Here is a 56,166-nt window from a genome sequence, read left to right on the forward strand (position 1 = left end):
GTATCTGGTTCGCGCGGGCGCCGCAGGTGTCTGACCCGCACCGGCAGTCCAACTCGGTGCGGCCGCGAGTGATGGCGACCAGCGCGTCGGCGCGTTGCTGACCGGGCAGGCGCGGATCCTCAGAGCAGAGGAAATGATTGATCAGCCCGGTGATGCGCGATTGCAGGTAGCGGGCATCGCCGAGTCCGAGGGTGGCCGAGATGGCGACTTGTCCGTAGGGGGCTTTGCCGAAGCGGACGTCTTGGTAGCGTTCGGCGAACTCTTCCCGCACCTCGGCCGCCGCCACGGGGTCCAGCGCGATGATCAGTTCGTCGAGTTTGTCCGACAGCACCGCATTCGTCGACGCATCGGCGGCCAACATGAAGCGGCCTCTTCGGCGGCGGCGCGTTGCTCGGCATCCACGCCGCACACCGCGTGCGCCACCAGCGATGCCCGCGATTCGGAGAGGTCACCGGCCAGGAACGCTGCCCGCACCGCCGGCAGGTCTTGCAGCAGGGCGCCCAGGGTCATCCACCGTCCGGCCGTGGCCGGGGCACGGCGAAATGCAGGGAGACTTCGCGCAGGGCGGCTTTGTCGGGCATGCGTTTGCGGTAGCGGTCGGAGTCGGCGGACTGGACGCGGTCGAACACTTTGCGGCCCAGGTGGTAGGCGGCCAGGACTTTGCGGGCCATCACCTCGAACTCGATATGCGTGAACGCCGAAGCTGCTGTGGCCAGATCGGTTTCACCCGCGTCGGCCAGTGTGGCCTCGCTGGTGTCCCGCCCCGGTTCGAACATGTGTCCCCTATCGCAGAGGGGTACGACAAGAATTGTTGTCGGACTCGGAGGGGTGTGGACAGAGATCTCGACGCTCTCGGCGGCAGCGGCTTCGAGGCTCGTCGACTTCGAGACGCTCCATGTCAGCGACCAGCTCCTCAGTCAGGAAAACCGTCGAGCACCGCGCGCGACGCCGACAACCCCAGTCGGCTCGCGCCCGCCTCGATGAGTTCTTCGGCGAAGTCGGCCGTGCGAATGCCGCCGCTGGCCTTGACTCCGACGGTGTCGCCGACGGCGTCGCGCATCAGCCGGACGGCCTCGACGGTGGCGCCGCCAGCGGGGTGAAAGCCGGTCGAGGTCTTCACATATGACGCCCCGGCGGTCGCCGCGCGGAGGCACACCTGGGTGACGGCGTCGGGGCCGACGCGGTCGAGCAGCACCGCCGACTCGATGATCACCTTGAGCAATGGACCGTCGCCGATCGCCTCGCGCACGGTGAGGATGTCGCTGAAGACCTCGTCGTAGTTGCCGGCGACCGCGGCACCGACGTCGATCACCATGTCGATCTCCTCGGCACCGGTGTCGACTGCGAGACGCGCCTCCGACGCCTTGACCAGCGAGTGATGCTTCCCGGACGGAAAGCCCGCGACCACGCACAGCTTCTGGGCACCACTGTCGACGGGCAGCATCGACGGCGACAGGCACACGGCGTAAACACCCAGATCGGCCGCCTCGGCAAGGGTCGCCTCGACGTCGGCGCGGGTGGCCTCCGGCTTGAGCAGGGTGTGGTCGATGATCGCGGCGACGTCACCACGTCGTAGGTCGGTTTTGGTCACAACGTCGAGCTTGGCACACTGAACTGCGTGTCCCCATCTGCCTCGTCCGACGACCGCTATGTGCTGACCCTCGGATGCCCGGACCGCACCGGCATCGTGGCGCGAATCTCGACCTTCCTCGCCGACATCGGCGGCTGGATCACCGAGGCGGCTTACCACTCGGACGCCGAGACGGGCTGGTTCTTCACCCGGCAGGCTGTTCGCGCCGACTCCACCGACCTCGACGCCGACGCGGTTCGCGAGCGGTTCGCCGCCGAGGTCGCCGACGAGCTCGGCGCCGACACGGACTGGAAGCTGACCGACACCGGGCATCGCAAATCGGTGGTGCTGCTCGTCAGCAAGGAAAGCCACTGCCTGTCTGACCTCTTGGGTCGCTCCTACCGCGGCGAGTTGCCCGCCACGATCGACGCGGTGATCGGCAACCACCGCGACCTCCAGGAACTGCCCGAGCGATTCGGCATCCCCTTCCACCACGTCCCGTTCGCCGCCGACCGCAAGGCCGACGCGTTCGCCGAGGTCGGTCGCATCGTCGATGGCTATTCGCCCGACGCCATCGTTCTCGCCCGCTTCATGCAGATCCTGCCGCCGCAGCTGTGCGACGCCTGGGCAGGCCGCGCGATCAACATCCACCACAGCTTCTTGCCGAGTTTCGTTGGGGCACGGCCCTATCACCAGGCTTTCGCCCGCGGCGTGAAGCTCATCGGCGCCACCTGCCATTACGTGACCGCCGACCTCGACGCCGGACCGATCATCGAGCAGGATGTCATCCGCGTCGATCACGGCGACGGCGTCTCCGACATGGTGCGTCAGGGTCGTGACATCGAAACCCTGGTTCTCTCAAGGGGATTGCGCTGGCACCTCGAAGATCGCGTCCTGGTGCACGGACGCAAGACCGTGGTGTTCAACTGAGGACCAGGACCTCGGCATCCGAACTCTTCGAATTGCCTGACCCTTTCCTCGGATTTGCCCTGCGCGACGATCGTGGAGGCGGGAAGAGTTGAGCCGTCCAGAACGGTCCGCGTCAGCTGTCTCCGAGGGCATATTGCCCTCGGAGACACCTCAGGAAGACCGTTTCGGACACAAAAGCTGCGGCGAGCCGGTGAGGCCACAGGAACACGTCGACCACCCCGGTCGGTTGTCTGTACGCCTGAGCCCGGCCACGTGCACTGTGCATTTGACTGGGCTCCCAGGTACAGATTGCCGCAGTTCAGGGGGCCGAAAGCAGTACTTTCGGATCAGAAGTCAGAAGCCTCCGAAGTCACCGCCCCCGAAATCCCCACCGCCGAAGTCGCTTCCGAAGTCGCCGCCACCGAAGTCGCCGGGATCGCCGCCGCTGGGATCACCACCGCCCATGTCTCCCCCGTCGAACGCACTCGCGTCCGATCCATCACCGGCGCCGTTCTCGAAAGCCGTTGCGTCGTAATTGACTCCGGCCATTCCGGCGAACAGCGTCGAGAACAGGAGCATCGAGCCGACGCCCCAGGCGCCGGCCACCAGTGCGGGTTTCCACCACGGTTCGGAGTACCAGCCTGCGGGCACGGGGCGTCCGGCAACCCGACCGCCCGGATAGTAGTTCGGCGTGCGCGACGACGGAGTGGGCGACGCCTCCACCTCGCGGCCCTCGAATTCGACGGACCGGTCCTCGGTCACCGCGCCCGCGCTCTTCTGACCGTCGAGCTCCGGGATGGGCGGACCGGGATCCATGTTCATCGCGGTTCGCGCCGCGCGGATGTAGTAGAGCCCCTCGATGGCCGTCTGCTTGGCCAGACGCGCCTGCGCGGGCGTCGCGGCCTGGTCGATCTGCGACCCCGCAGCAGTGTGCCGTTCCGCGGCGTCGGCGAGCGCCGCCTTGGACGCGGGCGAATCCCCCACCAGCAGGTAGACCTGACCACCGAGACGCTCGATGGCCTGTCGGGCGTCGGCCTTGGCGTCGTCGAGCGCTTCGGCACGGCTGGTGCCCGACCGATTCTGCGCGACGACGACCACCGCGACCACGATCAGAACAACGACGATGATCAGGATGAGGGTCGGCATCGAAACTCCAGGGTTGACGGCGGTCGGACCCGATCAGGCGGGCCGACGGCCCGACAAACCGGACAGCTCCAGCGTACCGACGAACCGAGCGACGTCAGACGATCGAGCAGTCCACCGACTCGCTGGAATTCGCCATCATCGTCTTCTCGAACCGAACGTCCTTGCCGTTCAGCGCGAAATCGACACCGGTCGCGGTCACCTTGAGGTTGGTCATGGTGACCTCGTTGAAGAATGACCCGAACATCTGCGGAGTCACCTGGTCGATGATCTGCTGGGCGAAGTTCGGCGGGATCGCGATGCTGCTCAGGATCGGGATGTCGGCGGTCACCTTGACGGCCTGGAAGGTCACCTTGCCGTCGGTCAGGATCGGTTTGATGACGGTGATCACCGGGATCATCATGAACAGCGCCGGGAAGTTCGACACCACCTCGATGGTCTGGTCGGCCGGGTTGCCGGTGATCTTCTCGATGCCACCGGCCATGCCGGTGGGCTGACCGTTCGGATCGGTGCCGTTCCCCTGCTCCTTGCCCGCCGCGACCACGCGATCGAAGGTGACCGCTCCGGTGGCATCGAGGCTGCCGAACCGTACCGCGTCCGAACCGTCGTTGGTGATGTTCTCGGCCCGACCGTCGAGCGCGATGCCGTTGATGTTCATCCGCCCGTCGACGCTGCCGATGTCACCGCCGGACGTCGCGACGTTCTCGACACGGGCATCGATGAGCTCGCCGTTGTCGCCACTGCCGTGGAGCTCGGCCCACGGCGCCTTGCCGCTGATCCACTGCAACACGATCGGCTTCTTGCTCAACGACACCTCGACGGGGAATCCCGACGACTTGCTGATGGAGTCCGACACACAGTTCGTCAGTCGATTCCGCAAATACAGTTCGCTACCGACGCCGGCGATGACCAGTACGAGCACCACCGCAACCACGGAGGCGATGACAATCTGCGTCACGCTGCGCTTCTTCCTGCCGGGTGCCGACCGAACCGCGCGCGACCCTCCTGCCGGAGTGACGGCCGGTTGCGGACCGGACGCCGGCGGGATCGGTCCGAAGTCATCGGCCGGGTTGGCGCCGGTCTCGAACTGGGCGGTACTCGAGCCGACGGCTGGAGAGCCCGCCACGCTGGAGTAGGCGCGTGGAGAGGGCGCTGTCGACGCCCGCTCGAACTGTTCCGTCGCGGGGGAATCGTCGTTGCGCATGGAGGGCCCGATCGTCGTCCCGGCCCCCGACGTGGTTTCCGCAGACGTGGTGTCCGCAGTGGGCTGCTCGGTGGTCGGCGCGTCGTGTTCGCCGCCGGACCCGGGCGATGCCGGTTCGGCGGGCGACGGTCGATCGGTGTTGTCGTCAGTCATGGATTCCGTCCTCGGTGGGTGGGCTTCACGCCCGCCCGTCGGGGTTCTCGGTGTCAATGCGATGGGGTGTCAACGCGGTGGGAAGGTGAATCTCGTTGGCGAGAACGGCCAATTGCTTGCGGGCCTTCTCCACCAGGGCCAGGTCGAGCTCATGAACGTCGAGCTTGACGCTCTCGTCGTACGCGGCGACCACCGTACCGAAGGGATCTGTGATTTGGCTGTGCCCTATTCCGGTGGGTGCACCGGAGTCGGCCACGTCGGGATCGGCAGGTACCGCCTGTCCGACACCCACCACAAATGACGTCGAATCCAGCGCCCTAGCCGTTACCAGAACCTCCCATTGGTGACGCTTTCCCGGGCCCGCACCCCATGATGTCGGCACGACGATGACGTCGGCGCCCAGACGCGCGAGCCCGCTGAACAACCCCGGAAATCTCACGTCGTAGCAGGTGGCAACGCCGACCGTCGTGCCGCCGACGTCGAAGGTCACCGGTGTCGTGCCAGGTGCGACCGTCCGCGACTCCTGGAAGCCGAAGGCGTCGTAGAGATGGAGCTTGTCGTAGCCGACCCGGGTGCCGTCGGGCTGCGCGATCAGCAGCGTGTTGTAGACCCGACCGTCGTCGGCGGGGGTGAACATGCCGGCCACCGCGGTGATCCCGGACTCGACGGCGGCTGCCACCACGGCGTCGGCCCACGGCCCGTCGATCGGCTGGGCGATCGGTTTCAGCGGCACCCCGAACCGGCACATCGCGGCTTCGGGGAAGACCACCAGGTCGGCGTCCTGCGCGGCCGCGTCGCGAATCCCGGCAACCACCGTCGACAAGTTTGCCGCCGGGTCGTCGTCGGAACTGATCTGGGCCATCGCCACACGCATACCGGCCACCCTAACGGGAGCGCAGTGGGGCAACCAGACTCCAAGGAACCGACAGGATGTTGTCGACGGACCGGCCACGCGGGACCACGCAGTCGACGCCACGCTGTCTGAGCAGCCCCAGCGCCGCCCGCCACCGGGCTCGCGGCCCGTAGGGCGCGTGCGGTGCCGCGATGTCCCAGCACTGGTCGGCGACGGTGAGCAGCCGGTGGATCGGCTCGCCCGGCACATTGCGGTGAATGAGGGCCTTGGGGAGGCGTTCGGCCATCTCCGACGGGCGGTCGGTGTGCTCGGGCGCCCAGCTCAGCGTCAGGCTGACCGGACCGTCGGCGTCGAGCAGTACCCAGGCACAGCGTCGGCCGATCTCGTCGCACGTGCCCTCGACGATGACACCGGTCGGGGCAAGTGCGGCCCGCATCTGCGTCCACGCCGCCGCGACCTCGTCTTCGTCGTACTGACGCAGGACGTTGAACGCGCGGACGACGTCGGGCCGCAGACCGGCCAGTTCGAATCCGCCGACGGCAAAACGGACACCGTCGCGGGATTCGACAACCCGCTCCGGATCGATCTCCAACCCCACGACCTGCACGTCAGGTGCAACGGTCCGCAGACGGGAAGCCATCTCGAGGGTGGTGTCGGGTCGCGCGCCGTAGCCGAGGTCGACGACCAGCGGTTCGGCAACCGCCAACGCGGCAAGGACGCACGGTTGGTGCGACATCCACCGGTCGACGCGCCGCAGGCGATTGATGTTGGTGGTGCCGCGGGTGATTCTGCCGTGATGCGGCGAGTTCGGGCCTGTTCGGGACCCGCCCGACGTCACAAGTTCTTGTCGATCCAGTCCTTGGCGTACTCTGCCTCGGCCCGGAACAGGTCGACGAGGTTCACCAGCATCATCTGCTCGAGCTTGGCGTTGACGAACGGGATGAAGACCTTGACCTCGGTGGTCTTGCGGATCGTGCAGCCGGTGTCGGTGGGGAACAGCTCCTGCCAACCGTTGAGGCTGCCCGGTCCGGCCGGGATCGACGCGTTGTAGGTGCCCTTGGTGTTGTCCGGGTCGTACGGACCGAAGGACTCCTCACGGGTGATGACCATGTCCTTCATCAACACCGTCTGCGCCAGCGCCGGAAGCTGGTCGCGTCCGATCGTCTGCTTCAGAGTTGCGCGCAGCCCGGTCTCGTCGGACGTGAACGATGCGACCTCGCAGTGCGGGGAGATCATCTGGAACCCCGCCATCATGTCTTCCCAGTACTGGCGGGTGCTCTGCGCCTGATAGAGCTTCTCCGCAGGGTGCTTGTAACGTGCGGAATAGCTGAGCCGTCGTGCCATAGGCACCAGGCTACGTCAGGCGATTCTCCTGCTCCCAATCGACGGTGTGCCCGTGTTCGGCGTCGAGCAAGTCGATCAACTGACCGATAACCGACTTCTCGATCTTCCCACCGAGCAGCGGAATGCTCACCGCGACGTCCGCGGTGTAGTCGGTTCGGGCCGGATCCCCCGTGGTCACGACCGTCCCGCGGATCTTCACCGGCGCGCCGTCGACGGTCGCGCTGATCTCACCGTCGACCTTGTCCCCCACCAGCCGATAGGTGTTGCGACGCGGGATCTCCATGTCGCCGGGCTTGATCTTGGTGACGCTCGACGGCAGTTTGTCGGCCGGAACGCCCTGATGCATCTCGACCACCACGGTGTCGCCGTCGAGGGTGAAGGAGTCGACCCGGCCGTGATCGGCGTTGATGCGGGCGACGAGGTCGTGCCAGTACTGCTCGGTGGACACGATCTCCCACAACCGCTGCGTGGAAAAGGGATAGGAGACCGAATGCTGCAGCTTGCTCGACATGGGCGCAACGCTACCCGGTTGGACCCGACCGGGTAACCGAGCACGTCCAACAGCCACCGATAGCCCAGACCGCTACCGTTGGGGCGTGACCGACATCCGCCACGCCGCCCCGCTGGCCGACCTGACCACTCTGCGTCTCGGCGGTCCCGCCCGCGACCTGGTCCGCTGTCCGGACACGCGCAGCGTCGTGGAGACCGTCATCGACCTCGACCGGCAGGCCGAACCAATCCTGATCATCGGCGGGGGCTCCAATCTGGTCATCGCCGACGAGGGATTCGACGGCACCGCCGTGGTGATCGGCAGCGAGAAGATCGAATTCGGCACCGGCCGTGAATCCGGCCGCAGCCACGTGACCGCCGACGCCGGCGTGACCTGGGACGACCTTGTGGCAGCCACGCTCGATGCCGGGTTCGGCGGGCTGGAATGCCTGTCGGGCATCCCCGGCGCGGCTGGTGCGACACCGGTACAGAATGTCGGGGCCTACGGCGTCGAGGTGTCGGATGTGTTGCGCGAGGTGCAGGTGCTCGACCGCCGCTCGGGCGGACTCCGCTGGGTTGCGCCTGCCGAACTCGGACTGGGCTACCGGACCAGCAATCTGAAGCATCGTGACGACTTCGTCGTCGTCGCAGTCTCGTTCTGGCTCAACGAGAATCGACTCAGCCAGCCCATCCGCTACCGCGAACTGTCGACGCTGCTCGGGGTCGAGCCCGGCGAACGGGTCGACGCCGCTGCGGCACGCGAGCAGGTGGTCGGGCTGCGGCGCGCCAAGGGCATGGTCCTCGACGCCGACGACCACGACACCTGGAGTGCCGGTTCGTTTTTCACCAATCCCATCCTCGACGCCGAGGAGGCAGCAAAGGCCGTGCGTCGGATCACCGAGGTGCTCGGCGCCGACATCAGCGTGCCGTCGTACCCGGCCGACGCAGCGGACTCCTCGGTCGGCATCAAGCTCTCGGCCGGCTGGCTCATCGAGCGGGCCGGCTTCGCCCGCGGCTACCCGGGACCCGACTCCCCGGTGCGCTTGTCCACGAAACACACTCTGGCACTGACCAATCGGGGCGACGCCACCACCGACGAACTCCTTGCCCTCGCACGCGACGTCCGCGACGGGGTCCACGACGCCTTCGGCGTGACGTTGCGCCCGGAACCCGTGCTGGTCAACTGCGAGCTGTAGCGCCGCCACCTACCCGCCGGCTCCCTTCAGATCAGACCTCGACCCGCTGCTTCCCCACGTCCGCGAGGATCTCACCCAGCAGCTCGTTGAACCGCTCGGCGGCCTCGATGCTCGACATGTGCCCGACACCGTCGTAGACCACGAGGTCGCGTAGGTTTCCGTTGCGCCGCAACACCTCTGCCATCTGTTCGGCATGCGCGGGCGGGGTCAGCCGGTCGTCGGTGCCGACGATGACGGTGGTCGGGACCGAGAGCGCCTCCAACCCGGCGGTCACGTCGAGTTTGCCCATCGCGGCACCCCATCCGGCCCGGGACCGCGGGGGGCAGGCGCCGATCATCTCGTCGACGAAGTCCACATGAGACTGGCGTGCGTTGGGGCCCAGGGCGATGTAGTGCGACAGCCGACCACCGTAGGGGGTCTTCGGAATCGGCACCGGCGTCGAGGTGAACAGTTTGCCCACGGTCGACTCGAACGGCCGGGTGTAGCGCGGCAGGTTCACCGGGACGAGCGCGTGGTTCTGGAGCACGGCCTTGGCGGCGGTCGAGGTCAGTGCGACCCCGGACACGCGGTCGGCAACCCGGTCGGGGAACTGGGCCGCCCACGACATGATGGTCATGCCGCCCATGCTGTGTCCGACCAGAACTGCTCGTCGACCCTCGGGGACCACCGCGTCGAGCACCGCGTCGAGGTCCTCACCCAGCATCGCGACGGTCGGACGCCGCCGACCGCGCTCACTGGTGCCATGCCCGCGCTGATCGTAGGCAACCACGGTCCGATCCCCGGCCAACGCGTTGATCTGCGGGTACCAATACGCGGTGTTGCAGGTCCAGCCGTGCACCATCACGAGGACGTCGTGGTCGTGATCGTCGATCGACGGGCCATGCACCTCGACGTTGAGCCGCGTGCGGTCCGCGGTGTGCACCAACGGACGCGTCGGTGAGGTGCTGGGCGCCCTGAGCAGGTCGTCGGGACCGTCGTCGACAGCCGGTTCCGCGCGAAAGGCATCGCGTGCGATGCCGGCGAAGATGGTGCCCACACCGAGTCCGACAACACCCGCGCCGAGCGCCGCACCAACAACCGCGGCCGTTGAACTCTTCTTCACCGCACACTCCCTACTCACGTCCGGCGTCGCTGCCCACGTGCATCGGCCTCCAATGTACCAATGCTCATTGTCGTATGCGATGGGCTGCTGGGCGTCCGTCGACGAGGTTGCCATCGCGCTCGGTTTCCGAGCGCGATGGCAACCTCAAGGCCGGTCCGGCTCTGCGGGGGTTTCCTGGGCAGCATCGAAGTAGGTCGCGGCCTCGCCGATCGCCTTCGAGATCTGCTCGTCGAGCGCCTTGCGGAAGGTGGTCTCGACGATCTCGTGGGCCATCGGCCGCACCGTCTGGATCAGTTCGGCCATTCTGCTGACGCCGGCCTCACCGAGGTCGGGCAGGTTCTCGTCGAAGTACCGGTCGGTGATGATGGAGACAAAGCTCTGTGCGACGTCTTCGAGGTCGCCCTGGACGCGCACCCAGCGGTCGAGCAGTACGTCGATGTCGATGCCGCTCTTCACCAGCACCTCGGCGCCCTCGAGCAGTTCCGGGTTCTTGATCGCATAGTGCGCGCCGTCCTTGGCGAGCAAGCCGAGTTTCTGGCTGAGTGCGATCGACCGGTCGCTCGCGTTGAGGGTCTTGCGTAACTCGGTGATGGTGATCGTCGCAGCGCGCTTGAAGTTGCGGAACCGCCCGGTCTTCGGGGTTCCGCGGAGCACTTGCTCCACGCGCATCCCATGGTGAGCGGCGTGCAGGAGTTCGCTGATCGTCGCGAACGTGTAGCCGCGTTCGAGCATCCGTGAGATCAGATTGAGCCGGACGAGGTGTTCGTCGGAGTACCAGCCGACCCGACCCCGAATGATCGGTGCGGGCAGCAATCCTCGGTCCTGGTAGACGCGGATGTTGCGGACGCTCACGCCCGACGCCTCGGCCAGTTCGTTGATCCGATACTCGGCCACGACGTCAGCGCCTCTCTGCAGCGGTGATCACGCCTTCTTGAACCACGACTTGCCTTGGATCGCGTCGACTCGCGGTCGCACGTCGACGATGTACACGAGCATGGCGACAACGCCGACCAGGTACAGCAGCGACGGCGCCTGGAAGAACCAGATGAACAGCGTCGCACCGGCCAGCAATGCCACCCAGATGACCTTCGACTGCCGATCGACCGCGGGGAAGGCATCTTTGCGCTGGATCGCTGCGTGAATGAGGGCGATCAACGACGCCACACCCGCGACGACGGTCAACGCCCACAGGATCAGGTTCTGTCCGGCGGACATGACTGAGAAGAAATCCACGCCATCACTGTAGTAGCCCCGACGAATCGACCGCCGATTGTGACTCGGCAAGCCGCCCCGGGGTCGCGACGATGTCAGCCGGCGGTGCGCCCGCCCGCTTTCTTGGCCGGCGCCTTCTTCCCTGCCACTTTCTTGGCTGCGGTGTTCTTCGCTGCGGTCTTCTTCGCGGCAGCCTTCTTCGCTGCAGCCTTCTTCGCGGGCGCCTTCACCGACTCGGCCTTCTTCGCAGCTGCCTTCTTGGCGGGGGCCTTCTTTGCCGGAGCTTTCTTTGCAGGCGCCTTCCTTGCCGGAGCTTGCTTTGCTGCCGCCTTCTTCGCAGGCGCCTTCTGTGCAGGTGCGGCCTTCGTCGCCGCCGGCTTCGTCGGAGCTGCCTTCTTCGCTGGGGTCTTCTTCGCGACCGCCTTCTTGGCGACCGCCTTCTTGGCGGGACTCTTCTGTGCGGGAGAGCTCGACGACCCACCCGTCAGTTTCGCGGCGCGCTCTCCGACCAGACGCGTCTGCGCCGACACCACTCCCAATGCGTCCTCGGTGAGCCCGACGGCGTCGCTGTACACCTTCTCCAGCTTCGGCAGATTCGCTTCGACCACCGGCTGCGACTTCAGCTTCTCGACAACCTCTTCGCTGCGCTCCGACAGTGACGTCAACAATCCGGCAGCGACCGCCAGGTACGCCTCGGCGACCTTGCGCAACTCGTCCGACGAGAACCTCGTCCGCAACTCCTCGAGCTCCGCGGGCACCTCGATCGGCAACGACGACAGCTTGACCCTGGCCTCCTCGAACAACGCCAACGCCGTCGCCAGCGCATCGTCGATCCGCGCCTGCGCATCGTCCCGCGACCCGGTGAGCTTCGCTTGTGTGGTCTCGACCCTCTCGGTCAGTTTCGCCTGGGTGGTCTCAACAGTCTCCGCAAGCTTCGACTGGGTGGTCTCCACCGTCTCGGCCAACTTGGCCTGCGTGGACTCGACAGTCTCAGCGAGCTTCGACTGGGTACTTCCGACAGTCTCAGCAAGCTTCGACTGGGCTTGCTCGCCGGCCGCCTCACCACGCTCGCGCGCTTCCGCGAGCAGAGCGGACACCTGGGCGACGGCGGTCGCCAACGGATTGTCGGTCATATCGGTAGCTCCTTGCAGGGTGGAGATTGCGACAGGGAAAGGACGTTCGTGTTCAGGAGATCACGAGTTGCCGTCTGCTGCGTTCTCCTTTCGGAAAGAGTCGTAGATCTCCAACAACATCTGCTTCTGCCGCTCGTTGATCGAGTCGTCGGCGATCAACGCGTCGCGCACCGGACTCGCCGGACGTTCCTCGAGAATCCCCGCCCGCACGTAGAGGACCTCGGCAGAAACGCGCAGCCCCTTGGCGATTTGAGCGAGCACGTCCGCCGACGGCTTACGAAGTCCGCGCTCGATCTGACTCAGATACGGATTGCTCACCCCGGCACGTTCGGCGAGCTGACGCAGTGACACCTCCGCCGCCACACGCTGCGAACGGATGAACGCACCGATGTCCTGAGCCGCATTGGCCACTGCCTCAACCGCATTCGACGCGCCGTCGTCGTCGGTGGCATCGGCCCCGTCTGCAGTCACCCCGTCTGCAGTCACCCCGGCTGCAGTCACCCCGGCTGGGTCCGGCTGGGGTGCAGGCTCCTCGGGCTGCTCCGCGTGCATCGTGTTCCCATCGTCGTCGATCACCTGTCCTGCCAAGTATCGACCTCGCGTGCTAGCAGAAGCAAGCAGAGCGCTAACCCGCGAGGAGAGGACGAGACGCCTGCTCGCATGGCACCCGCGACAACCGGAGCCGAGTTGGAGAACGAGAGTGCTGCAGCACTCGCGTTCTCCAACTCAACTCGATTCCTGGCCGGCGCGAAATGCTTGGATCAATGGAAGATCAGCACCGACACCGTATAGATCGCGAGTCCTGCCAACGAACCGACCACCGTGCCGTTGATCCGGATGAACTGCAGATCCCGTCCGACCTGCAACTCGATCTTGCGGCTCGTGTCGTCGGCATCCCACCCGCGGACGGTCTCGGTGATCACCGAGATGATCTCCTGCGAATAGTTCGCAGCGACGTGATGGGCCACCCGGGCCACCCATCCATTCATCTTCTCCTGCAGCGGACGGTCGTCGCGAATCCGGACCGCCAGCCGAATAATTGAGTCCGACAACGTGTTTCGCAACGTACTGTTGGGGTCGGCCAGCATCTGCTCGATCACGGCCTTGCCCGTCTTCCACGCGGTCGACGCGGCTCCGGTCACCTCGTCGCGCCCCACGAGCTCCTGCTTGATGCCTTCGAACTTCGCGATCATGTCCGGGTCGTGCTGCAGATCCTGGGAGAACTGCTCGACGAACTCGTGCATCGACCGACGAAGCTCGTGATTGGGGTCGGTGCGGACCTTGTAGGTGAAGTCGACGAGTTCGCGGTAGATCTTGTCGCCGACGAAGTTGTTGACGAACTTCGGTGTCCACGACGGACCGTCCTTGTCGACCACGCGGTCGATGAGGTCCTGGCTGCCCAGCGCCCACTCGTGCGCGCGGTCGCACAGCAACTGGAACACCGGGTCCAGACGATCCTCGGCGATCAGTTGCTCCAGGATGCGACCGGTCGGCGGCGCCCACTCCGGCTCGGCAGCCCACTTCAGCGCCGCCTGGATGAGCTGTTCGACGTCCTCGTCGCGCAGCATCTCCGACGCCAGCTGGATCAGCCGCGCGGCCTCGTCGGACACCCGGGGGGCGTTGCGCGGATCGGCGAGCCACGTCGACAGACGACGCGGCAGGTCCAGCTGTTCGGCGCGGTGGACCACCACCTCCGGGGTCATGAAGTTGTCTTCGATGAACTCGCCGAGCTGGTCGCCGATGTCGTCCTTCTTCTTGCGGATCAATGCGGTGTGCGGAATCGGCAGGCCCAACGGATGCCGGAACAGCGCGGTCACCGCAAACCAGTCGGCGAGGGCGCCGACCATGCCGGCCTCGGCCGCGGCCCGCACATACCCGACCCACGCGGCCACGTCCGCGCCGTCGCGGTGTTCGAGGTAGCGGGTGAACAGGTAGACGATCGCCGCGAACACGAGGAAGCTGGTCGCGACCACCTTCATCTTGCGTAGGTCTCGACGCCGGCGAGCGTCGCCGGCACCATCACCGGCAAAGCCGGGTGCCGATCGCGGTGCCGGCCTCCCGGGTTCGTCCCGCACTTCCGGGACCACTGTGGAAGACATGAATCCAGTCTTACCCGTCGCGGCGAGCCTGCACATGCTCCGACGCCGTCGAACAGGCCGGTTCGAGACCTTCATCGCGTACCTCGGTGAATGCGACGTCAATTACGCTTGCCCCATGAAGCCCACCCGTCCCAAACCCGCGGCGGCCGCGCGCGCCGCGCTGACGGCGGCGGCCAGTGTCACCCGGGGCCTCGAGCAAGCGCTGCTGAGCACCGTCAGCGAGAACGGGACCAAACCCGACGGACGACGCCAGCGCTGGGAGAAGCACAAGCAGGCCCGACGATCCGAACTGACCGACGGCGTCATCGACGCGGTCCGTGAGCTCGGGCCGGACGTCGGGATGGACGAGATCGCCGGCCACATCGGCGTCTCCAAGACAGTCCTGTACCGCTATTTCGCCGACAAGAGCGATCTGGGCGTGGCGACGACCGTCCGGTTCTTCGAGACCGTGCTCCTACCGCGTCTGATCGAGGCCATTCACGACGACGTCGACGAGTACACGCTGACCCGCACCGTCATCGCCGTCTATGTCCACGCTGTCGCCGACGAACCGAACCTGTACAAGTTCGCGCTGGCGAGTTCACCGACCTCGTCGCCGGCTCCCGCCGAATCCGAGAAGTTGGTCGCGCAGTTGCTGTCGGCGACCATCGTCATGCGGATGACCGAGCGAGCTGCCGACACCGACGGTGCCGTGGTCTGGTCGAATGTGCTGGTCGGCGGCATCCAGCGCGTCGTCGACTGGTGGATGGCGGATCGCACGATGGACGTCGAGGCCGTCATCGACTACCTGACGATGATGGCGTGGAGCGCAATCGTCGGGATCGCGGCGGTCAATGGTTCGCGGGAAGAGTTCGTCGCATCTCCCCCGCCGCTGCCCGACCCACCGATCGGCGAGACGCCGGACACCGAAGCGAGGAGGCAGGCGTGAGTCCAGTGGCATTGGTTACGGGTGCCAGCCGCGGCGTCGGCCACGGAGTCGCACGCGCTCTGATCGCCGACGGTTGGACCACCTACGTCACCTCCCGCAAGGGCGCGGGACCCGATGGCGCGATCGCCGTGGGCTGCGACCACACCGACGACGACGCGGTCGCCGAGGTCTTCGGCCGGATCGCCGCCGACCATGGCCGCCTGGATCTGCTGGTGAACAACGCCTGGGCGGCGCCGCGTGGCTTCGGCGGATTCTCCGACCGGTTCTGGGAACGCCCGGTGAACGACTGGGACACGCTGATCGGGGTCGGGCTGCGCGCACACTACGTCGCGTCGGTGCACGCGGCGGCGACGATGACCGCCGCCGGTTCCGGCCTCATCGCCAACATCTCGTCGTTCGGTTCCCGCGGACACCTGCACTCGGTGCTGTACGGCATGAGCAAGAGCGCCTTGGACAAGATGGCCTACGACATGGGCACCGAACTCGCCGGCACCGGCGTCACCGCAGTGTCGTTGTGGCTCGGCCTGATTCGCACCGAGCTGCTGCTGTCGCTCGGGGTGGACGAGTTCGCCGGCTTCTCACTGGACCGTGCCGAGGACCCCGAGTTCGTCGGCCGCGTCATCGCAGCCCTCGCCCGCGATCCGCAACTGTGCGGATACAACGGCCACACCCTGGTGACCGCCGAACTCGGCGCCGGCTACGGCATCGTCAACAACGACGGGACGCCACCGGACTCCCATCGCGCGGCGTTCGGTGGTGGGCCGATGTTCCCGCCGACGGCGTCTTCCTCAACACCCGCTGGTCATCACGCTGGTCGATCTCGACACGACTCCTCGCTCCGCTCGGTGTCGGCTCGATCCGGCGGAGCCGCCACCGAGCCCCTGGGCGAGGCGGCGAGTCGAGACCACTTCACTGGAGAAGAGGTCCAATGAGCAAGAACCACAACAAGACCGGTTGGTCGACGCCCGCGTCGGAGGCGCTGCGGGTCAGCTCGCTCGGCCCGATCGCCTCCTTCGACCCGGAGTCGACGCCCGGTTTCACCGGCGACAAGGCACTTGGCGAACAACTCCTCGTCGAGCGTGGTGAAGTCCTCGCCGACCTGCAGGAGTTGTTGTACGCCAATGGCCGATCCGGTGACAACCGGTCGGTGCTGCTCGTTCTGCAGGGCATGGACACGGCAGGCAAGGGCGGCATCGTGCGCCACGTGGGTGGCCTCCTCGACCCGCAGGGTCTGGTCATCCGCGGCTTCGGCAAACCCACCCCGGAGGAACTCGAACACGACTTCTTGTGGCGGATCCACAAGGCGTTGCCACCGGCGGGCCGGATCGGCATCTTCGACCGCTCGCACTACGAGGACGTCCTGCCTGTGCGTGTGCACAACCTTGTGCCGCAAGCAGAATGGGAGAAGCGCTACGAGATGATCAACCAGTTCGAGCGGGATCTCGTGGAGACGGGCACCACCGTGATCAAGTGCTGTCTCGTGGTGAGCAAGGACGAACAGAAGGTGCGGCTGACCGAGAGACTCAATCGCCCCGACAAGTACTGGAAGTACAACCCGGGCGACATCGACGAACGAGGCTTCTGGGACCAGTACCTCGAGGCATATCAGGCGATTTTCGACCTGACCGACAACGACTCCGCCCCTTGGCATCTCATCCCGGCGAACAAGAAGTGGTTTGCACGGCTCGCCGTGTGCGAACTCCTCGTCGGCACACTCCAGGGACTCGATCTCGATTGGCCCAAAGCCGATTTCGACGTCGAGACCGAACGCAAGCGGGTTGCCGCGCTCGACTGAGTGGCAGCGCAGAGGTGGTGGACGCCGGCAACATCACGATCGTCGTAGCCCGAAGTGCGCGATCAGCCCGACCACCAGCGCCCAGAACGCGGCACCGATCCCGCCGAAGGTGACGCCCGCGGCCGCCGTGACAAATGTGAGGGCCGCGGGGATCCGGTACTCGACGTGACCCAGCGCTCCGAGCAGTGCGTTCGCGAAGGTCATCAACAGCGCCAGTCCGGCCACCGCCTCCAGCAGTCCGGCCGGCGCGATGGTGGCTATCGTGACCAGCGTTCCCGACAGCACCGCCAGGACGAGGTAGCTGATTCCGCCCGACACGCCCGCGATCCATCGCCTCGACCGATCGGCGCCCGCTTCCTCCCCGGCGGCCAACGCGGCCGACAGGGCGGCGAGGTTGTTGGCATGTCCACCGAAGGGCGCACTGACGAGGGTGGTTGCTCCGGTCACGAGCATCGCTGCCCGCCAGGGCGTTTCGTACCCGAAGGACTTCAGTACGGCCACCCCGGGCACGTTCTGGGACGCCATGGTGACGATGTACAACGGCACCGCGATCCCTACGATCGCCGAAAGATCGAACGACGGTGTGGTCCATGCCAGTTGGGGCCACCACGATGTCTGACCGGCGTCGTCGTACCCGTGAATCAGCAAGTAGACGGTAATCACGACGAGTGCGGTCGCCAGGGTCAGCGGCAACGCCCACCGCGGCGCACATCGGGTCGCGGCGAGCCACACCAGAAGTATCGGTATGGTCAGAACAGGCTCCAGCACAAGCGATTTCATCGGAGCGAGGCACAGGGTGAGGAGCACACCGGCGAGCATCGCCTGGGCGATCGGCGTGGGGATGCGGCCGATCAACTCGCCGAGTGCCGGAACCAGGCCAGTGGCCACGATCAGCAATCCGACGACGACGAACGCTCCCACTGCCGCCGACCAGCCGCCGTGATACGACGCCCCCATCGACGCGAGCATCGCCGCTCCGGGAGTCGACCACGCCAGGGTGATCGGCCGGCGATAGACCACGCACAGCAGGGCCGTCCCGATCCCGAAGGTCACAGTGAGGGCGAGCAGCCCGGATGCCGCCTCGACCGGATCTGCTCCGACTGCCCGCAGACCGGCCACCACGACGGCGAACGATGAGGTGAAGCCGACGAGCGCGGTGACCACACCCGCGACGATGGGTTCGCTGAGCGACGAAGGCGTGGATGTGGTCATGCGGTCAGCATAGGGTGCGTCGGCACCGAAGCCGAAAGGCAACGGCCCCCGCGGTGAACACCGCAGGGGCCGTTGGCTTCTGAAGTTGTGAGTCTTACTTGGCCGGGGTCTTACTTGGCCGGGGCCTTCTTGGCCGGGGCCTTCTTGGCGGGAGCCTTCTTGGCCGGTGCCTTCTTCGCAGCCGCGATCTTCTTCGCGGGCGAGGCGTTGGCGGTACGGCCCTTGGCCTCGACGGTTCCGGCGGCGCCGCTGATCTCCTCGGCGACATCGTCGGCCTCGGACTTCAGGGTTGCACCGGCTTCCTCGATGGCGACTGCGGCGTCTTCGACCTTGCCGCTCACGCGGCCGGCGATCTTGGCAGCACGGTCACCGACGAGACGAGTCTGGCTCGAGACAACGCCCAGCGCGTCCTCGGTGAGGTCGACGGCGTCGTTGTAGGCCTTCTCCGCGCGGGTCAGGTTCTCCTGCACCACGGGGCGGGTGCGCAACTTCTCGACGGCTGCCTCGCCACGCTCGGCGAGCGAGTTGTAGAACTCGGTTGCCTTGTCCACGTAGGGATCTGCGTACTTGCGCAGCTCATCGACGGTCAGCTTGGCGCGGAACTCCTCGACGGTCGCGGGAACCTCTTCTGGGAGGCCCTCGACGCGGGTCTTGGTCTCCTCGAACCGGGCCTGCGCAGTCTCGGGCAGCGCGGTGAAACGGGTCTTGGCCTCTTCGTAGCGGGCTTCGAGACGCGCCTGGGCGGTCTCGGCGGCCGACTCGGTGCGTTCACGCAGGTCGGTCAGCGCTTCGGTCACCTGCTGGTAGGCGTAATCGCCTGCACCAACGGCAGCATAGAGGGGGTTTGCGTAGGTACGCTCTGCGGTGGTCATTGGTGGACTCCTTTGATTGTGGTCACCAATCACGCTGCGGCAGTGGCAGTCTCGTCACACTCCGGCGTCAATGCCGGGGAAGGGAGATTGCCATCGTCAGGGGGGTGAACCCGCGGCGCTCTCGGTATTGGTGCTTCCACTACCCAGTATCCACGCCGTGCTAGCAAATGCAAGCAATCTGCTAGCAGTGTGGTGTAGCTCACGGCATCGAAGGCGTATCAGTACTGGTAGAAGCCCCGACCGGCCTTTTTGCCCAGCCGCCCGGCCTCGACCATGCGAAGCAATACCGGCGGCGGCGAGTACAGGGGCTCTTTGAATTCTTCGTACATCTCGTCGGCGATCGCCTTCACCGTGTCGAGGCCGACCAGATCGGCGAGCTTGAGCGGCCCCATCGGATGGGCACAGCCGAGCACCATCGCCTTGTCGATGTCCTCGACTGTCGCAAATCCGCTCTCCACCATGCGAATCGCCGACAGCAGATATGGCACGAGCAATGCGTTGACGACGAAACCCGATCGGTCTGCCGATCGCACCACCTGTTTGCCCAGCACGTCGTGGGCAAAGGCCTCGGCACGATCGCCGACCTCGGGGGCGGTGGCGAGCGTGGTGACCAGTTCGACGAGCGGGAGCACCGGCACCGGGTTGAAGAAGTGCAACCCGACGACGCGTCCGGCATCTTGAGTTGCCATGCCCAGCTTCATGATCGGGATCGACGACGTGTTGGAGGCGAGTACCGCCTCCGGGTCGGTGACGACCTTGTCGAGTTGCGCGAACAGCTCTGCCTTGACGTCCTCGTCTTCGACGACGGCCTCGCACACGAGTTGACGGTCGGCGAAGTCGCCGAGATCCGAGGTGAATCGAAGTCGCAGCGCAGCCTGCTCGCGCTCCCGTTCGGTGAGTTTGCCGCTCGAGACTCCCCTGTCGAGCGAGCGCAGCACCCGCGTCCGTCCGGCCGCGGCGAGCTCACGAGTGGATTCGAAGACCAGCACGTCGGTGTTCGCACGCGCGCAGACCTCGGCGATCCCCGCACCCATCTGCCCCGCACCGACCACACCCACCCGCGTGATCCCGTGACTAACCACCAGGAACTCCTAACAGCAACCAAAGACCAAACGCAACAACTGATCTCGCAAGTACATGGGTAACTCCCCGGGTACGAACAAAGCCCTCAACAAACCGACAGGCGGCCCGCAACGGTAGTCGCGGGCCGCCTGACTGGTTCGCAAGAGCCCCGGAGAGGCGGACTAGTCCGCAGCGCAAGCCGCGAGCCGCCTGACTAGTTCGCCAAAATCCCGGAGAGGCGGAATGGAGGCGGTCCAGTTCTAGTGGAACTGGCCTTCTTCGGTGGAGCCCTTCAGAGCTGCAGTCGAGGTGTTGGGGTCCACGGTGGTGGCGATGCTGTCGAAGTAGCCGGCGCCGACCTCACGCTGGTGCTTGACGGCGGTGAAGCCACGCTCTTCGGCGGCCTTGAACTCGCGGTTCTGCAGGTCGACGAACGCGCTCATCTGCTCGCGTGCGTAACCGTAGGCGAGGTCGAACATGCCGTAGTTGAGCGAGTGGAAGCCGGCCAGGGTGATGAACTGGAAGGTGAAGCCCATGGCGCCGAGCTCGTTCTGGAACTTGGCGATGGTGCTGTCGTCGAGGTGCTTGCTCCAGTTGAAGGACGGGCTGCAGTTGTAGGACAGCAGCTGGTCCGGGAACTCGGACTTGACGGCCTCGGCGAACTTGCGGGCGAGCTCGAGATCGGGGGTGCCGGTCTCCATCCAGATCATGTCGGCGTACGGAGCGTATGACTTCGCACGCGCGATGCACGGCTCGATGCCGTTCTTGACGTTGTAGTAGCCCTCGGCGGTGCGCTCACCGGTGATGAACGGCTTGTCGCGCTCGTCCACATCGGAGGTGATGAGGGTGGCGGCCTCGGCGTCGGTGCGCGCGATGACGACGGTGGGGACACCGGCGACGTCGGCGGCCAAGCGGGCCGAGTTCAGGGTGCGGACGTGCTGCTGGGTCGGGATGAGCACCTTGCCACCGAGGTGGCCGCACTTCTTCTCCGACGCGAGCTGATCTTCCCAGTGGGTACCGGCGGCACCCGCGGCGATCATGGCCTTCTGCAGTTCGTAGACGTTGAGGGCGCCACCGAAGCCGGCTTCACCGTCGGCGACGATCGGCACGAGCCAGTTGTCGACGGAGTCGTCACCCTCGACGCGCGAGATCTCGTCGGCGCGCAGGAGCGCGTTGTTGATGCGACGCACCACGTTCGGGACCGAGTTGGCCGGGTAGAGCGACTGGTCGGGGTAGGTGTGGCCGGAGAGGTTGGCGTCACCGGCGACCTGCCAGCCCGAGAGGTAGACGGCCTTGAGGCCTGCACGGACCTGCTGGACGGCCTGGTTACCGGTCAGCGCGCCGAGCGCGTTGATGTAGCTGCCGTCCTTCTGGTTCACGCCTTCCCACAGGATCTCGGCGCCACGGCGGGCGAGGGTGTTCTCCTCGACGACCGAACCCTGGAGCTGCGCCACCTGCTCGGCGGTGTAGTCACGCTTGACGTTGTCCCAGCGCGGGTTGCTGTCCCAGTCCTGCTGGATCTCCGCGGCGGTGCGGGGCTTTCCGACGTTGCTCATTGCCTACTTCGCTTTCGTTGTCCTGCTCCTCCCGACCGGTTCGGTCGGGACGACCCGGCGGGGCCGCCGGGTATCGGCTGACAGACATCCGACGGCGCGCTCGGGTCCGCGAGCCTTTCGGCTCAGGTGACTCAAAGCCGAACATTTGCGAAACCGACGGCATCCCTCGGTGGTGCCTGCACCTAGGGTGCCATAGGACAAACCTGCAGGTCCAATCGCTTTAGGATGCAAAAGTGGGCAAGTTTTTGACGCCGGTTTGCAAAGTTTGCAAATCTTGAGGTGTGAAGACATGGGCCCCGGACGCCAAAAAGTACGCGCGTACTGCGTTTTTCGCGATCGCGAAGCTACCCGCGAGTACCCATCGGCGTGCGGGACACCTGGACACCGCGTCGTCCATCGGGAGGTTGGTGTGAGCATTTTCACAAGGGCGACGGTATGTCCGTCGGCCCGAGTTCCCGACGATCACCGGTCGGAGTTGGTCACCTTCTGCAGCGCCTTGCCGAAGAGGTCGACAAAGCCGGCGTCGGAGAGGGGCGCGAGGCCCGGCGTCGGCGGGTTGGTTGCGCGGGATGCCTCGCCCGCGACGGTCAACTGCACGGTCACCTCTCCGGAGGACGCACGGTTGAGCAACGCGTACCCGGCGAAGCCGATCTGGGTGCGGACCCCGCGGTCGGGCAACGTGGTGGTGACCGTGGAGCGGACAAGCACGGCACGTTCACCCGAACGCAGACCACCGTCGATCGGCGGCACGGGCAGCGCGGTGTACTCGGTGACGATGCGGGTTCCCGCCAGGTTGCCCTTGGTGATGGTCGTCTCGGTCCGGGCACATCGCCCCGAGGTCGCAAAGAGATCGGCACCCAGGTCGCGCCGCTGCGTCGTCACGAGCTCCACCAGCCCCGTGTTGAGTCGACGAGCTGCCAGGACCGCCGAGTTGTCGGCGCGCAGTTGGTCGTTCAGCGTGGCGTCGGCCGTCGGCCGGCAGAAATCGGGCGCGAATCGCGCCGTCTTGGCGTCGTCGAAGGCAACGCGATTGCTCGCGGCCAGATCGGCAACCGAGAGCGGCGTGACCACAAAACCCGGAGGAAGATCCGACGGCGCGAGGAGCAGATCGGCCGGCGCCAATCGCCGGTCCGGCACATCGGCCGTCCGGCCGCAGCCGGCAACGACGACGAGAACAATCACGCACAGAAGGATCCGCACAATCGTCGTCCCCCTGAGCACCCGCACGCCGTCACCGTACCCTGAGAACACATCCGTATTTCGAGGGCAGGCACGATGACCAGGACCTACGTCGGATCACGGCTCCGACAGCTCCGCTCCGAACGGGGGCTGTCGCAGGTCGCCCTCGCCCAGGCGCTGTCCATATCACCGTCGTACCTCAATCAGATCGAACACGACGCTCGCCCCCTCACCGCCAAGGTGCTCACCAAGATCACCGAGGCCTTCGGCGTCGACGCGGGCTTCTTCGATTCCCAGGACGACGTTCGGCTCGTGGCCGAACTCCGCGAGGTCCTGCTCGACGACGACGTCGAAGCAGCATCAGGCACGCTCGACGCCCACGAGATCAGTTCGCTCGTCACGGCCCACCCGGAGATGGCGCAGGCGATGGTCAACCTGCACCGTCGTTACCGCGTGGCCACCGATCAGCTCGCCGCGGCCACCGACGAGCGCGGCGACCGCAGTATGCGTGGCACCATCACCGCGCCCCACGAGGAGGTTCGCGACTACTTCTCGCATCGCCGCAACTACATTCACGAACTCGACGTCGCCGCCGAGGACATGACCGCGCGCATGCGCATGCACTCGGCGGACATCCGACGCGAGATCACCAACCGGCTCGAGGCGCTGCACGGCGTCCGGATCGTGCGCCGCGTCGACCTCGGCGACTACACCCTGCACCGATACGACCCCGAGACCCGACGGCTCGAGTTCTCCGCCGCCTTGTCCGCCGGGCAGCGGACGTTCAAGCTCGCCACCGAACTCTGTTTGCTCGAGTACCGCGATCTCCTCGACGCGCTGATCGACGAGGGGAACTTCACCAGCGACGACGCCCGATCGCTCGCCATGCTCGGTCTGGCCAACTACTTCGCCGCCGCAGCCGTCCTGCCGTATACCCAATTCCATGGCGCTGCAGAGGATTTCCGGTACGACATCGAGCGGCTCTCGGCTTTCTACGCGGTGTCCTATGAAACGATCTGCCATCGACTCTCGACCCTGCAGCGGCCGAACCTTCGCGGTATCCCGTGGTCGTTCGTGCGCGTCGACCGTGCCGGGAACATGTCGAAACGACAGTCTGCCACCGGCTTTCACTTCTCGTCGAGCGGTGGCACCTGCCCGCTGTGGAACGTGTACGAGACCTTCGCGTCGCCCGGGAAGATCTCCACGCAGGTCGCCGAGATGCCCGACGGTCGTAACTACCTGTGGGTGGCGCGCACCGTGGAGCGACGCGCTGCGCGATACGGGCAGTCCGGCAAGACCTTCGCCATCGGCCTCGGATGCGAGCTGCGCCATGCCGGACGCGTCGTCTACTCCGACGGCCTCGAGATCGGGCCGCAGGCTCGGGTAACCCCGATCGGTGCGGGTTGTCGCGTGTGCGAACGGCTGAAGTGTCCACAGCGCGCCTTTCCTGCGCTGGGCGCACCCCTGCGGGTCCAGGAGCACCGCAGCACCGTGTCGCCGTACATGAACACCGAGATGGAGTGACGTACATCACAATCCCGTAACGGTCGCCCGACTCAGTCGCGTGTCCCGGACGGTTGACCAACAGATCGTCCTAGCCTCCGAGATGTGGGGCGATCGCGGGGATTTCCCACGTCAGAGGGGATTCCTCATGGTTGTGCACCGTGTTCTGAACACCATCTCAGCACGCCGTTCCGGAGCGCTGATCTCGACCTTTGCTGCCGTGCTGGCAGTTCCCCTGTTGGTGTCCGGCGCCGCGCCCGCGGCAGCCGACCCGCCCAACATGATCGGCGTTCCGCCACAGATTCCCCATGCGATCGACGGCACGGTGCCCGCTCCCCCGTACCCGCACCTGCGCCGCATTCCACAGCGGGCCGTGACACCCGGCATGAGTCGACGACTCCAGGAGCTGCGCGAAGCCGTCCTGCCCACTCCGACCGGCGATCCGTTCTTCGACAGGTGGGCACCCGACCTGGCGCAACGCCGACCGGGCGAGTTGCTGGCGACCCGCGACGTGACCTGGCCGGCCGGATTGCTGGTGACCGCACCGATTTCGTCGGCCCGCCAGATCAAGTTCGCCACCCGTGATGCCATCGGTCGCCCGTCCTTCGGGACAGCCACCATTCTGATTCCGAGGCAGGCATGGCAGGGTCGCGGTCCTCGACCCATCCTGGTCAACAACCTGCCCATAGACTCCCTCGGCGCGGCCTGCACCCCGGGTGCCACCCTCGCGCACGGCCTCGGTGCCGCAACGGGTTTCACCGACTTCTTTCCGCCCAGCTCACAACTCGCCCTCGCTCGCGGTTACTCGGTGATCGTGCCCGACCACCAGGGGCCGCGGATGGCCTATGCCGAACCCACCACCGCCGGCCATATCGTTCTCGACTCCCTGCGTGCGGCCGCCGCGTACAATCCGAAGCTGTTCGGGCGCAGCAGAATCGGCATCACCGGCTACTCGGGTGGCGCCATCGCCACCAACGGCGCCACCAAACTGGCTGCCGGCTACGCACCCGACGTCGCGCCCCGGATCGTCGGTGCGGCCCTCGGCGGCGTGCCCGCCGACTTCCGGATGCTCGTCGGCAGCATGAACGCCAATCTCGCGACCGGACTGTTCCACGCGGCGACCTTCGGCATCGCCCGCGAGCGACCGGAGATCCTCACCATGGCAAACCATGCGGCGCAATGGATTGCCAGTTCTCCGCTGAAGAACGTGTGCGTGCTACCGGCTGCCCTGGCCGGCCAGACGTTCATGCCCATGCAGTTGATGTCCAACGACCCCGACCCGTTCCGTTCCCCGGTGGCCGAGAACATCTACCGGGTCACCAAGATGTCCGACCGGAAATCCGTTGTGCCGCTTTATATCTACAACGGCACCTATGAATGGTGGATCCCCGCGGCAGGCGCCCGCAATCTCTTCCGCGAGCAGTGCCGCCTCGGTGCCACCGCCACCTACCGCGAGGTCTTCGCCGAACACCTCACCGGCATCATGGTCGGCTACCCGGACGCGATCACCTGGCTCGACGCACGGCTGCGTGGCATCCCCGCGCGGTCGACGTGCCGTCGGTGATGCGAAGGGTTTGCTGAGCTACTGCTCGCTCCCTGAGGTGCGAGCTTGCGAGCCTCGAAGGGCATGGTGAGACAACAACGCAGCTGGCAGGAAATCTTGGCCGAATGTCCGACAGGGCTGTCGTGCACCCGATCTCGGCACACTCTAGACTCCGGGCGGGGGCTGAGCACGGAGGAGTTGTCGATGCCGGGTCGACCCTGGTCGCGTCGTTGGAAGCTGCGCACGATCGTCACGACGGTCACGATCGTCGCACTGGCGACGACCACCGCCACCGCGGCGGCCGACCCGCCGAATCTCATGCCTGCACCGGGGCAACTGTCCCACGACATCGAGGACGCTGTGCCGGCGCCGAACATTCCGCGACTCGCCCGGATCCCGATGCGCGCGCAGACGCCCGGCGCCGACCGCGCACTCCAGGAGCTGCGAGAAGCAATCATGCCGTCGCCCACCGGCGACCGGTTCTTCGACGACTGGCCCGCAGACCTGGCGAGGTACCGCCCCGGCGCGATCATGTCCACACGCGACGTCGCACCCGTCGCCGCGCCTCTACTCGAGGTCCGGGTGCGCTATGCACGGCAGATCAAATTCCGCACCGTCGACGCTGCCGGCCGTCCGTTGTTCGCCACCGCCACACTGTTTGTGCCGCCGACCACGTGGACAGGTCGCGGCAAGCGTCCGGTCATGGTGAACAACCCACCGATCGTCGCACTGGGCACGCGCTGTACCACCGGATACACGTTCGCGCACGGGAAGACCGACGACACCAACAGCACCGACCTACGACCGGAGACGACGCAGGAATCGCTCAAACGCGGGTACGCGGTGATCGTCCCCGACCACACCGGTGCACGGATGGCGTATGCGGAGCCCTATGTCGCGGCGCATGTGGTTCTGGACGCGGTCCGGGCCGCAAGCGTCTACGACCCGAACAACTTCGGGTCCGGACCCCTGGTGATGCTCGGCTACTCCGGGGGCGCGATCGCCACCAACGCGACCGCGAAACTCGCGTCGTCGTATGCACCGGATGTGGCGAAGCGGTTCGTGGGTGCGGCAATTGGCGGTGTCCCGGCCGACTACCGTGCTTTGGCCGGTGCGATGAACGCGAACCTCGCGTCGGGCGTCTTCCACGCGGCGATCCTGGGAATAGCGCGTGAGCGGCCCGAGTTGCTGAGGCTGGCCAACAACCTCGCCCGGCAACTCGCCACCAACGACCTCCTCAAGAATCTCTGCACCGGAACGATGGGCTATTTCGGCTTCACCTTCGGTGCCACCCAGATGCTGTCGACCGACCCCGACCCGTTCCGGACGCCGGCCGCCGAGCACGTCTTCGAGGTGACCGAGATGGCCGGCGACAAGGCCGCCATGCCGATCTTCATCTACCACGGCGCGCAGGAGTGGTGGATTCCGGCGAGCCAGGCACGCTCACTGTTCGCCGAACAGTGTCGCCTCGGCGTCGACGCCACCTACCGCGAGTACCCTGGGGAACACATGACCACCGTTTTCGTCGCGTTCCGGGACGCGTTGGCCTGGCTCGACGCGCGGTTGCAGGGCGTTCCGGCGAAGTCGAACTGCCGGGGCTGAGCGGGGCGTCGGACATCGCCACCCGTCGGATCTCTGTACCCCCGAGTCCGACCAAGTGCACTGTGCATTTCGTCAATCTCCCAGGTACACATTTCCGACGGGTAGTGATCGGCCACCCCACCCGTCGAGTCAGAAAACCAGCACGCGCACGTTCTCGGCGACGCACGCCGGCTTGTCGGCACCCTCGATCTCGACGACGTTCTTCACCACGACGTTGACTCCGGCCGGGGTCTCGTCGACCGAGGTGATGACCGCGTTGGCGCGGATGCGTGAACCCACGACGACCGGGTTGGGGAAGCGCACCTTGTTCAGTCCGTAGTTGATGACCAACTTGGGGCCCTCGACCGTGAAGATTCCGCCGGCCAGCATCGGCAACAAGGACAGCGTGAGGTAGCCGTGGGCGATCGGAGCGCCGAACGGACCCGACTTCGCGCGCTCGGGGTCGACGTGAATCCACTGGTGATCGCCGGTCGCGTCGGCAAACGCGTTGACCCGATCCTGCGTGATCTCGAGCCATTCGCCCGATCCGAGGTCCTCGCCGATCGCGGCGGTGAGTTCTTCGACGGATGTGAATGTGCGCGCCATTGCGTTCTCCATGTTTCGTGATCTGGGTCTCGTGGATGTCCGGCGTCGTAGTCTACCGTTGCGTCCATGAGCACCCCTCGCGTCACTCCGGGAGAATTCTGGGATCTGGGACCCATCAACTGGGTCTTCGCGCGCGGCGCGGCCCGCGTGATCGGCGTCGACAACGCCCGCATCTTCTCGACCCTGGGCCGCACCCGCGGTGTGTTCCGTGCCTGGCTGCACTACTCGGGACGCCTGATGCCGTTCGGCACCTTGTCGCGCAAGGAATCCGAGATGATCATCATCCGCGTCGCACACTTGCGCAAGTGCGACTACGAACTCGATCATCACCGTCGCCTGGGACGCCGTGCGGGCATCGACGATGCGATGTTCGCCCAGATCCTCGCCGGGCCCGGCGACGCGGGCTGGGGAGATCGGGAACGCGCGATGCTGCGGGCGGTCGACGAGCTGATCGAGAATCAGGACATCTCCGACACCGCGTGGTCGGCGCTTACGCGCCACCTCGATGATCGCCGGCTGATCGCGTTCGTCCTTCTGGCCGGACAGTACGACACGCTCGCCACGACCATCCACACGTTGCGCATCCAGCGCGACACCCGGGTCTGACATGGAGTCCTTGAGCCAGCGGTTCATGCAGAACCCACTCTTTGCCCAAGTCTACGAACATCTTTGGCGCCCGACGTTCACCCGGCTGTTCAGCTTCGGCGGCACCGCGACCGAAGACTACGACCGCGCCCTGCAGGCCTACCTGTGCCGTCCCGGTGAGCGCCTGGTCCTCGACGTCGCCTGCGGCCCAGGAAATTACACCCGACGCATCGCCGACGGCCTCACCGGCGACGGACGGTGCATCGGCATCGACTACTCCGCCCCCATGCTCACGCAGGCAGCACGCACCAACACCACCGAGAAGACCGGGTACGTGCGTGGTGACGCACACGCGATGCCGTTCGCCGACAACACCTTCGACACGGTGACCTGCCTCGCGGCGCTCTACCTGATCCCCGACCCCCTGCCCGTGCTCGATGAGCTCGCCCGGGTGACCAAGCCGGGCGGCGAGGTCATCATCTTCACCTCCGTGGTCACCAGGGTCAGCGCGCTGCCCGGGGTCCGCGAAGCGGCCGGCGCGACCGGCTACCGGATCTTCGATCGCCACGAGATCGTCGACGGATTGCGCAACGCCGGACTCGACGACGTCGAGCAGACCATCACCGGCCAGGGTCAGTACGTTATCGGCGTCAAACCCTGATCCGACGAAAGTCCCATTCCTACCCCTACCGTGCTTCCCGAGCTGAGGCGCGCGAGAAGCGGCCTACCACCGCTCCCTGAGGTGCGAGCCTGCGAGCCTCGAAGGGTCCTGGTGAGACGACAATGTCCTCTCACCAGGAGCTTCGAGGCTCGTCGCTTGCGCTCCTCGCACCTCAGCCGGCGGAGCTGGACGCTCAGCCGGCGACAGCGAGCGGAACGCACCGCAGCCAGGATTGTCGACCATTTAGAGTAGAGCTATCCTCTAAATAGTCGATCCCGAGGAGTAGTGATGTCCGGTCAGCAGGCCAGCCACGATGAACTGCCGTTTGCCGCACGCAAGACCGAGGACATGCCCGGTCACTGGTTGCTGGCACGACTGGGCAAGCTGGTGCTGCGGCCCGGTGGTCGTGAGCTCACCGAGCAACTGCTCGACGACGCCGAGTTGAGCGACGCCGACGTCCTCGAGATCGCGCCGGGTCTCGGCAAGACCGCACGGTCCATCATCGATCGAAACCCGAAAACCTATGTGGGCGTCGTCGTAGCGATCGGCGAGGCGATGCTGACGATGCAATCGGACCGGGCCAAGGCCGACATCGTTGCCGAGGCCTTCCGCGTGCTGCGGCCCGGCGGACGCTACGCCATCCACGAACTCGCACTCCATCCCGACACCCTGCCCGACGAGGCGAAGACCGAGATCCGCAAACAACTCGCGCGCTCGATCAAGGTCAACGCCCGACCGCTCACCGAGCAGGAATGGCGAAAGCTGTTGACCGACGCCGGTTTCGAGATCGCGAAGGTAGGCTTCGCCAAGATGGCGCTGTTGCAGCCGCGGCGCGTGCTCGCCGACGAGGGGCCGCTGCGAACGCTCAAGTTCGTCGGCAACGTGCTGCGCGACAAGGACGCACGCAGCCGCGTCCTCGGCATGCGCGCCACGTTCACCAAGTATCGGGACCAACTCGCGGCCATCGAGGTCATTGCCGTGAAACCGAACCAGTCATGAGCCCCGCACACACCCGCACGTCGACCACCGTGACAGGTCTCGCCGACCTGACCGGCGACGGCACCGGCCCGCGACCCGACATCACCGCGATGGCCCGCGCCACCGGCGTGAACATCCTCCGCCTGTCGTTTCGGGCGGGGCAGTCGATGGCCGATCATCGGGCCGGACGCCCCATCCTGGTGCTCGGACAAGTCGGCGAGGTGCAGTTCACGATCGGCGACGAGAACGTGACAGTGCGCCCGGGCTCGGCCGTCCACGTCGAGACCGGCGTCACCCATGCGCTCACCGCTGTCACCGACGCCGTCGTCACCCTGCTCATCCTCGAAGACGTAGCCGAGACCGGATGAGCGCAAGCCCGTAAAGTCCTGGACACAGCCCAGATTCACCCCAGGAGCAGCCCATGCCCGCATCCCGTTCGCGCGACAACGCGCAACGCGACAAGGTGCTCGCCATCCTTGCCGATCGCGGCGCGCCGGTGGATGCGCGCGAGGTCGCCGACGCCCTCGACATCCACGTGACCACCGCGCGTTTCCATCTGAACAAACTCGTGTCCGACGACGCCGCGTCGACCGTCGAACTACGCTCGACGACCGCCGGCCGACCCCGGATCGGCTATCGGGCCGTGTCCGCGCCACCGGTCGACGACCTCATCGGACACTTGCTGGCACAACTCGGCTCCACCTCGGCCGCACGAGAACACGCCGCCGCCGACGCCGGCCGCGTGTGGGCCGACGTCAACGCGCTGTCTCGCCTCAACCCACCGTCGCATGCCGATGTGGCACTGCCGGATCCGATCACGGTCGCGGTCGAGACCCTGACCGCTCTCGGATTCCGCGTGTCCAACGTCATGAGCGCGTTCGGCACCCACGAACTCCGCATCTGCTCCTGCCCCCTCAAGGACATCGGGCGCCATCATCCCGAAGTCGCGCGCGGGGTGGCCCGCGGCGTCATCGAACAGACCCTGGCGTCGAGTTCTGCCGCCTTGGCGTCGCAGTACCTGGTCGACGTCGTACCCGATCCCGCGGGCGACTGCGAGATCACCCTTCGGCTGTCGCGGGTGCGCGCGACAGAACCCGCGGCGACGGATGTCACACAGCGATAAGGGTTTCCTCAGCATATTTAGAGGATTAGATTACTTTTTATGTCCACATTCCGCACCGCCCTGATCGCCACCGTCGCCCTGATGCTCGCCATCACCGGAGTCCTGGTCGCCGGCGGACCCGCACAAGCCAAGACCTTCCCGCCGAACTTCAAGGTCACCACCGACCGCCCCACCCTGGCCGACCTCAACGACATCGTCGAATTCCTGGTCGAAACACCCGCTTCCGACCAGGCCAAGGCCGCCAACGTCGAAGGCGGGATGAACGCCGTCGTCGTGCCCAAGACCGTCTACAGCCTCGGCTTGTTCCGCGCGCCCCGCGGCTGGAACGAGGTCACCGGACCACTCGTCCAGCGTGGCAACAGCGTCACCGCGACCCTGAACAGCGGCTCCGCCGGCCGCCCCACCATCAAGATGACCATCGAGTTCAAGAAGCTCGACGGCAACTGGAAGCTGTCGGCGAACTCCCTGTGCCAGGGCGTCAAGACAGTGGGCCTCAACATCTACTGCAACCGCTGAGGCGCTCGGCCACAAGAATGATCGAGATCGATGACCTGACCGTCCGCCTGGGCGGGCAGACCGTCCTCGACGAGGTGTCGGCAACCGTGCGCCCGGGAGAGCTCGTGTATCTCCTGGGGCGCAACGGCGCCGGAAAGTCCACCCTGCTGCGCACCATCTGCGGCATCATCCGGCCCGATGGCGGCACAGTTGCGGTGAACGGCAGATCCCTTGCACGGCAATGCCGTCCGCTCACGGAGGTCGGCATCCACCTGGGCGCCGATGCCCATCATCCCGGCCACACCGCGCGACGACATCTGCACTGGCTCGCCGACGCGGGCGGAGTCGATCGGCGCCGGGCCGACGAACTCCTCGACAAGGTGGGACTGGCGGAGGACGCGACGCGACGCGTCTCCGACTTCTCTCTGGGCATGACGCAGCGTCTCGGGTTGGCGGCCGCACTCCTCGGCGATGCCCCGACGATCCTGCTCGACGAGCCGGTCAACGGCCTCGACATCGATGGAATCCGTTGGCTGCGTGACGTGTTGCGCGAACTCACCGCCGAAGGCCGCTGCCTACTCATCGCGTCGCACCTCATGGACGAAGTGGCCCGGACCGGCGATCAAGTGATCGTCCTCGACCATGGACGGATCATCGCGGACGCAGGTGTCGACGACTTCGTCGTCGGGCACGCCTCCCTCGAAGACGCGTATTTCGCGGCGGTCGGCGGTGCGACGCATGGGTGCTGATCGTTTGCGCTGCGCCACTGGCCAACTCGGACGCGCAGTGCGTGCGGAGATCACCCGATCCGGCGGCCGCCGAAGCATCCTGCTCTTCGGGGCCATCCCGGCTGCGGTGCTGCTCCCGCTGATCATCACGCTGGGAGTGGCGATGGTGAGTGAGCGCTTCGCGTCGATCTCGAGCACCATCCAGGTCACGTCGGTGGCGACCACCAACTCGGTTTACTGGGTCATCACCTTCACCGTGATCGCCTGGGCGGTGATTGCGACGTTCGCGCAGGCCACCGGCGAGCGCGGCGCGGTGGGCGAGATGTCGCGCTACCTGTATCCGCGGTCGGCCACGGCTGCGCTGGCCCGGTGGATCGTTTACGGAGCGTGGGCTGCACTCTGCTCGGCGCTCTTGGTATCTGCGGTGATGTTGTTGCTGCCCAACGTCTTTCCCCGCGTTTACGCTGGCGTCGACATCGCCTCTGCGGCAGGTGTGCGATTCATCGTGACCGTGCCGATCTACGGCGTGTTCGCCGTCGGCATCGGGGTGGGACTCGCCGCGATCGTCGGGCACCCGGCCACCTCGGTCGCGATTCTTCTCGGCTGGACCTACATCGTCGAGAATGCGATCAGCCTCATCCCGAACGGCTACACGCTGCAGTCGTACATGCCCTTCCTCAACGGCGTCTACGCCACCGGACAGGAACTCGCGTTCCTGCCGCCGTGGGGCGTCGACGGCGCACTGGCATACGTCGCGGCGATTGCCACGGCCGTCTTCGTCCTCGGATGCGGCGTGCTCACGCTGCGTCGGCGCTGACGCAACGTCCATTCGCACACCTGAACGACACACGCCACCCTCGACACGGCGATACTGTACGGAAGCGGCCCAACTCAGATCGACGCCGCAGCGAGGAGGGTGAGCGATGTCGGCGGACGCCGGGACCTCGCCTCGCGCCGTCTCGGTGAGGATGTCGGGTACGGTCCGCGTGGAGGTCGACGGCGAGCGCGCGGAGATCAAGTCACGTCGCGAACGAGCGGTGCTTGCGCGACTCGTCGCCGCGAACGGACATGTGGTGTCCACCGATCGCCTCATCGACGACCTCTGGAACGGCGAGCCGCCGCCGAAAGCGCTCGCCGGGCTGCAGGTGCACATTTCCAATCTCCGTCGCATCCTGGAACCCGACCGAGCACCGCGGACGCCCGCGCGCATCCTGATCAGCGAAGCACCGGGATACGCGCTGCGGCTGTCCCGGTCGGCGGTGGATCTGTGGCAGTTCGACGATGTCGTCGCCAGTCAGAACGACGACGCACGCGAGCGATTGGCGCAGCTCGACGCCGCGCTCGCCCTCTGGCAGGGCGAACCATACGGCGCGCACGCCGCCGATGACTGGGCCCGCGGTGAAGTCGCTCGTCTCGGCGAGCTCCACCTGGCCGCCATCGAGCAACGTGCTTCCGCCGCACTCGAACTCGGCCGCGCCGCGGACGTTGCAGCGACGCTTCCCTCTCTGTGTGGCACCCACCCCACCCGCGAAGAGCTCTTCCGTCTGCTGGCGCTCGCCCAGTACCGGCTGGGCCGGCAGGCCGACGCCCTGGAAACACTTCGGACGGTCCGGCTGTTTCTCTCCGAGGAACTCGGCGTCGACCCGACGCCGGCGCTGCGCGACCTGGAAAGTGCCATCCTGCAGCATGATCCGAACCTCGGGGGTACCACGACGCTCGCTTCGGCGGCACCGCCGAGCAGACCCACTGTCCTGCCCGCACCGACCGCTTCATACACCGAGTTCGCTGGACGCGAAGCGGAGTTGGAGAAGCTCACGACGCATGCAGATACCGCGCGTCGCACCGGTTTACGCATGGTGTGGATCACCGCCGAGGCCGGGGGCGGGAAGTCGACGCTGGCTCGTGGACTGGTCAATCGGCTTGGCGCCCAGGGATGGACGACCGCCATCGGACACTGCCCCGAGGTCGACGGTGCGCCCACCGCGTGGGCATGGCGCGAGATCGTGGAGGCGCTGGGCCAGGGTCCGGCCGCCGATGACCCCTTCGCCATCGCACGCCAGGTGACCGCGGCGACCGAAGCACTCACCGACACCGGAGCGCTCCTCGTCCTCGACAATGTGCACCGTGCCGACAGCGCCACACTTCAGATCCTCCGTCAGACGATGACCTGGCTGGCCGAACATCCGATCCTGGTGGTGGCGACCTATCGGGCATCCGAGGCCGGAGTCGAATTGCTCGCCACCGGTGCGGCACTCATCGCCATCACCGCCGATCAGCTCACGCTTGCCGGGCTCTCCGACATAGGCATCCGTCAGCTGGCCGCCGACGCCGGCCTCGATCCCATCGACGACACCACGGTGGCACTGTTGCGCTCACGCACCGACGGAAATCCGTTGTTCGTCAAGGAATTGGCCAAGCTGGTTGCCTCCCGTGGACCGCGGGAGGCGCAGCGAGCAATTCCCAGTGGGGTGCGCGAGGTGCTGCTGAGTCGGGTCGAACGTCTGCCCGAGGACGCGGTCTCGGTGATGCGGCTGGCCGCCGTGTGCGGACGCGAGTCCGAGATCGACACCCTCGTCGCGCTGTGGCCCGACGATTCCGAGGACGCCGTGCTCGACGCCATCGACTCCGCGGTGGTGGCCGGACTGCTGACCGCCGCCGGTGACCGGGTGCGGTTCAACCACGTGCTCATGCACGACGCGATCCACGACAGCATCCCGTCCTTGCGGCGGCGCAGGCTACATTGGCGGGTCTTTGAAATCCTCGAGACGATCCCCCGAACCGGAGCTGACGAGTTGGCCTATCACGCCGCGCTCGGCGCCGGCCCCACGACCGTGCCCCGGGCGCTGGAGATCGTGGAATCGGCTGCCCGGGAGCGGTTCACCCTGTCTGCCGATGCTGTCGGGTTGTGGCGCGATGCCGTCGACCTGCACACCATGGCCGGCCACGGCAGCGTCGAGGCCGCCGACCCGGATCGCACCGCGACGGTACACGCACTGTGCGAACTGGTGACCGCACTCGCCCATGCCGGCGAGATCGGCGAGGCACGCGCGCGACGAGAACAGGCACTGACGCTGGCTCGCACGGTCGGCGACAGATCGCTGGAACTGGCCGTGCTCATCTCCTGGCGGACACCGTCGATCTGGACCACACGTCCCGACCGACTGCTCGACCCGATCATCAGTCAGGCCGTGCGAGATATGCTGCCGCACACCGAAGGCGTCGACCGCGCCCGCCTTCTCGTCACGGCGGTCGCCGAGTTCGAAGGCAACGAGGAACGTTACGCCGCTGCCTGTTCGCGCGAGGCCGTCGAGATCGCGCGGGCCTCCGGCGACCCCGAATTGCTCTGTGCAGCACTGAATGCGCGCGTTCACACGGCCACCGGACCCGACGATCGCGAGGAGCTGTTACCGGCGGCGATCGAGTTCGTGGAGACCGCCGAGTCGGCAGGCATCGTCGACTACACGGCCGTCGCCCACTTCTTCATGGCGATCACGCGAGCCGGTCGGGGCGAGATCGCCGCCGCCCATGCCGAGATGCGTACGGCGCTGCAGACCGCGACGAGCGGCAAAGTCGCCGAGTTGGTGATTGTGCAGGCCACCTTCGGCGCCGCCCTTGATACCCTCCGCGGCAATCTGGACAAGGCAGAACAGACCTATCAGGCGATCGCCTGGCAGCTCCGGGCCGCCGGAAATCCCGCCGAGGAGCAGTTCGAACTGATCGGGGCGCTCTGCGTCGGGTTCAATCGTGGCTCGATCGGCCATCTGGTCGACGGTATTCAACAGATATACGACACCGCGCCAGAGTCGGTCGCCTGGGTTTATGCCGCGGCCCTCATCGACGCCGGGCGGGAAACCGAGGCCCGTGCGGTCGCCGAGATCGGGTATCGCACTGTGCGCGATTACTATTGGAGTGCGCTCGAGGCGTTCCATGCAGACACCCTGGTCCGTCTGCAGATGGCCGAGCCTGCCGCCGCACTCTACGACGAACTCCGGCGGTGGAGTGGGACCGTGGCCGGATTGAACTCCGGCAGCATCGTATTCGGCTACATGGACGACCATCTCGCCCGACTCGCAGATCTCATCGGCGACTCCGCCGCGGCGGCACACCATCGGGAGGTGGCCGCCACGGTGCGGGCCGATCTCCTGCGCCAGCTCGACGAGATCGGCTGACCTGTAGTCGCGTGTCAGAGAGATCGGTAGTCGCGCACCGACATCCGGTGCCCGTGTCGTTCCGGCATGGTGCCGTGCAGCTCGCACAGTCGAACCACCCGACCACGTTGTCCGGCGTAGGGTTCGAGGAGCTCGAGCATGCCGTCGTCGTCGACCGGTTCACCGATGAGTGTCTGGCCCACCAGTGACGGGATGTGATAGTCACCCACCGGCACGGCGTCGGCGTCGCCGACGGCGCGCATCCGTACCTCCGCCTCGGTCCACGGGCCCACACCCCGCAAGACGGTCAGTCTGTCGGCGTGCCGTTCGACGTCGATCGACGTCGCACCGCGAATCGTCCGCATCCGCACCGGTTCGGCCCCGCTGCGATGCCACTCCCAGCTCGGGATCTGCGCCCAGACCGACGGCGGAGGCGGGACCCGCATCCGATCAGGAACCGGCCCCGGAGCCCGATCACCGTAGCGCCGCAGCAGGTATCGCCAGGCCCGCCACGCCTCGCGTCCCACAACCTTTTGCTCGAGTATCGCCGGCACCAACGCCTCCCATACCCGATCGGTGCGGCCCATCCGCAAACCCTCGGATCGCGCAACCAGTTGCGCCACAACCTGATCGCGAGGCGCGAGCGCTTCCGGGGTATCACGCGCCCCGAGAAGATCCGGCATCCGATCGAGCAGCCACGACGCTCCCGGCCCCCATGCGCGACCGATCACCGAGGTCGCATCGGATCGAACCGTCAACGTGCCCGGTCCGTCGGGAGTGTGCACACACCGCCAGATCGATCCGTCGCGCGCGTACGTGAACGCCGGGTCGCCGCTTCCGCGACGATGCAGTCCGACGGTGGCTCGGATGTTCAACGGCCACGGCGGATTCCACTCACGGTGGTACATCATCCGATGGCTGAGGTGCGAGCGCAGCGAGCCTCGAAGCCGTGGCGAGCTGACACTGTCGTCTCACCTGCCCTTCGAGGCTCGTCGCTAGCGCTCCTCGCACCTCAGGGAGCGGGATGGCTCTCTGCTCACAGGTTGATCATGTGCCCTATGGCGCCGTGGAACGTCTCCTGCAGTGCCTCCGACATCGTCGGGTGGGTGTGCACGTTGCGGGCGAGTTCCTTGGCGGTGAGGTCCCACTTGTGCGCCAGCGTCATCTCCGGAAGCATTTCGGAAACGTTGTCGCCCACCAGATGTCCGCCGAGCAGCTCGTCGGTGTCGGCGTTGGTCACGAGCTTCACGAAGCCCGCCGTCTCGGCGAGGCCCTGCGCCTTGCCGTTGGCACTGAACGGGAAGGTGGTGGCCTTGACGTTGTAGCCTTCGTCTTTGGCCTGCGCCTCGGTGAGCCCGAAGGAGGCCACCTGCGGCTGGCAGAAGGTGGCGCGCGGCATGAAGCGGTAGTCGCCGAGCGTCATCGTCTCGGCACCGGCCATGGTCTCGGCCGCGACCACACCCTGCGCCTCGGCGACATGGGCGAGCTGCAGCTTGGCGGTGACGTCGCCGATGGCGTAGATGCCGTCGACGTTGGTGCGCATGAAGTCGTCGATCGCGATGGCGCCGCGCTCGGTGAGCTCCACTCCCGTCTTGTCGAGGCCGAAACCTTCGACGCGCGGTGCGAAGCCGACAGACATGAGGACCTTGTCGACGGTGATCTCGCCGTCGTTGTCCTTGGCGTCCTTGTAGGTGACGGTCACGTCGTCGCCGTTGTCGGTGACGGTCTGCACCTTGGTGGAGGTGAGGACCTTGACGCCGAGCTTCTTGTACTCCTTGGCGATGGCCTTGGAGACATCGACGTCCTCGTTGGGCAGGACGCGGTCGAGGAACTCGACGATGGTCACGTCGACGCCGTAGTTGGCGAGGACGTAACCGAACTCCATGCCGATGGCGCCGGCGCCGACGATCACGATGGATTCGGGAAGTTCACGGGTGAGGATCTGGGTCTCGTAGGTGACCACGTTGTCGGACAGTTCGACGCCTGGCAGCAACTTCACCGTCGAACCGGTGTCGATGATGACGTTGTCGAAGGTGATCTCCTGATCGCCGACGACGATGGTCTTGGCGTCGGTGAACTTGCCGTACCCGTCGATCTCGGTGATCTTGTTCTTCTTCATCAGGAAGTGGACACCCTTGACGATGCCGTCGCTCACCTTGCGGCTGCGGTCGAAGGCGGCGCCGAAGTCGAAGGACACATCGCCGGACATACCGAAGGTCTTCGCCTGGTGGTTGAAGATGTGCGCGAGTTCGGCGTTGCGCAGGAGCGCCTTGGACGGGATGCACCCGACGTTGAGGCACACGCCGCCCCAGTACTTCTCTTCGATGACGGCGGTTTTCATGCCCAGCTGAGCCGACCGGATCGCGGCGACGTACCCACCTGGACCTGCACCCAATACAACTGTTTGAAAGTGTTCAGCCACGACTGCCAGCCTACGTCGGGGCCCGGGGTCGGCGCATGGCGTCCCGCTACTCGGCGGTAACCCCACCCGCATTTTCAATCAATGATTGAAACGATGATTGATTCTGTGGTCTCATGGCGGGTGTGACCGCCCCCACACGAGCCGACGAAACCCGCGCGCAACTGCTGCGCTGCGCCGAGCGGCTGTTCCTGGCTGACGGATACGACGCCGTGTCGGTGCGATCGATCTGCGCGGCGGCCGGCGCGAATCCGGCCGCGGTGCACTACCACTTCGGCTCAAAGGATCAACTCACCGTCGCGCTCCTCGAGGATCGGCTCGCCCCGATCTGGGTCGTCGCACTCGACCGGATCGACCCGGCGACCGATTCGGTAGCCACCCTGGTAGACGCGGTGATCACCCCGCTGGTCGCTACCGCCGACGACCCCGTCGGCCATCTTCACCTGCGCTTGCTCGCCAGGTTCGCGCTGACACATCCCGTCGCGCCGTGGAGCAAGCCGTGGTTCCGGCTCGACCACTGGGCAACCGTACTGATCGGCATGGTCGACGGCTTGTCTCCCGACGACGCGCGCCGACGATGGTCGCTCGCGTTCGAACTCATCCTGCTGCGCTTCGGCGGGCCGTCGACGCCGTCGCCGCGCACGGTCGACGCGCTGCGGGCATTTGTCGCCGCGGGCCTCACCTCCCCGGCACCAGACCTCTCGACATCAGCCCAGCCCACTCACGGAGAGACTCGATGACCAACGCGAACCCCCAACGATCCGACCCCTTCAGCCCGGCGCCGCTCGGCCCGCTGACCTTGCGCAACCGCCTCATCAAATGCGCCACCTTCGAGGGCATGACGCCCGACGCCCTCGTCACCGACGACCTGATCGAGTTCCACCGCGAGGTCGCCGCGGGCGGCGTCGCGATGAGCACCGTCGCCTACTGCGCGATCTCTCCGGAGGGCCGTACCGACCGACACCAGATCTGGATGCGCCCGGAGGCCATGGGAGGCCTGCGGAAGCTCACCGACGCCATCCATGGTGAGGGCGCGCTCGCGGCCGCCCAACTCGGTCATGCCGGCCCGGTCGCGAACTCGGTGTCGAACCGCGCGAAGGCGCTCGGCCCGTCAAGGATCCCGGCGCCGATGGGAATGTCGTTGACACACAAGGTGACTGCCGAGGACATCAAGGATCTACGGGTGAAGTTCCGGCGCGCGGCCCGTATCGCCGTCGACAGCGGATTCGATGGTCTCGAAATCCATTGCGGCCACAACTATCTGATCAGTTGCTTCTTGTCGCCACTGCTCAATCACCGACATGACGGCTACGGTGGCACGCTCGTCAACCGGGCCCGCCTGGCCCGCGAGGTCGCCGAGTCGGTGCGCGAGGAGGTCGGCGACGAGGCCGCGGTCTGGGTGAAGCTCAACATGTTCGACGGTGTGGGAAAGCCCGGCGGTGGCGGTCGGCGGTGGTCGGGATTCAACATCGACGAGGCCTGTGAGGTGGCCCGGCTGCTCGAACGCGACGGTCACCTCGACGCCATCGAACCGACCGCTGGGTCGTCACTCCTCAACCCCATGTACCTCTTCCATGGCGACGCCCCGCGCGCCGCGTTCGCCGACGCCTTCCGCGGTGCCATGCACTGGGGCCTCAAGGCGGCCGGCCCGTTCTTCCTCAAGCACTACGACTACCACGACGGCTACCTCCTGCCACTCGCCCGCCGGCTGCGCGCGGCCGTCGACCTTCCGCTGATCCTGCTGGGCGGCGTAACCGACCGCGCATCAATGGATCTCGCGCTGGGTGAGGGATTCGACTTCGTCGCGATGGGGCGTGCATTGCTGCGCGAACCCGACCTGCCCTTGCGTATCGCGTCCGACCCGGCGACCACGTCGCAGTGCACGCATTGCAACCTCTGCATGCCGACGATCTACTCGCACACCCGCTGCCCGGTGCGCACCGGCGAGGTGCCCGCGGGCTAGTCATTCCGCTCACTGCCGGGTGAAGACCCCGTCGTTCTCCTCGTCGTCGTAGTACTCGATCACCATGCGTGGACCGTCGAAGGTGACCTTGGAGATCGATCCGAGTTCGGCGTTCTCGTTGCGGAGTGTGAAGGTGAAGGTGTTGCCGTCCCAGTGGGTGAGTTCATGGGTCGTCACACCACCCGGACCCATCGCCAGGACCAGCTTTCCACCCTGTTCGCGGACCACCGCCGGTCCGTACATGGAGTTCGCATAGGTTCCGACGTAGGACGAGAGCGCCTGCGCCGGTGCAGGATTGGCTGGACGCTGCTTACCCACCAGGCTGCCCGACGGCTGGTTCTCCGCGTCGAACGCCTGCCGGTAGAGGGTGCGCCAGTCGTGACGCACCTCGCCGAACTGGACGAGATCGGCGAACTCGCCGGTGATCGCTTCGACCGCCCCGATGGGAGATGCGTTGGACAACACCACGATCGCCACGTCGGCCGAGGGCAGCACGAGGAAGTTGGTTGCCGCTCCCGACCCGAAGGCACCTGAATGGCTCACCTGGGTGCGCCCGCCGGCGGTGACCGAGACGTTGAATCCGTAGCCGTAGAACCCGGCCCGCGCGTCCGGCGCCGAGGACGGTGACGACACGATCTGCGGCGTGATCGCGGGCAACAACGCCTCGGGCGCGACGAGTTGCTTGCCCTGATACGTTCCCTGAGCCATCAACATCGTGAGCCAGTGGGTGAGGTCGTTGACCGACGAACTGACACCACCTGCGGGCGCCTGCGCGTCGGGATCACGTTGCTTGAACGTCACGACCCACTTGCCGTCGACCTGCACGTGCCCGACGACCCGGTTGTTGCGTGCCGTGAAATCCCGGAAGCGGGAACTCGTGCGCGTCATGCCGAGCGGCCGGTAGATCGACTCCTCCGAGAGCGTCTCCCAGTCGCGACCCGACCGGTTGGCCACCGATTCGGCGCCGGCGGTGATCCCGAAGTTGGTGTAGTCGTATGTGATTCGGAACGGCTGCAGCGGCGCGTAGCGCAATCGGTTGAGGACCACCGCCCGGGGATAACCGAGATCCTCGATCTTGTCGCCGGCGTGGTCGGGCAAACCGGAACGGTGCGTGTACATGTCGGCGACGGTGACCGTGCGAGTGACATACGGGTCGGCGAGCGCGAAACCGGGCAGCGCAGCCGCCACCTGGTCGTCCCACGACACGGTCTTGTTGGTGACCTGCGACGCGATCACCGTCGAACCGATGGACTTGGACATCGAGGCGAGCGGGAAGACGGTGTCGGCGTTGACGGAGGCACCCGTGGTGACATCGGCGACCCCGAATCCCTTGGCGTACTTGGTTTCCCCGCCCGACACCACCGCCACAGCCATACCGGGAATCCCGGTGTCGCGCATCATCGATTCGACGAGCCCGTCGAGTTTGGACACCGCGTCGGCGACCGCGTTGTCCGGCAGCGCACCCTCGACCTGGGCGTTGGGATTCTCCTCCGACGCCGGGACCGCGGAACTGCTGGGCGACGACGTGGAACCGGAGTCGCAGGCCGCTGCCAGCACGGCGACGGCGAGCACGCTGGTCGCGACCAGCGGCCAGCGCCGTCGATGTCGGGTTCTCGGACGGATTACGGCCAACATGACGCCCTCCTGAGATCTCCGACCCTCGCTCGGCAGGTTACCGGACGCATGACCTGCACGTATGCGGTTTGAACAGGCCAAATGACGCGGTCGAGCGAGCCCACGTAGGTTGAATGCCATGACGCAGCACGACGGCACGACGCCGCCCGACCCCTACCTCTGGCTCGAGGACGTGACCGGCGACGACGCACTCGCCTGGGTGCGTGAACACAACCAGCCGACGGTCGACGAACTGACGTCGTCCGACCGGTTCCGCGAGATGGAATCGCAGACCCTCGCGGCCCTCGACACCGACGACCGAATCCCCTACGTCCGACGCCGCGGCGAGTACCTCTACAACTTCTGGAAGGACGCCGCCAACCCGCGCGGTCTCTGGCGCCGCACCACGCTCGAGTCCTACGTCACCGACACACCGGACTGGGACGTGCTCATCGACGTCGACGAGTTGGCCCGCGACGAAGACGAGAACTGGGTATGGGCCGGCGCCACGGCATTACGGCCCCACTACGATCGGGCACTCATCTCACTGTCTCGCGGCGGCGCCGACGCCACCGTCGTCCGAGAATTCGACCTGACCACTCGCACCTGGGTCGCCGACGGCTTCGGGCTCCCCGAGAACAAATCCAGCGTGGGGTGGATTGATCGCGATTCCGTCTATGTCGGAACCGATTTCGGGGTCCAGCCGGATGGCCGCAAGGCACTGACCGACTCCGGGTACCCACGCATCGTCAAGCGCTGGTCCCGCGGCACCCCGCTCGAGGACGCCGTGACGGTCTTCGCCGGGGAGACCGGTGACGTGTCGATCCGGGCGGTGTACGACGACACCCCGGGGTTCGAGCGTCATTTCGTGAGCCGGGCCACCGACTTCTTCAACTCGCTGCTGTACCAATTATCGGACGACACGCAAGAATTGGTGGATGTGCCGACCGACGCACACGCGGGGGTGCACCGGGACTGGCTGCTGGTGCTGACCCGGTCGGAGTGGTCCGTCGGCGACGTGACCCATGCACCGGGAACGCTGCTCGTCTTCGACTATCCGCGCTACCAGGCCGGCGGCCGCGACGCGACGGTCCTGTTCACCCCGGACGCGCACACGAGTCTGGTCGACTATTCCTTCACCCGTTCACATCTCATCATCGTGACGCTGCACGACGTCCACACGCGGGTCGAGGTGCGCAGCGTCGGCGACTGGGAAACCGTGCCGCAGCCCGGACTTCCCGAGCTCGCCACCATCTCGGTCCTCGACACCGACCCCGACGAGAGCGACGAGGTCTTCTGGTCGGCAACGTCATTCACCGATCCGCCGAGTCTGCTGCACGGCGACAGTGGCGTGGACGCAACCGTCATCAAACACAGTCCGGAGTTCTTCGACGCCGAGAACATCAGTGCCGAACAGCATTTCGCCACCTCCGACGACGGAACGCAGGTCCCCTACTTTGTGGTGCGCAGGAATGGCACCAGCAGCGGGCCGACGCTGCTCTACGGCTACGGCGGATTCGAGAACGCCCTGACGCCAGGTTATCTGGCGATCGCCGGGCAGAGCTGGATCGCGCGCGGCGGCATCTACGTCATCGCCAACATCCGGGGTGGCGGCGAGTACGGTCCGTCGTGGCACACCCAGGCGCAGAAGGCCGGCCGACACAAGGTGTACGAGGACTTTGCGGCGGTGGCGCGCGCTCTCGTCGACTCCGGTCTCACGACGCCGAAGCAGCTTGCCGCGCAAGGTGGTTCCAACGGTGGGCTTCTCATGGGAGTGATGCTGACCCGATATCCGGAGCTGTTCGGAGCGCTGGTGTGCCAGGTGCCGCTGATCGACATGCGGCGCTATCACCTACTGCTCGCGGGAGCATCGTGGATGGCCGAGTACGGCGATCCCGACGATCCCGAGCAGTGGGCGTTCATGAAGCCGTTCTCGCCGTATCAGAACATCAGCGCCGACGTCACCTACCCGCCGATCCTGGTCACGACGTCCACCCGCGACGATCGCGTCCATCCGGGGCACGCCCGAAAACTGGTGGCACGCCTCGAGGAGACCGGGCACGCCGTGCAGTACTACGAGAACATCGAGGGCGGGCACGGCGGCGCGGCGGACAACAAGCAGGCGGCGTTCAAGTCCGCGCTCGCCTACGAATTCCTGTGGCGCACCATCGGGTGACACGACTGAGAGTGACTTTCGGATTCCACGGCGGCACGCCACGTCGTCGTGCCATCGGGTACCAGGCCAGGCCGATGAGCACCGATGTGAAGTGACCGATCGCGGTGAAGTCGAAGGCCACGATCAGCGGGAGACCGTAGACCGCGAGTACGCCGCCGAGATACACCCAGCACCACGGACGTGCGATGCGGTAGGTCAACACACCGACGATGCCCGCGAGGAAATAGCTCACGCCGACGTCGAGCACGTTGACCATCGACTCGTCGGCCACGCCATCGTGGATGGCGAGACCGAGCAACCCCTCACTGACGAAGGTCGCCAGGATGTGCGCGCTCAGTCCGACCGCCAGCCACCGTAGGGACCCCAGCCAGCGCTCCGCGGGGATGTGAAAGACGCAGAACGACACCAGGTACGGAAGCCAGAACGCGCCGTCGATCCAGAACAGACTGGTGAACAGCACATGCACGGGGTCGGTGGTCAGGTTGTGCAGGTTGGTGGACCGCTCACCGAGAATCCGGTCGAGCTCTGCCGGGCTCACAGTGCGCCCGATGATGGTGGTCACCAGCAGGATCGCGAGCCAACCACAGGTCAGCGGCGCCGACGCGAGCACACCCCACGTCGCACGGAGTGCGTGGCGCTGCGCGCGAACCATACAAACACCTCTCGTCGACGACCTTGTGTCAGTGTCCCACTGTGGTCGGTGTCGTGACATGTTGCGCACAGTCCAGTGCCAGATCGTCGAAGCGAGACCGAATCCACCGGCACGCGCATCTAGGCTCACCGATCATGTTGCCGGTATCTCGCGCCCTGTTCCGCCGCCTGTGCCCAGCCGTGGCGGCCCTGCTCATCCTCGGCATGCCGGCTGCCGGGCCCGGCGTGGCCCGCGCGGACGACGAGGTCTCGGTGGGTGCCCCGAACTGGTCGGGCTTGAACGTGACCGACTTCCGCGGACCGCTGCCGGCACGCGGTGGCGTCCTCCTGGCGTCCGTTCCGTTGGACCCCGCACTCTCGATTCCGGGCGCGGGCAACGCCTATCGCATCCAGTTCTCGTCGCTGAACCAGCATCGCCGCATGGCCTCGTCCACCGGAGCCGTGTTCCTGCCGCCCGGGACACCGCCGCGCGGCGGCTGGCCGGTGATCTCCTGGGCACATGGCACCGTCGGAATGGCCGACGCGTGCACCCCGTCGGCGTTTCCACGAAGTGCCCGGGACCAGAAGTACCTCGGGCACTGGTTGCAGCAGGGCTACGCGGTGGTCGCCGCCGACTACGTCGGGCTGGGCACGCCGGGCCTGATGGCCTATCTGAACGGAGTGACCGCGGCGCACGCGATCGTCGACGTCGTGGTCGCCAGCCATCAGATGCGTCTCCCACTCGCCAAGCGGTGGGCGATCATCGGACAGTCGCAAGGAGCGGCCGCCGCGCTCAACGGCGCCCGGTACGCGACAAGCTTCAGCCGCGGCACCGGTCTGGACTACCGCGGGGTGGTCGCCACGGGCATCCCGGCCAATCTCGAGTACCTGTATCAGAATCTCGGCCCGCTCGTTCCGCCGGTGACGCTGCCCGGCGGGCTCAACGCCTACACCGCGTACATCCTGGCCGGATTCAACGAGACCCGGCCGGACCTCCGCGTCGCATCGGTCATGAGCCGCAAGGGAATCGAGCGACTGGCGCAGGGTCGGTCCACCTGCTATCCGATCCTGAAGAAGTCCCTCGCCGGCGACGACGTGCGTACGTGGTTCACCAGGCCCCTGCTGTCGATTCCCGGTCTGTCGGCGGCTCTACACACCTACATGGCCACCCCGTACAAGGGCTACGACCGTCCCATTTTCCTCGGTCAGGGACTTCGGGACGTGGATGTCCCGGCGCCATCGGCACTCTCGCTGTATGCCCAGATGAAGGCCAACGGTCAGCCGGTCACCCTGCACGTGTACCCCGAGGACGACCACTCCAGCGCCGTCCTCGCATCGATGCCGGATTCGACGCCCTTCCTGGCCCGCATTCTGCGCTGAGGCCTAACGCCCGCCCGGGAGCACCAGTCGCACGACGATGCCGAGCACCACCACGCCCAGTCCGACGCCGCCCACGATCAGCGCAAATTGCGTGAGGTCGTCGGCGCAACGGTCGATGAAAAGTTCCGCGACATCGCGCGTCGTCTCCGCTGCCGTCGACACCCGATCGCGGGCCTGGTCGGCCAGGTAGGTTCCCGCCGCCCATGCGGCCGCACACGACAGCATCAGTCCGATGCCGAGCCAGGCGAGCACGGTTCCGCGTCGTCGCGCCACGAGCAGCGCCAGCAGTGCGGCGACGGCCGCAACGATGGTCGAGGACCAGCCGAGCGTCGTGATCTGTTGGCCGACACGGTGATACTGCCCGGCCTCGAGCCCGTTCTCGCGGTTGACCAGTTCCACCTCGATCGGCCCGGCGAGTGGTTGTGCACCCGGAATGACTTGGCTGATCACACGATTCACCATCGGCGTGATGTCGACGCGCATCACCTGCGTATCGGTGCCCGGTGCGGGTTCGTCGAACAGCCAGGAATGCTGCTGCCGCACAAGGCTGACGAAATCAGCCTGGAAACCGGGGCTGTCGGTGTATCGCTGCGCGACCGGTCGGACCAATGCCTCTATCGGTGCGTTCAGGACGTCGGTGTTGAGCTGATCGGCCCGGGCCACCGCCTGCTCGGTGATCCGGTCGGCCAGGAAGTCCTTGACATGCTCGTCGGTCGACATCGGACTCACCACCGACACGAACCCGTCCTGGTCGACGAGTCGTTCGGAGATCCACATCGTCGGTACTGCCAACACACACGCGACCATCGCGATCAAGGTCAGCAAACCGCTGAGAAAGCTACGCACGACACGAGGCTACCGACGCGCGTCGGACCGATCGCACCCGGCAGTTACTCCCCGACGACGTCGCGTGCGCGCCCGACGATCAAGGGGTCGGGTGCACCCACCAGCTCCGTGTTCTTGCCCTCGTAGTCGAACAGACTGAGCACGTGGCGCATGGCGTTGATCCGCGCGCGCTTCTTGTCGTTGCTCTTGACCACCGTCCACGGCGCGTGGTCGGTGTCGGTGATGGCGAACATCGCCTCCTTGGCCTCGCTGTAGGAGTTCCACTTGTCCAGGGAGGCGAGATCCATCGGCGACAGTTTCCACTGCCGGACCGGGTCGATCTGCCGGATCGCGAATCGGGTGCGCTGTTCGAGCGGGGTCACCGAGAACCAGAACTTGACCAGGTTGATCCCGTCGTCGACGAGCATCTTCTCGAAGGCCGGCACCTGCGTCATGAACTGGTCGTATTGCTCGGGTGTACAGAAACCCATGACCCGCTCGACGCCGGCGCGGTTGTACCAGGATCGGTCGAAGAACACCATCTCGCCGCCGGCCGGAAGGTGCTGGACGTAGCGCTGGAAATACCACTCGGTGGACTCGCGTGCGCTGGGCTTTTCCAGGGCGACCACACGCGCGCCACGAGGGTTGAGGTGTTCGTTGAAGCGTTTGATCGTGCCGCCCTTGCCGGCGGCGTCCCGTCCTTCGAAGACGAGCAGGTGCCGCTGGCCGTTCTGCTTGGACCACTTCTGCAGTTTGAGCAGCTCGATCTGCAGGCGCCGCTTGGTCACCTCGTACTCGCGGCGGCTCATCCGCTCGTCGTACGGGTAGTCCTGCCGCCACGTGTCGACGACGTTGCGCTCGGGAAGCGTCAGGAGCACGGGGTCGTCGTCGTCATCGTCGTTGACGGTGAATTGCGTCGTGTCGTGGAGGTCGACGAGTTGCTGCAGCGCTTCCCTGCCATTGAGCACGCTGAAGTCGGGGCCGATCTGATCCAGGTCGTGTAACTCGGTCACCACTCAACGATAGGTCGAGCCATCGAACGACACATTGCGAAGGGGTGAACTCGGCGGCGTGCGTTACCGAGTTCACCCCTCACGAGGTCAATTGCGGTAGTCGATGGACCCCGCGTGCAGGCACACCTTGCCGGTCGTGGTGTCGGCGGCGGCCGCGAATCCGCCCGAGCAGGCCGCACCGGCGGGACCGGCGTAGGCCTGGCCGCCCCACCCGCCGATCGCGATGGCGTTGCCGCCCTGACGCGCCTGCGCCACCGACAGCCCCTTGGGTCCGGTCGTCACGGCGAAGGCGTTGCCGCCCGTGTTGGCACCGGCGAGGGCCGACGACCCGGGTTGCAGGTTCAGTGCCCGCGCATGACCTCGGTTGGCCGCCACGGCGACGGCGGTGCCGCCCGAACTACGCTCCTCGGCACTTGCCGCCGACCCAGGTCCGGCCTTCGCGCCGCACCCGCTCGTGCCGTGGACCCGCTCGACCTGCTGCCCGTTCGCCGCATTACAGGTGGCCGCTCCAGCCTGTCCGCCACTGATCCCGGCCAGCCACACCAGACCGGCTCCACCGATGACGGCGACAGTGACTCGGGCTGCAATCCTGTTGATTCGCAATTTATTTGGCTCCAATGCGGGGGTCGGGGTTTTGCGGTTGGACGCCAGGGTACCCGCCAGTACGCCGGAGACAAGACCCGACGGGGACGCAGCCTAGTCACGGATCCGCAACACCGCGCCACACCCGTCACCGGGGTCTCGTCGTGGCCGTTGGGTGGCGGAAGGTCAGTCGGCCGCGCGTCGCTGAGCTTCGGCGGTCAGCCCCTTCTTGGCGGTGTCGACGGCCATCTTCTGCGCGCGCTTCACGATCAGGCCGGGCAGCTTGATCTTCAGATCCACTTCGAGGACGAATTCCACGTGGGCACCGTCGCCGTTCTCGGTGACGGTGTACTTGCCGTGCTGCTGACTCAGCTGATTCGACTCGATGAGGTGCCACTCGCACGTGGTGTCGGTCCACTCGTAATTGCAGCGCTGCTCGTCGGAGATCCCGGCAGCGGTGACCACCATCCGGACGGTGTCCGGTGTGCCGTCCTCATGCTCGGTGAGGATCTCCGCTTCCCGGTGCGGCCCGGACCAGTCCGGGAGGGACTCGATGTCCATCAGAACTTCCATGACCACCGACGGGGGTGCGGCGACGTCGAATTCGATTTTCGCGGAGACAGCCATGAGGTGAACCTACCTCGGCGCCGTCGAGCGGTTGCAGGGAACCACCGCGTCGACTCAGGTATCGCGATCGACGAGGCGTTCGGTCCATGCCTCGTCGGGGATCTCCTGGAGTGAGCAGAGTTGGTCGCTCGCGGTGAACCATCCACGGAGATGGAAGATCTCGCCGAACATCGGCGCGCGCACGGTGGCGTCGCACCGGAACCGGTCGTTGCGCTCGTCCCAACCCTCCATGTACTTCATCCGGGCGTCGAACAGGCGGCGCATGCCCAGCTTTGGCCCCTTGCCGAGCCAGTGCAGCGGGCCGCTCTCCAACAGGAGATCGCCCCGGGAGTTCACCGACACCTCGAGATCGGTCAGCAGTTCGGGTCCGTCGCCGAAGTGATCGCGGATGACGCCATTCTTGGCGAACACCTTGACCGAGTTGAATCGGTGCGGTCCGGACGAGTAGTCGAACGTCCGCAGGATCGCCAGACTCTCACGCTTCAGTTCGTCCTGGTAGCAGTAGTGCGACTCGCGGAACGGCACCATCCGGCTCGACCGACGCGGTAGCGCTGCTCGATTTCCGTAGTGGCGCAACAGCGGCGACGGCACCGCCGAACTCACGTAGATCGATTCCATGATTCCGGTGGCCATCAGCGCTACCCCGGATGTCGAGTCGATGCTGTACCGCCACGCCAGGTTCGGGTGCAAGCGGTCGAAGTCAGACCCCAGTGCCTGCATGAACACCGGCGTCATCTCTCACACTCCCCAACCGTTCGGGCGGGCCACTTGCCCGCACAAGCACCATCGAAGCAACGCCGACCCCCGACGGGCGCCTCACTTGAGGGAAGAACCTACTACGACCGGCACGACAGTTGAACACCGAAGCATGAATCGACCTGCACAAATGCAGGTTCGTGAACGAAATCCGCTGGGGCGGACGCCATCAGGCGGTGGCGACGCTTTGGGTCAGCAGTGCCAGTTCGCGAATGACGTTGTCGAGGGGTTCGACGCTGCGCTGCGTCTGACAGAGGCCGACCGCCCCCTCGATGGCCGCGACGATGAGGTTCGCGAGCGAGCCCGCCCGGTCCACGTCAACCCCCTCGACGACGAGCCGCGATGCCACCAGCTTGGTCCACTGTGTGAGGACTTCCTCGGCCACGTCGGCGACCTGAGGTTCGGTGCGGCGGGCCAGGCCTCCGGCGAGCACCGGGCAACCGAATTGGTAGTCGCTGTTGATGAGCATGCGCCGCCACACGTCGCCGATGTCGGTGACCGCGTCGGCGGCGGTATGCGAGCGCAGGGTCCCGAGTCGGTCGGCGATGAAGTCGCCTGCGTAACGCACGGCTTCCGTCATGAGCTGGGTCTTGCCGCCCGGAAAGTGGTGGTAGATCGAACCGCGCGGCGCCGAACTGGCGGCGATGACGTCGCCGATGGATGTTGCCGCCACCCCGTCGCGGCCGATCAGATCGGCGGCGTGGATCACCATCCGTTCGCGCGGTCCGCGCGCCTCGGAGCCCTGCGTCACCGACGCAGCGGAATGTGACGCCATACCGTCTCTCCTATGTAGGTCTTCATAATCGGCCGTCTCTATGCAAGCATACATAGTCATGACCACAGCTGAGACCAGAAACGACCCGCTGCAACTGTCCGGACTCGAGTTACTCCGGGCGTGGCGCGACAACCCGCATCGCGACGATCACCCGAGCATCGGACGCCTGCTCGGTATGCGGCCGGTGCGCATCGACGAGGGCGACGTGAGTTTTGCGGTCACACCCAAACCCGACTTCGCCAACCCGCTCGGAACCGTGCATGGCGGCGTCTGCGCGACCCTGCTCGATTCGGTCATGGGCTGCGCGGTGCACACCACTCTCCCGGCCGGGGTCGGCTACACGACCCTGGAACTCAAGATCAACTACATCCGGTCGGTCGCCGTCGACGCCGGCGAACTGACCGCGGTCGGCACGGTGATCCACGCCGGCCGCAAGACCGCCACGGCGGAGGGCAAGGTGTTCTCCGACGACGGCAAGCTCGTCGCGCACGGCACGACGACGTGCATCGTCTTCCGCTGAGCGTCAGTCGGCGGGAGCGGAACGCTGCGGCGGGAAGAATCGCCGCATCGCGCCGATCCCGACGGCACCCACGACGATCAAGGTGACGCCGAGGGTCGTCGACGTCGAATCGGTGACCAACCCGATGATCCCCACGATCAGGACGAACACCGGCACCCAGTCGAACAGACGCGCCAGCGAAGCCGGTGGATCGGTCTCGATGCCCTGTTTCGCCAGCGCACGATTGGGGCCGTAGTCGGGGTAGAACTCGGTGAAGGCGATCGCGAACACGGTGGCTCCGATCTGCACGATCCACCCGGTCCAGAAGTTCCCCGAGTCGTCGAGCACCGCGTCACCGATCGCGCCGGCGATCGCGGAAACAGCGAACGCCGCAACCCACGCCCAGGTGATCACGTAGTTGGTCCGGATGAACAGCGGCTGCTCCCAGAACTCCGAATCCACTTGTTCGCGTGCGTATTCCAGCGTGAACGGGCGTCGGATCACGATCGATCCCAACGCGAAGCAGACCAGCGCGACGTTGGCGATCTCGCCGCCCCACAGTTCCAGCCACTCGATGGTCCCCTTCGAAGCGAACAACCCGATCGCTGCGAGAACCGCGAAGAACGCGGTGTCGAACCACTCGAGAAGTTTGATGGTGTTCCCGAGCCGCCAATTGGCGAACACGACGAGAATCGCAAGGCCGAGCGCCGCCGAGACCGCTTCCTCGTACCGGCCCGGACCGGTGAACACCGACATGACGATCCATGGCGCCAGTCCGGCCAGCGGCGAGTTGAGAAAGGCACGGACCAACGAGGTGACGTGGCGGCCTGCGACGGTGTCTGCGCTCATGATCGGAGCCTAGTCGCCTCCCCTCTTCAGAGGAGGTTCTGGACGAGGTTCAGGGCCAGGCGTGCTTCTACCGCCGAGACCGGTGGTGGGATGGTCTCGGTGAGTTGGTATGTGGCCGACGCTGGCGGGTCGGGTTCGGTGTGGTGGATTCGGCCGCGCGCCTTCTCGAGTTGTTGGTCGAACAGTGCCCGGATGTCGGGGCGCCGGTTCACGCGCGCCGGATTGGGTGGCGCCCCGGGTCGGTGGTTACGCCGCCACCAGGTGCGTCCGACCAACTCGCCGCTGCGATACACCCCGGTGGTGTAATCCCCGAGCCGATCACTGACCATCCGATTGTGCTTCGGACACGCAGGTGCGAGGTCGACGATGTCGGTGCGCCCACCCTCGGCCCAATCACGGTGCGCATGATGCATTTCCACGTGCGTGGCCGGCTGATCACAGCCCGGCGCCGAACACACCTCCCCGTCCTCACGGGCAAACGACATCAACCGCTGCGCCAGGGTCGCGCACCGCTTGGACCGGCCCTCATACAGGGCCAGGGGAATGCTGTCGGCGAACACCGCCAAATACTGGTCGGCCTCGGCCGCCAACCGCACCACATCGGCCATCGGCACCAACGACCCGGTCGCCGTCGTACCGAACCCGGCCTTGGCGACCAGATCCTCGAGTTGCACCTTGATGATCAGCTGCACCGGCAACCCGCGATGGGTTTTGCCCAGCACACCGTCTGTGAACACTGCTTTCAGCAACGCCGAGAGCGCATCATGATTGCGTTGGGCCTGCGACCGCCCATCACGCGCGGCGGCTGCTTTCAACTTCTCGGGGTCGGCGTCATCTTCGGCACCACTGGGCGAGTCGGGATCGGTGGGGTTGTTGAGACCGGGTTTGGCCCACACCGCCAACAACATGTCCACCAGCGCCCGGGTTTCCGGATCAAGGTGCGCGGTCAGCTTCGACATCTGTTGCGCGTTCTGCCGATTCAGCCACAGATTGCGTTGCCGTTTACGGTCGGCGTCATCGGACAGTTCCCCGTCCGGATCCAGGTGCGCCAGCAGGCGTTGCCCCAACGCGTTGATCTCGTCGGGCGTGTGCTCGGCAGCCAACCCGGCCAGCGTCGCTTCCGCGGCGACCTGCTTGTCATGGGAAACCTTGTGCGGGATGGCATCCAACATCTCCGCGGTCTTACGCACGTGGCCGGGCCCCACCAGCCCGTCGGCGAATGCGGTCGCCAGCGTCGGATACTTCGGCTCCTTGAGCTGCCCATCGAATTCCCGGAACCGGCCGGTCGCGGCCATCTGATCTTTGCGTCGTGCCGGGTCCGACACCCGCAACTCGACATTCAGGAAGTTGGTCAGACTACGAAACCCCATCGCGCGGGGCACATTCCGATCCGACAGCTCCAGCACCTGCCGATTACCTTGAAACGTCATCCGATTGATCGCACGCTCCTGCGCCTGCGCAACGGCCACCAACTCGGCATCCGAACAGCGAGTCAGATCCGCAGCCGCCAACCGATCCAGCAACCCGTCGATCTCGGCGAGCACACCGGGAACCTCCGACAACGACGACCCCGCCGCTTGGTCGATCTGCTGATCCATGCTCACCCCCGAATCCGGACCACTCGAACTCACGTTCGAGAGTACACGAGAGTTGGCGACTCGACCACCCCTTTGTTTCAGTACGTGCAAAAGGGTTGCGCTACAACGAATGATCACGTCAGCGCAGTGGAAGACGGCACCACGGACTGGTCGGATCCATCACCAGCTGCAGGATCGTCGGCCGGGTCTCGGCGAACGACGCTTCGGCGGCACGCACCGGACGGTCGTCCCCCTCCGCGACGGTGAATGCGCGTCCCCATTCGAGTCCGGCCGCGTACTCGCGCCAATCCGGATACACCTGCGCGGCCTTCCGCCCGGCCTCGAGGATGACCTCCCACGCCCGGTACGGGTGCAGGAATTCCAGGTACGCGGAGTAACGCACGAGGATCACCAGTCTCGAGATGTCCCACGCAGCAACGCTTCCGGGTAGGACGTCGGGTCGTCCCTGCGTGTAGCCGACGATGCTCAGGCAGGTGTCGAGCACGGACGGATTGAGCGCCGGGAAGTCGTGCACGATGCGGTCGCGGCCGAAACTCCCCCGCGACCGGATGGCAGCCAGCACCGGATCGTAGTCCGGCGCATCCAGACCGAGCATCAACAGTTCGATTGTCTCCTCGGCGGATTCGCCGTCGATGATGCCCCAGGTCTCACGCAGCTGCTTGCGGAGGTTGCACTTGCTGCCGGTGACGAGCAGTTCATCGACCGGGTCGTCGGTCGATGACAACGCAAAGTAGGCACCGCAGGCCAGCCCACGCAGATGCTCGGGCGGATGCGGGTTCCCGGTCCACGCAATCGGTGAGCCGATCACCGGCGGGATCGGCGCCTGCACGTTCGTGGACGCAAAGGCGAGTGGCTGCTGCGCGACTGGTCCAACCACAGTCGACTGCCGCCAAACCTCGGCGGGCGGATGTGGCGTCGGCGCAGTCGGGACGGGTGCCGGTCCGATGGCTTCCGTCCAGCGGCCCGTGAGCGCGGCGACAAGATCGTCCGCGAAGTCCGCACAGCGGAGGTAGCGCTGCGACGGTGTCTTTGCCAACGCACGGGAGAAGACTGCATCGAGCTCCGGCGGCAGCGCCGGCCGACGAGACCGGGGCGACGGAACCGGCGAAGTGAGGTGATGGTGAAGCACCGCAACCAGATTGGGGCCCGAATAGGGTGGTGCTCCGACGAGCATCTCGAATATGGTGCACGCCAGCTGATACTGGTCGGCGGCACCGGTGAGCGGTTCCGCGGCTGCCTGCTCGGGTGCACAATAGGCCAGGCTCCCGACAAACGCGCCGGTCGACGTCAGTGCCGAACCAGAGTCCTGCGGCTTGGCGATCCCGAAGTCGGCTAGATAGACCCGTCGCCGTCGGCCCTGACCGACAAGGATGTTCCCGGGTTTCACGTCACGGTGCAGCAGTCCGTTCTCGTGGGCGTGGTCGAGCGCGTCGGCGACCGAGACCGCCACGTCGATCACCAGGTCGTCGGGCAGAATCCGGCCAGGTACATCGGCCGC

57 protein-coding genes and 1 pseudogene (1 of these 58 only partly in view) are annotated in these 56,166 nt (G+C 66.2%); 22 read left to right on the forward strand and 36 right to left on the reverse strand.

Translation table 11 applies throughout. The annotated features are described in order from the left end of the window. The 4 genes from ACWDTF_RS20740 to deoC form a co-directional block, all read right to left on the reverse strand. A partial coding sequence (locus tag ACWDTF_RS20740; RefSeq protein ID WP_449754986.1) for a DUF222 domain-containing protein occupies positions 1-361 on the reverse strand: 361 nt, incomplete at its 3' end. Beyond that, positions 304-510: a hypothetical protein gene (locus ACWDTF_RS20745; RefSeq protein ID WP_449754987.1), complete on the reverse strand. Its 207-nt coding sequence runs from the start codon at positions 508-510 to the stop codon at positions 304-306. The genes ACWDTF_RS20740 and ACWDTF_RS20745, both read right to left, overlap by 58 nt. Continuing rightward, positions 507-776: a hypothetical protein gene (locus ACWDTF_RS20750; RefSeq protein WP_449754988.1), complete on the reverse strand. Its 270-nt coding sequence runs from the start codon at positions 774-776 to the stop codon at positions 507-509. The genes ACWDTF_RS20745 and ACWDTF_RS20750 overlap by 4 nt, the downstream gene beginning before the upstream one ends. Before the next feature lie 137 nt (positions 777-913). Next, positions 914-1,591: a deoxyribose-phosphate aldolase gene (gene deoC / locus ACWDTF_RS20755; protein WP_240859717.1), complete on the reverse strand. Its 678-nt coding sequence runs from the start codon at positions 1,589-1,591 to the stop codon at positions 914-916. Positions 1,592-1,618: 27 nt separating this feature from the next. On the opposite strand from deoC, the gene purU reads away from it, so the two are divergent. Further along, entirely contained in the window at positions 1,619-2,500 is an 882-nt protein-coding gene (purU, locus tag ACWDTF_RS20760; protein ID WP_240859720.1) for a formyltetrahydrofolate deformylase, read from the forward strand. 333 nt (positions 2,501-2,833) lie between these two features. Here the strand turns inward: purU and ACWDTF_RS20765 are convergent, their stop codons facing one another. The 6 genes from ACWDTF_RS20765 to ACWDTF_RS20790 form a co-directional block, all read right to left on the reverse strand. Further along, complete coding sequence (locus ACWDTF_RS20765) at positions 2,834-3,625, reverse strand: DUF1542 domain-containing protein (RefSeq protein ID WP_240859722.1); 792 nt, start codon at positions 3,623-3,625, stop codon at positions 2,834-2,836. Positions 3,626-3,719: 94 nt separating this feature from the next. Beyond that, positions 3,720-4,979: a hypothetical protein gene (locus ACWDTF_RS20770; RefSeq protein WP_240859726.1), complete on the reverse strand. Its 1,260-nt coding sequence runs from the start codon at positions 4,977-4,979 to the stop codon at positions 3,720-3,722. Between the two features lie 25 nt (positions 4,980-5,004). Further along, positions 5,005-5,853: a carbon-nitrogen hydrolase family protein gene (locus ACWDTF_RS20775; RefSeq protein ID WP_433257851.1), complete on the reverse strand. Its 849-nt coding sequence runs from the start codon at positions 5,851-5,853 to the stop codon at positions 5,005-5,007. Positions 5,854-5,863: 10 nt separating this feature from the next. Then, complete coding sequence (locus ACWDTF_RS20780) at positions 5,864-6,568, reverse strand: class I SAM-dependent methyltransferase (RefSeq protein WP_433257849.1); 705 nt, start codon at positions 6,566-6,568, stop codon at positions 5,864-5,866. A gap of 98 nt (positions 6,569-6,666) precedes the next feature. Beyond that, complete coding sequence (locus ACWDTF_RS20785) at positions 6,667-7,176, reverse strand: DUF2505 domain-containing protein (RefSeq protein ID WP_240859728.1); 510 nt, start codon at positions 7,174-7,176, stop codon at positions 6,667-6,669. A gap of 10 nt (positions 7,177-7,186) precedes the next feature. Next, the gene (locus ACWDTF_RS20790; RefSeq protein ID WP_433257847.1) at positions 7,187-7,687 is read right to left on the reverse strand and encodes a DUF2505 domain-containing protein; all 501 of its coding nucleotides are present in this window, start codon (positions 7,685-7,687) and stop codon (positions 7,187-7,189) included. Between the two features lie 85 nt (positions 7,688-7,772). Between ACWDTF_RS20790 and ACWDTF_RS20795 the strand changes: the two genes are divergently transcribed. Further along, positions 7,773-8,861, forward strand: coding sequence for a UDP-N-acetylmuramate dehydrogenase (locus ACWDTF_RS20795; protein ID WP_449754989.1), 1,089 nt, complete (start codon positions 7,773-7,775; stop codon positions 8,859-8,861). A gap of 31 nt (positions 8,862-8,892) precedes the next feature. Here the strand turns inward: ACWDTF_RS20795 and ACWDTF_RS20800 are convergent, their stop codons facing one another. The 6 genes from ACWDTF_RS20800 to ACWDTF_RS20825 form a co-directional block, all read right to left on the reverse strand. Beyond that, positions 8,893-9,963: an alpha/beta fold hydrolase gene (locus tag ACWDTF_RS20800; protein ID WP_449754990.1), complete on the reverse strand. Its 1,071-nt coding sequence runs from the start codon at positions 9,961-9,963 to the stop codon at positions 8,893-8,895. Between the two features lie 144 nt (positions 9,964-10,107). Next, complete coding sequence (locus ACWDTF_RS20805) at positions 10,108-10,857, reverse strand: MerR family transcriptional regulator (protein WP_240859732.1); 750 nt, start codon at positions 10,855-10,857, stop codon at positions 10,108-10,110. 27 nt (positions 10,858-10,884) lie between these two features. Then, complete coding sequence (locus tag ACWDTF_RS20810) at positions 10,885-11,178, reverse strand: DUF2516 family protein (protein WP_449755009.1); 294 nt, start codon at positions 11,176-11,178, stop codon at positions 10,885-10,887. A gap of 92 nt (positions 11,179-11,270) precedes the next feature. Beyond that, a complete protein-coding gene (locus ACWDTF_RS20815; RefSeq protein ID WP_449754991.1) occupies positions 11,271-12,308 on the reverse strand; it encodes a histone H1-like repetitive region-containing protein in 1,038 nt (345 codons plus the stop codon). Positions 12,309-12,368: 60 nt separating this feature from the next. Then, positions 12,369-12,860: a helix-turn-helix domain-containing protein gene (locus ACWDTF_RS20820; RefSeq protein WP_449755010.1), complete on the reverse strand. Its 492-nt coding sequence runs from the start codon at positions 12,858-12,860 to the stop codon at positions 12,369-12,371. A 209-nt stretch (positions 12,861-13,069) separates the two neighbouring features. After that, the gene (locus ACWDTF_RS20825; RefSeq protein ID WP_449754992.1) at positions 13,070-14,407 is read right to left on the reverse strand and encodes a DUF445 domain-containing protein; all 1,338 of its coding nucleotides are present in this window, start codon (positions 14,405-14,407) and stop codon (positions 13,070-13,072) included. A 115-nt stretch (positions 14,408-14,522) separates the two neighbouring features. Here ACWDTF_RS20825 and ACWDTF_RS20830 point away from each other — a divergent pair, with 115 nt between their 5' ends. The 3 genes from ACWDTF_RS20830 to ACWDTF_RS20840 are packed head-to-tail and all read left to right on the forward strand — an operon-like array spanning position 14,523 to position 17,130. Next, entirely contained in the window at positions 14,523-15,335 is an 813-nt protein-coding gene (locus ACWDTF_RS20830) for a TetR/AcrR family transcriptional regulator (protein WP_240859737.1), read from the forward strand. Next, positions 15,332-16,267 carry an SDR family NAD(P)-dependent oxidoreductase gene (locus ACWDTF_RS20835; protein WP_449754993.1) on the forward strand — a complete coding sequence of 312 codons (936 nt, stop codon included), beginning with the start codon at positions 15,332-15,334 and terminating at the stop codon, positions 16,265-16,267. The genes ACWDTF_RS20830 and ACWDTF_RS20835 overlap by 4 nt, the downstream gene beginning before the upstream one ends. Continuing rightward, entirely contained in the window at positions 16,264-17,130 is an 867-nt protein-coding gene (locus tag ACWDTF_RS20840) for a PPK2 family polyphosphate kinase (RefSeq protein ID WP_449754994.1), read from the forward strand. Before ACWDTF_RS20835 ends, ACWDTF_RS20840 begins: the two co-directional genes overlap by 4 nt. 33 nt (positions 17,131-17,163) lie before the next feature. Here ACWDTF_RS20840 and ACWDTF_RS20845 read toward each other — a convergent pair whose 3' ends face one another. The 5 genes from ACWDTF_RS20845 to ACWDTF_RS20865 all read right to left on the reverse strand — a co-directional run bounded on the left by ACWDTF_RS20845 (position 17,164) and on the right by ACWDTF_RS20865 (position 23,014). Next, entirely contained in the window at positions 17,164-18,342 is a 1,179-nt protein-coding gene (locus ACWDTF_RS20845; RefSeq protein WP_240859744.1) for a benzoate/H(+) symporter BenE family transporter, read from the reverse strand. 110 nt (positions 18,343-18,452) lie between these two features. Further along, a complete protein-coding gene (locus tag ACWDTF_RS20850) occupies positions 18,453-19,214 on the reverse strand; it encodes a heparin-binding hemagglutinin (RefSeq protein ID WP_449754995.1) in 762 nt (253 codons plus the stop codon). 218 nt (positions 19,215-19,432) lie between these two features. Then, the gene (locus tag ACWDTF_RS20855; protein WP_449754996.1) at positions 19,433-20,296 is read right to left on the reverse strand and encodes a 3-hydroxybutyryl-CoA dehydrogenase; all 864 of its coding nucleotides are present in this window, start codon (positions 20,294-20,296) and stop codon (positions 19,433-19,435) included. A 240-nt stretch (positions 20,297-20,536) separates the two neighbouring features. Continuing rightward, complete coding sequence (gene aceA / locus ACWDTF_RS20860; RefSeq protein WP_240859749.1) at positions 20,537-21,832, reverse strand: isocitrate lyase; 1,296 nt, start codon at positions 21,830-21,832, stop codon at positions 20,537-20,539. A gap of 462 nt (positions 21,833-22,294) precedes the next feature. Further along, positions 22,295-23,014: a hypothetical protein gene (locus tag ACWDTF_RS20865; protein WP_240859751.1), complete on the reverse strand. Its 720-nt coding sequence runs from the start codon at positions 23,012-23,014 to the stop codon at positions 22,295-22,297. Between the two features lie 93 nt (positions 23,015-23,107). Here ACWDTF_RS20865 and ramB point away from each other — a divergent pair, with 93 nt between their 5' ends. The 3 genes from ramB (at position 23,108) to ACWDTF_RS20880 (ending at position 27,659) form a co-directional block, all read left to right on the forward strand. Beyond that, on the forward strand, positions 23,108-24,535 hold the full coding sequence (ramB, locus tag ACWDTF_RS20870; RefSeq protein WP_240859757.1) for an acetate metabolism transcriptional regulator RamB: 1,428 nt from the start codon (positions 23,108-23,110) through the stop codon (positions 24,533-24,535). A gap of 127 nt (positions 24,536-24,662) precedes the next feature. Beyond that, a complete protein-coding gene (locus ACWDTF_RS20875; RefSeq protein ID WP_374247266.1) occupies positions 24,663-26,078 on the forward strand; it encodes a lipase family protein in 1,416 nt (471 codons plus the stop codon). A gap of 183 nt (positions 26,079-26,261) precedes the next feature. Further along, positions 26,262-27,659, forward strand: coding sequence for a lipase family protein (locus ACWDTF_RS20880; protein WP_449754997.1), 1,398 nt, complete (start codon positions 26,262-26,264; stop codon positions 27,657-27,659). Between the two features lie 129 nt (positions 27,660-27,788). Here ACWDTF_RS20880 and ACWDTF_RS20885 read toward each other — a convergent pair whose 3' ends face one another. Next, positions 27,789-28,244 (reverse strand): MaoC family dehydratase, encoded by a 456-nt coding sequence (locus ACWDTF_RS20885; RefSeq protein WP_374247269.1) that lies wholly within the window; start codon positions 28,242-28,244, stop codon positions 27,789-27,791. 66 nt (positions 28,245-28,310) lie between these two features. Here ACWDTF_RS20885 and ACWDTF_RS20890 point away from each other — a divergent pair, with 66 nt between their 5' ends. The 9 genes from ACWDTF_RS20890 to ACWDTF_RS20930 all read left to right on the forward strand — a co-directional run bounded on the left by ACWDTF_RS20890 (position 28,311) and on the right by ACWDTF_RS20930 (position 36,983). Next, entirely contained in the window at positions 28,311-28,850 is a 540-nt protein-coding gene (locus ACWDTF_RS20890) for a carboxymuconolactone decarboxylase family protein (RefSeq protein ID WP_240859760.1), read from the forward strand. A 1-nt stretch (position 28,851) separates the two neighbouring features. Beyond that, positions 28,852-29,490, forward strand: a complete 639-nt coding sequence (locus tag ACWDTF_RS20895) for a class I SAM-dependent methyltransferase (RefSeq protein ID WP_240859761.1) — start codon at positions 28,852-28,854, stop codon at positions 29,488-29,490. Positions 29,491-29,778: 288 nt separating this feature from the next. Next, positions 29,779-30,489 carry an SAM-dependent methyltransferase gene (locus tag ACWDTF_RS20900; protein ID WP_449754998.1) on the forward strand — a complete coding sequence of 237 codons (711 nt, stop codon included), beginning with the start codon at positions 29,779-29,781 and terminating at the stop codon, positions 30,487-30,489. Continuing rightward, positions 30,486-30,836: a cupin domain-containing protein gene (locus tag ACWDTF_RS20905; RefSeq protein WP_240859763.1), complete on the forward strand. Its 351-nt coding sequence runs from the start codon at positions 30,486-30,488 to the stop codon at positions 30,834-30,836. Before ACWDTF_RS20900 ends, ACWDTF_RS20905 begins: the two co-directional genes overlap by 4 nt. 53 nt (positions 30,837-30,889) lie before the next feature. Then, positions 30,890-31,591, forward strand: coding sequence for a transcriptional regulator (locus tag ACWDTF_RS20910; RefSeq protein WP_449754999.1), 702 nt, complete (start codon positions 30,890-30,892; stop codon positions 31,589-31,591). Between the two features lie 39 nt (positions 31,592-31,630). Beyond that, positions 31,631-32,107, forward strand: a complete 477-nt coding sequence (locus ACWDTF_RS20915) for a hypothetical protein (RefSeq protein ID WP_449755000.1) — start codon at positions 31,631-31,633, stop codon at positions 32,105-32,107. A gap of 17 nt (positions 32,108-32,124) precedes the next feature. Beyond that, on the forward strand, positions 32,125-32,835 hold the full coding sequence (locus ACWDTF_RS20920) for an ABC transporter ATP-binding protein (RefSeq protein ID WP_449755001.1): 711 nt from the start codon (positions 32,125-32,127) through the stop codon (positions 32,833-32,835). Beyond that, positions 32,825-33,631: an ABC transporter permease gene (locus ACWDTF_RS20925; RefSeq protein ID WP_449755002.1), complete on the forward strand. Its 807-nt coding sequence runs from the start codon at positions 32,825-32,827 to the stop codon at positions 33,629-33,631. Before ACWDTF_RS20920 ends, ACWDTF_RS20925 begins: the two co-directional genes overlap by 11 nt. A 106-nt stretch (positions 33,632-33,737) precedes the next feature. Beyond that, positions 33,738-36,983: a BTAD domain-containing putative transcriptional regulator gene (locus tag ACWDTF_RS20930; RefSeq protein ID WP_449755003.1), complete on the forward strand. Its 3,246-nt coding sequence runs from the start codon at positions 33,738-33,740 to the stop codon at positions 36,981-36,983. A 14-nt stretch (positions 36,984-36,997) separates the two neighbouring features. Here ACWDTF_RS20930 and ACWDTF_RS20935 read toward each other — a convergent pair whose 3' ends face one another. After that, positions 36,998-37,870: a DNA-3-methyladenine glycosylase family protein gene (locus ACWDTF_RS20935; protein WP_240859778.1), complete on the reverse strand. Its 873-nt coding sequence runs from the start codon at positions 37,868-37,870 to the stop codon at positions 36,998-37,000. A 128-nt stretch (positions 37,871-37,998) separates the two neighbouring features. Next, positions 37,999-39,384, reverse strand: a complete 1,386-nt coding sequence (gene lpdA, locus ACWDTF_RS20940; protein ID WP_449755004.1) for a dihydrolipoyl dehydrogenase — start codon at positions 39,382-39,384, stop codon at positions 37,999-38,001. A gap of 113 nt (positions 39,385-39,497) precedes the next feature. Between lpdA and ACWDTF_RS20945 the strand changes: the two genes are divergently transcribed. Both ACWDTF_RS20945 and ACWDTF_RS20950 read left to right on the forward strand, forming a co-directional pair. After that, complete coding sequence (locus ACWDTF_RS20945) at positions 39,498-40,121, forward strand: TetR/AcrR family transcriptional regulator (protein WP_240859781.1); 624 nt, start codon at positions 39,498-39,500, stop codon at positions 40,119-40,121. Continuing rightward, complete coding sequence (locus ACWDTF_RS20950) at positions 40,118-41,344, forward strand: oxidoreductase (RefSeq protein WP_449755005.1); 1,227 nt, start codon at positions 40,118-40,120, stop codon at positions 41,342-41,344. Before ACWDTF_RS20945 ends, ACWDTF_RS20950 begins: the two co-directional genes overlap by 4 nt. 9 nt (positions 41,345-41,353) lie before the next feature. Here ACWDTF_RS20950 and ACWDTF_RS20955 read toward each other — a convergent pair whose 3' ends face one another. Further along, complete coding sequence (locus tag ACWDTF_RS20955) at positions 41,354-42,979, reverse strand: serine hydrolase (protein WP_449755006.1); 1,626 nt, start codon at positions 42,977-42,979, stop codon at positions 41,354-41,356. A gap of 109 nt (positions 42,980-43,088) precedes the next feature. Between ACWDTF_RS20955 and ACWDTF_RS20960 the strand changes: the two genes are divergently transcribed. Then, positions 43,089-45,134: a prolyl oligopeptidase family serine peptidase gene (locus ACWDTF_RS20960; protein ID WP_355275797.1), complete on the forward strand. Its 2,046-nt coding sequence runs from the start codon at positions 43,089-43,091 to the stop codon at positions 45,132-45,134. Here the strand turns inward: ACWDTF_RS20960 and ACWDTF_RS20965 are convergent. Continuing rightward, positions 45,088-45,786, reverse strand: coding sequence for a rhomboid-like protein (locus ACWDTF_RS20965; RefSeq protein ID WP_355275795.1), 699 nt, complete (start codon positions 45,784-45,786; stop codon positions 45,088-45,090). The two genes, ACWDTF_RS20960 and ACWDTF_RS20965, sit on opposite strands and share 47 nt — an antisense overlap. Positions 45,787-45,920: 134 nt before the next feature. Here ACWDTF_RS20965 and ACWDTF_RS20970 point away from each other — a divergent pair, with 134 nt between their 5' ends. After that, complete coding sequence (locus ACWDTF_RS20970) at positions 45,921-47,144, forward strand: alpha/beta hydrolase family protein (RefSeq protein WP_449755007.1); 1,224 nt, start codon at positions 45,921-45,923, stop codon at positions 47,142-47,144. 3 nt (positions 47,145-47,147) lie between these two features. On the opposite strand, the gene ACWDTF_RS20975 is transcribed toward ACWDTF_RS20970, so the two are convergent. The 6 genes from ACWDTF_RS20975 to ACWDTF_RS21000 all read right to left on the reverse strand — a co-directional run bounded on the left by ACWDTF_RS20975 (position 47,148) and on the right by ACWDTF_RS21000 (position 51,722). Beyond that, a complete protein-coding gene (locus tag ACWDTF_RS20975) occupies positions 47,148-47,990 on the reverse strand; it encodes a hypothetical protein (RefSeq protein ID WP_240859789.1) in 843 nt (280 codons plus the stop codon). Between the two features lie 44 nt (positions 47,991-48,034). Next, positions 48,035-48,982, reverse strand: a complete 948-nt coding sequence (gene ppk2, locus ACWDTF_RS20980; RefSeq protein WP_240859794.1) for a polyphosphate kinase 2 — start codon at positions 48,980-48,982, stop codon at positions 48,035-48,037. Between the two features lie 87 nt (positions 48,983-49,069). Beyond that, on the reverse strand, positions 49,070-49,585 hold the full coding sequence (locus tag ACWDTF_RS20985) for a DUF6764 family protein (protein ID WP_355275792.1): 516 nt from the start codon (positions 49,583-49,585) through the stop codon (positions 49,070-49,072). A gap of 165 nt (positions 49,586-49,750) precedes the next feature. After that, on the reverse strand, positions 49,751-50,191 hold the full coding sequence (locus ACWDTF_RS20990; RefSeq protein ID WP_355275790.1) for an SRPBCC family protein: 441 nt from the start codon (positions 50,189-50,191) through the stop codon (positions 49,751-49,753). A gap of 54 nt (positions 50,192-50,245) precedes the next feature. Beyond that, positions 50,246-50,926, reverse strand: coding sequence for a DUF4166 domain-containing protein (locus tag ACWDTF_RS20995; RefSeq protein WP_355275788.1), 681 nt, complete (start codon positions 50,924-50,926; stop codon positions 50,246-50,248). A gap of 190 nt (positions 50,927-51,116) precedes the next feature. Next, on the reverse strand, positions 51,117-51,722 hold the full coding sequence (locus tag ACWDTF_RS21000; RefSeq protein WP_240859802.1) for a TetR/AcrR family transcriptional regulator: 606 nt from the start codon (positions 51,720-51,722) through the stop codon (positions 51,117-51,119). A 40-nt stretch (positions 51,723-51,762) separates the two neighbouring features. Here ACWDTF_RS21000 and ACWDTF_RS21005 point away from each other — a divergent pair, with 40 nt between their 5' ends. Next, positions 51,763-52,242: a PaaI family thioesterase gene (locus ACWDTF_RS21005; protein ID WP_240859804.1), complete on the forward strand. Its 480-nt coding sequence runs from the start codon at positions 51,763-51,765 to the stop codon at positions 52,240-52,242. 3 nt (positions 52,243-52,245) lie between these two features. Here the strand turns inward: ACWDTF_RS21005 and ACWDTF_RS21010 are convergent, their stop codons facing one another. From ACWDTF_RS21010 to ACWDTF_RS21025, 4 genes and pseudogenes are all read right to left on the reverse strand, one after another. Then, positions 52,246-53,070 carry a hypothetical protein gene (locus tag ACWDTF_RS21010; RefSeq protein ID WP_449755008.1) on the reverse strand — a complete coding sequence of 275 codons (825 nt, stop codon included), beginning with the start codon at positions 53,068-53,070 and terminating at the stop codon, positions 52,246-52,248. Positions 53,071-53,096: 26 nt separating this feature from the next. Further along, the gene (locus ACWDTF_RS21015) at positions 53,097-54,701 is read right to left on the reverse strand and encodes an HNH endonuclease signature motif containing protein (protein WP_355275781.1); all 1,605 of its coding nucleotides are present in this window, start codon (positions 54,699-54,701) and stop codon (positions 53,097-53,099) included. Positions 54,702-54,786: 85 nt separating this feature from the next. Then, complete coding sequence (locus ACWDTF_RS21020) at positions 54,787-55,545, reverse strand: DUF1266 domain-containing protein (protein ID WP_449755011.1); 759 nt, start codon at positions 55,543-55,545, stop codon at positions 54,787-54,789. A gap of 144 nt (positions 55,546-55,689) precedes the next feature. Next, positions 55,690-56,166 (reverse strand): annotated as a pseudogene (locus ACWDTF_RS21025) (serine/threonine-protein kinase); its annotated part runs 138 nt beyond the window's last position; the annotation flags it as partial.

The organism is Gordonia sp. NPDC003422, from assembly GCF_053588675.1.

Excerpts from the sequence above, each read along its gene's own strand:
- ACWDTF_RS20925 (WP_449755002.1), top strand. The coding sequence starts at position 32,825 with ATGGGTGCTGATCGTTTGCGCTGCGCCACTGGCCAACTCGGACGCGCA.
- ACWDTF_RS20810 (WP_449755009.1), bottom strand. The coding sequence starts at position 11,178 with ATGTCCGCCGGACAGAACCTGATCCTGTGGGCGTTGACCGTCGTCGCG.
- ACWDTF_RS20900 (WP_449754998.1), top strand. The coding sequence starts at position 29,779 with ATGTCCGGTCAGCAGGCCAGCCACGATGAACTGCCGTTTGCCGCACGC.
- ACWDTF_RS20945 (WP_240859781.1), top strand. The coding sequence starts at position 39,498 with ATGGCGGGTGTGACCGCCCCCACACGAGCCGACGAAACCCGCGCGCAA.
- ACWDTF_RS20770 (WP_240859726.1), bottom strand. The coding sequence starts at position 4,979 with ATGACTGACGACAACACCGATCGACCGTCGCCCGCCGAACCGGCATCG.
- ACWDTF_RS20820 (WP_449755010.1), bottom strand. The coding sequence starts at position 12,860 with ATGCACGCGGAGCAGCCCGAGGAGCCTGCACCCCAGCCGGACCCAGCC.
- ACWDTF_RS20815 (WP_449754991.1), bottom strand. The coding sequence starts at position 12,308 with ATGACCGACAATCCGTTGGCGACCGCCGTCGCCCAGGTGTCCGCTCTG.
- ACWDTF_RS20905 (WP_240859763.1), top strand. The coding sequence starts at position 30,486 with ATGAGCCCCGCACACACCCGCACGTCGACCACCGTGACAGGTCTCGCC.
- ACWDTF_RS20910 (WP_449754999.1), top strand. The coding sequence starts at position 30,890 with ATGCCCGCATCCCGTTCGCGCGACAACGCGCAACGCGACAAGGTGCTC.
- ACWDTF_RS21005 (WP_240859804.1), top strand. The coding sequence starts at position 51,763 with ATGCAAGCATACATAGTCATGACCACAGCTGAGACCAGAAACGACCCG.
- ACWDTF_RS20930 (WP_449755003.1), top strand. The coding sequence starts at position 33,738 with ATGTCGGCGGACGCCGGGACCTCGCCTCGCGCCGTCTCGGTGAGGATG.
- ACWDTF_RS20955 (WP_449755006.1), bottom strand. The coding sequence starts at position 42,979 with ATGTTGGCCGTAATCCGTCCGAGAACCCGACATCGACGGCGCTGGCCG.
- ACWDTF_RS20845 (WP_240859744.1), bottom strand. The coding sequence starts at position 18,342 with ATGACCACATCCACGCCTTCGTCGCTCAGCGAACCCATCGTCGCGGGT.
- ACWDTF_RS20750 (WP_449754988.1), bottom strand. The coding sequence starts at position 776 with ATGTTCGAACCGGGGCGGGACACCAGCGAGGCCACACTGGCCGACGCG.
- ACWDTF_RS20840 (WP_449754994.1), top strand. The coding sequence starts at position 16,264 with ATGAGCAAGAACCACAACAAGACCGGTTGGTCGACGCCCGCGTCGGAG.
- ACWDTF_RS20885 (WP_374247269.1), bottom strand. The coding sequence starts at position 28,244 with ATGGCGCGCACATTCACATCCGTCGAAGAACTCACCGCCGCGATCGGC.
- ACWDTF_RS20890 (WP_240859760.1), top strand. The coding sequence starts at position 28,311 with ATGAGCACCCCTCGCGTCACTCCGGGAGAATTCTGGGATCTGGGACCC.
- ACWDTF_RS20825 (WP_449754992.1), bottom strand. The coding sequence starts at position 14,407 with ATGTCTTCCACAGTGGTCCCGGAAGTGCGGGACGAACCCGGGAGGCCG.
- ACWDTF_RS21000 (WP_240859802.1), bottom strand. The coding sequence starts at position 51,722 with ATGGCGTCACATTCCGCTGCGTCGGTGACGCAGGGCTCCGAGGCGCGC.
- ACWDTF_RS20790 (WP_433257847.1), bottom strand. The coding sequence starts at position 7,687 with ATGTCGAGCAAGCTGCAGCATTCGGTCTCCTATCCCTTTTCCACGCAG.
- ACWDTF_RS20995 (WP_355275788.1), bottom strand. The coding sequence starts at position 50,926 with ATGACGCCGGTGTTCATGCAGGCACTGGGGTCTGACTTCGACCGCTTG.
- ACWDTF_RS20935 (WP_240859778.1), bottom strand. The coding sequence starts at position 37,870 with ATGTACCACCGTGAGTGGAATCCGCCGTGGCCGTTGAACATCCGAGCC.
- ACWDTF_RS20895 (WP_240859761.1), top strand. The coding sequence starts at position 28,852 with ATGGAGTCCTTGAGCCAGCGGTTCATGCAGAACCCACTCTTTGCCCAA.
- ACWDTF_RS20915 (WP_449755000.1), top strand. The coding sequence starts at position 31,631 with ATGTCCACATTCCGCACCGCCCTGATCGCCACCGTCGCCCTGATGCTC.
- ACWDTF_RS20875 (WP_374247266.1), top strand. The coding sequence starts at position 24,663 with ATGGTTGTGCACCGTGTTCTGAACACCATCTCAGCACGCCGTTCCGGA.
- ACWDTF_RS20780 (WP_433257849.1), bottom strand. The coding sequence starts at position 6,568 with ATGTCGCACCAACCGTGCGTCCTTGCCGCGTTGGCGGTTGCCGAACCG.
- ACWDTF_RS20745 (WP_449754987.1), bottom strand. The coding sequence starts at position 510 with ATGACCCTGGGCGCCCTGCTGCAAGACCTGCCGGCGGTGCGGGCAGCG.
- ACWDTF_RS20950 (WP_449755005.1), top strand. The coding sequence starts at position 40,118 with ATGACCAACGCGAACCCCCAACGATCCGACCCCTTCAGCCCGGCGCCG.
- ACWDTF_RS20785 (WP_240859728.1), bottom strand. The coding sequence starts at position 7,176 with ATGGCACGACGGCTCAGCTATTCCGCACGTTACAAGCACCCTGCGGAG.
- aceA (WP_240859749.1), bottom strand. The coding sequence starts at position 21,832 with ATGAGCAACGTCGGAAAGCCCCGCACCGCCGCGGAGATCCAGCAGGAC.
- ACWDTF_RS20830 (WP_240859737.1), top strand. The coding sequence starts at position 14,523 with ATGAAGCCCACCCGTCCCAAACCCGCGGCGGCCGCGCGCGCCGCGCTG.
- ACWDTF_RS20970 (WP_449755007.1), top strand. The coding sequence starts at position 45,921 with ATGTTGCCGGTATCTCGCGCCCTGTTCCGCCGCCTGTGCCCAGCCGTG.
- ramB (WP_240859757.1), top strand. The coding sequence starts at position 23,108 with ATGACCAGGACCTACGTCGGATCACGGCTCCGACAGCTCCGCTCCGAA.
- ACWDTF_RS20990 (WP_355275790.1), bottom strand. The coding sequence starts at position 50,191 with ATGGCTGTCTCCGCGAAAATCGAATTCGACGTCGCCGCACCCCCGTCG.
- ACWDTF_RS20920 (WP_449755001.1), top strand. The coding sequence starts at position 32,125 with ATGATCGAGATCGATGACCTGACCGTCCGCCTGGGCGGGCAGACCGTC.
- ACWDTF_RS20850 (WP_449754995.1), bottom strand. The coding sequence starts at position 19,214 with ATGACCACCGCAGAGCGTACCTACGCAAACCCCCTCTATGCTGCCGTT.
- ACWDTF_RS20880 (WP_449754997.1), top strand. The coding sequence starts at position 26,262 with ATGCCGGGTCGACCCTGGTCGCGTCGTTGGAAGCTGCGCACGATCGTC.
- ACWDTF_RS20775 (WP_433257851.1), bottom strand. The coding sequence starts at position 5,853 with ATGCGTGTGGCGATGGCCCAGATCAGTTCCGACGACGACCCGGCGGCA.
- ACWDTF_RS20765 (WP_240859722.1), bottom strand. The coding sequence starts at position 3,625 with ATGCCGACCCTCATCCTGATCATCGTCGTTGTTCTGATCGTGGTCGCG.
- ACWDTF_RS21010 (WP_449755008.1), bottom strand. The coding sequence starts at position 53,070 with ATGAGCGCAGACACCGTCGCAGGCCGCCACGTCACCTCGTTGGTCCGT.
- ACWDTF_RS20965 (WP_355275795.1), bottom strand. The coding sequence starts at position 45,786 with ATGGTTCGCGCGCAGCGCCACGCACTCCGTGCGACGTGGGGTGTGCTC.